Origin of the sequence: Lacrimispora sp. (genome assembly GCF_036758025.1) — a bacterium.
Taxonomy (GTDB): domain Bacteria; phylum Bacillota; class Clostridia; order Lachnospirales; family Lachnospiraceae; genus Lacrimispora.
This window is the reverse complement of record NZ_DAIOXM010000016.1, coordinates 66,212-112,907: the sequence shown is the minus strand read 5'-3', so window position 1 is coordinate 112,907 and position 46,696 is coordinate 66,212. Positions and strand designations below refer to the sequence as shown.

Genomic DNA, 46,696 nt, shown 5'->3' with positions numbered 1-46,696 from the left:
CAAGTATACCGTATACAGTGGAAAATGTCACCACCTCCACATGAATCCCTCCTGCCCAGTGAGAGGTGAACTTCTGGATTCTGTTCACCGCTTCATCCATGACAGGTTCTAAAATTCCATATTTCTTTAACACTCTGACGCCCTCATCCATGGTGTTTGCCGTGAGGATATTATGTTTCAATTCTTCATCCTCTTGTCCGCTGTTTTTCAGCAGAGAAGAAGTAATGTCCCACAATATTTCCATTCTACGGTCCCCATATTTGGAATGGGTGTTGAACACGCCTCCTGCCACCTTAATCAGTTTTCCGATGTGCCCCACAAATAAAATCCGGTCAAAGCCTTCTTTCGCCGCCATTTCCAATGCCTTCCCGATGAAATTGCTGCAGGTCACTCCGCTTTCCATGGAAAGTCCCAAAGATTCTTTTATAAAAGCTTCCCCGTAATTTCCCGGAGTCAGTATCACCTGCTTAATGCCTGCCACGGCTTTCATGTGCAGTTCCAGACGTATGGTGGCAGTCAGAGCCTCTTCGCTCATTGGCTTTACGATTCCGGTGGTTCCGAGAACCGACAGTCCGCCTTCGATTCCCAGCTTTGGATTAAAGGTCTTTTCCGCCAGTTTCCTTCCCTCCGGTATCCAGATACATATTTTTAAAGGGCCTTCATAACCGGCTTCTCTCCTGGCCTCCTCCACTCCCTGAAATATCATGGAACGGGGGACCGGATTAATGGCGGGCATGCCGACAGGGCAGGAAAGCCCTGGCTTTGTCACCAGCCCTATCCCTTCTCCTGACGTTAAAAAAAGCGGGCTGACCCCCGCCTCCTCTCCATACCAGCTATAATATTTCTTTGTTTCCCCGTCCTCTTGTTCCCTTCCATATTCCACGGAAGCAAAGATCAGAGCCTGGTTGGTCACATCCGGATCATCTCCGGCATCTTTTTTAACAGCACATGAGACCATTTTCCTGTTTTTGACAACGTGAAAAAGGGGCAGATGGGCTTCTGTCCCTTTTGGTGTCATGAGCTTCATATGTTCCAGTTCCCCACCCGTAAGCAGCATAACTGCTGCTGCCTTGGCCGCCGCTGCGGCGCAGGTTCCGGTGGTGAATCCGCTTCTCAATTTGTTTTCTTCCATCTCATTCCATCTCTCCTGCCCCGTTTTCCAGGCATAACAGATATTGATAAGGTGCTTCTTCCTTCGTTTTGTATTATAAAAGATTTTTGCTGATGACGCAAGGCATTTCCTGTTTTTGCCTATTGCTCCTCTTGCTTTTGTAAATCGTTCTGCTTCAATTCCCGTTTTCTTTTGGTGATCAGCCCTCCGATCCTCCCGCTTTCCTTGGCAGTCAGACTTCGCCAGCCTTCCTTTACCACCTTATCGCTAAGTCCAAGCTCTGTAGCGATTTCAAACTTAAGTACATCCTCAGGTTTCATGTTATGAGGATCAAAGGGCTCATTTTTCTTTCCTTTTGGCATATATCAATATCTCCTTTCACAAATCTAAAGAGAGTATGCCCGCTGCAAAAGGAAATAAACATTTATCCCAATCTTCTGGGAATAATAACTGCTGCTATAATGTAGGCTATGATTCCCGCACCGCCTGTGCAGGTCAGCACCGCCCACAGCAAACGGATCAGTGTCGGATCCACGTTGAAATATTCTGCAATTCCTCCGCATACTCCGCAAAGCATTTTATCTGTATCGGAGCGGTATAATTTTTTCTGATTGTCTTCCATTTTTATTTCTCCTTCCTTGTTATGATTCCTTTATAAAATCCACCTGGATACTGCCTGTGCTGCATTCCAAATTCATGGTTTTTCCAGCACTGTTATCCGTCCTTTTTCTGTCTCTTAAACCTGCTATGCTTTCTCCTGCAAGATTTACCTCTCCTACATTGCATTCAATATCATAGTTATAATCTTCTTTTTCTCCCACCAGCTCCATCCGGATGCTGCCGGCCTTGCATTCCCCGTAAATATTTCCGTCAACTCTTCCTGCAAATTCCACACTGCCTGCACTGCTTTCCACTTCAAGGGTTCCTGCTTTTGCCTGCCCTATTTTTATAACACCTGCTTTTGTATCAAGCCTGAGCCTGTCGGCAGAAAGGGATTCCACCGTTATAACAGATGCCACATTCTTCCAGCCCGAAAATCCCCTGGAATGAGATGATTCCAAAGTCACTTCAGAAAAATGGTAGTCTTCAGGTACCTGGATGGTGAGCAATTGACCGGAATCTGCCTCTAATTCCAGCTTCCCATCTTCCTCCTCCCAGTCCCAGTCAAGCTTATACCGGTTGCAAAACACCTTAATCTCATCACCGGAAGGAGCCTTTACAAACACGACTTTTCCTGAATTTGCAGTCACTTCCAGTTCCTTTACCCCGGAAAATGAGCCGATTTCTTCTCCTTCCCACTCCATATCCGTAAACTCCAGCTCATCCAAAACAGCATCTGAGATTTCTCTCTTCCACTCAAGAGCATGTTCAGGCACCAGATCTATTAAGTTTCCGCCTAAAGCTGCGGCCGAGATTGATGCAGCTCCTCCTATGATCATGCAGACAACTCCTGCAATTAAACAATTTCGAACAAATCTTCTCATAAACGGCCCCTCCTTCTGTGAAATAACCGGCTGATGGCATCAGTACAGCTTCGAATCAGGAAAGGCAGAAATCTTCCATAAAAGGCGGCACTGAAAGCCAGAGCCAGAAGACCAAGGCCAAGAAACAGTATCCCCAATCCCAAAAGCAGCATTCCGCTTAAAGGCTGGATAAACATGGAAACAATTCCAGCTACTGCCATAGCCACTCCTCCCAGGAGAAAGGCGAAGGTTGCGGCTCCTACTCCCACCACTGCTGCCAGAAGAATTCCAAAAAGACCGCTTACTATTCCAACGATACCGCCTCCTATTCCCAAAAGCGCAGGGGAAGCCACGACAATCAGGACAATCCATAAAATCAGTCTTACAGTCCTATTCCTCTCCGGTGATATACCTCCCTTTGAAGGTCCTCTGCCGGACTCTTTTTCATATTCTCTTTGGTAATCAGAAGCTTCCGGAAGATCGTAGCGCTTTGCCATTTGATAATTAGGATCTTTAAACCGCTCATCCTCATATCCCTTCTCAGTAAACTCTCCTCCATCCTCTAAATTGCCGGAAATGTCAGAGCGGATGATGGAAGCAATCCGTTCAGGGCTTCCGAAGGATTTAATGACTTCCTGCTCTTGCTCTTCTCCCGCTTCCTCCAGATAATCCCTGTAATATTCGATGGCATCCGCCTTCTCTTCCTCAGGAATATCCAAAAGCAGATATTCCAGCTCCCTCATAAACTCATCCCTGTTCATATATGTGCCTCCTCAAAAATGCGGGATATTTTCTGCTTATAGCTTTCCCATTCGCCGCTGTATAAATTTAGCTGGACCCGTCCTTTTTCCGTGATCTTATAGTATCTCCGGTTCCTTCCGTCAAATGCCTGGTCATAGACCTCCAGACACTCCTCCTTTTGCAGCCTGCGGAGGACTGGATACAGGGTTGATTCCGATATTTCAATCACATTCCTCACATCCTGAGTGATCTTATATCCATAAGTACCTTCCTGATCCCTTGACACAATTGCCAGGACAATGGCATCCAATAATGCTGCTCCCGTGTTAAAAACCATATGTCCACTCCCATCCTTGATTTCCGAAAAATTTACATTCTTCCCTCATCCCCTGGTTCCTTGGGAATGATGACCGCTGCAATGATATACAAAATCAGACTGCCTCCCACCAGGGAAAATCCCATGAAGGAGTGAAATAAATTGCGCCATGGCTGAAACAGCATGAGAAGGACCCATATCAGTCTGATGATGACAGGATCAACCTGGAAATACTCTCCAATCCCGCCGCATACACCGCAGATAACCTTGTTTTTAACAGACCGGTATAAACGTTTTGTCTTCACTGTGGCTCCCTTCCTTTCTCTATCTTATAAAAGCATATAATATTAATTCTTATCCTATATTATATCTTGTATAGTATATATTATATGCTATATAATATTAGTTGTCAACACTTATTATAATTTTTTTAATATTAAAATTCACCAATACCCCTGTGATCTTTTTGATTTCAGATATAAAAAAGCAGTAAACCCATAATTGATAGGATTTACTGCTTTTCTCTCTGTTCCAACAACCGCTATTTCTTTATAAATTCCTGAAAGCAACGGTCCGCTTCATATTGTATCTTTTCTTCATCAACAGTTACCAGGTGTCCCTGCTTTACTGCTATTTTTCCGCCGACTACCGTATAATCAACGGGGCTTTTCAGGCCAACCGTAGCCAGTACGGACTTAGGATCTACCATGGCACCCACCAGTTCAAAGCGCTTTGTATCCACCATAAAGAAGTCTGCTGCTTTGCCTGTTTCCAGAGAACCAATATCTGTTCTTCCCAGTATTCCGGCGCTTCCTACTGTAGCAAGTTTCAGTATATCATAACCTGTAGGGGCAGTTCGGCCATAGGTCAGCCTGTGGAGCAGATAAGCCACTCTCATTTCTTCCAGCAGATTAGAACCGTCATTGCTTGCGCTTCCATCTACAGCAAGACCTACCGGAACCCCTTTTTCCATCATTTCAGGAATCCTTGCAACGCCTGAGGACAGCTTCATATTGGAAACCGGGCAATGGGCCACGCCTGTTTTAGTCTCTGCCAGCAGCGCCAGTTCCTCATCATTAAAATGAATTCCATGGGCAAACCAGACATCACTGCCTATCCATCCCAGGCTCTCCATATAAGCAAGAGGTCTCATTCCGTAAGTTTCCAGGGTGAAGTTTTCCTCATCTTTTGTCTCTGCCAGATGGGTATGCAAACGCACGCCCAGGCTTCTTGCCAGCTTTGCGGATTCCTTCATCAAATCAGGAGTCACACTGAAAGGAGAACAAGGTGCCAATGCCACCTGCTTCATGGAAAACGGATTCGGATTGTGGAATTTCTCCACCAGTCTGCTGGAATCTTTTAAAATATCATCAATTGTCTGTACCACTGTATCAGGGGGCAGGCCTCCGTCTTTTTTGCTTAAAGACATACTTCCCCTGGATACGTGCATACGGATTCCAAGTTCCTCTGCTGCCTGAAACTGGGATTCTATCATCTCATGTCTTCCTGCCGGAAACACATAATGATGGTCAAAGCAGGTGGTACAGCCATTTTTCATCAGCTCTCCCATGCCTGTTAAGGATGTGGAACGAATCACATCTTCATCAATATTTTTCCAAAGTTCATAAAGGGTGATCAGCCATGGGAAAAGTTCCATGGACTGTACCTGGGGCAGGTTCCTTGTAAATATCTGATAAAGGTGATGGTGGGTGTTTATAAGTCCCGGATATACGCACATGCCAGTACCGTCGATGACTGTATCCGCCTCCCATTCCTTATTGCTGATATCAATAATTACCCCGTCTTCTGCGTACAGATTTACATATTCCAGCACACTGTCCTGCGGGTCACAGGTTACCAGATAACGTATGTTCCTGACAAATATCGATTTTTTCATGATTACCTCCTAGTGTTTTCATTCGCTTTCCGGTTGTTTTATTAATGATGGTTACCGGTTTGACAACACCATTTTGCTATTTCAGCAATGAGGGAAAGGGGCAGCGGTTTACTGTAGGGAAACTGCACCGCACCTTTGCTTGTCTTATATTCTGTAAGACTTTCTCTGAAATGTTCTACAGCCTTATCACCTGGATACAGTCCTATATGCTTTTTAAATGCCGCAAAATGGATTATATTCCTCTTATTCCAATAAGTCGGCATCCGCCAGGAAATCCGTTCCTGTGCATCCGGAAGTGCAGTCCGCAGTGTATCACGCACCTGATTTAAGTAAACTTTAACCTCTTCAGGCTGTGAAGCAATATATTCATCAATGGTTTTTACAGGCTCACCGCAGAAATGATCCTGATTATCTTTTTGAAATTCCCTTCCGCATTTAGGACATTGCCACATAGTATACTCCTCTCTGGTACGTCAATATTTAAGTTCGCTGTATTCATCAATTTTCAGACACAGTCAGTATAACACACTTAAAAGAGAAAATCACCACACAAATATTCCTGTTTTCATATATTTTAACAAATGAAAAAGGCACTGCCGATGCAGCACCTTTTTTTCTAAAAACCCTTAAACTCATACCCCCAGACTTCTTACGGGTTAAACGCCCTCCAAAGACGTTTGAAGTAATCGATAAACCCTGCTTCCCTGACTTCCTGCGCCGTCAAAATCGGCACCTCACCTATTTTTTCTCCTCCCAGAGTGTAGACCAGAACTCCTGCGTTCTGTCCCTCCTCTACCGGAGCTGAAATAGAAGGAAGCAGTTCCAGTTTCTTTTCAATGGCAGTAAAGTCTTCCCCCTTAAGACTTAAATAAGAAAAGGAACCGCCGTATTTCAAGGGAACCTGATCCTCTACGCCGTTATCCACAACCAATTCAGGGAGGGGAACCATTTCCTTATCTTCATACAGCTTGCAGTTGGCATACCCATAGTTTAACAGCGTCTGGGCATCGGCAAACCGGATCTTATAATCAGGAGCTGCCATAATGGAGGCAATGAGGCGGACCCCTTCTTTTTCCGCGGTGGCGGAGAGACAGTATTTTGCCAGGGCGGTGGAACCGGTCTTTAAACCTGTTACCGTAAAGTTGGTAGCCATTTTTAACAGCTTATTGGTATTGGAAAGTCCAAACTCCTTGCTTCCCTGCTTTGTCACATGAGTGATGTTTTCCATCCATATGGTGGAATAATTATGAACCTGAGGATATTTGTTAATTAATTCCCTTGACATGATTGCAATATCCCTGGCAGTGGTCACATGGGACAGGGAATCTGTCAGTCCGCAGCAATCTTCAAAATGGGTGTTAACCATGCCAAGTCCTGCTGCCCTTTCATTCATCATCCTCACAAATTCATCTTCTGTTCCTGCTATGTATTCTGCCATGGCTACGGAAGCATCATTGCCGGAAGCTATGACAATGCACTTAATGAGGGTCTCCACAGTCTGGATTTCTCCCTCTTCCAGAAATACCTGGGAACCTCCCATGGACTTTGCATAAGCGCTGGTAACAACCTCATCGGTCATTTTGATTTTACCTGATTCCAGGGCGTCAAAAATCAGGATCAGAGTCATGATCTTGGTAATGCTTGCCGGACTCCTTTTTACATCTGCCTCTTTTTCAAAAATGATCTGTCCGGTTGACGCTTCCATCAAAACAGCACTGGGAGACTGCAGGGTCGGGCCGCCCGAAGTGTTTGCCTCCTGTGCTTGAATAACCATGTCCGAGACTACCGCCAGATCCGGCTCATGTGCCGCCGCGGGCAGGCATAAATAGAAAAACAGCAGAAAACAGCTTAGGATAATTGCCGTAACTCTCTTCATGTTTTACACGATCCCCTGATAAATTCGTTTATACCATTGTATGGGATTGTTTCATATACATATGCCATTTTTTCCAAAAAAAATTGACACCTTTTGATTTCATCCTCCCGAAAAGTATGCTATACTGTTACAGGGAAGGGAAACAGCCCGTCTGCCCCTCCCCTAATATTACAAAAATCAAGAGGTTAAGTTATGAGTTTACATGATTTCCGTGACCGGAACCCTGGCGAAAGCCGCAGCCGTGGACTGCATATTGCAGCCATCACTTTAATAGGTATTCTGATCGTTGCTGTTTTAGTTTTCTGCGGCATCACCTTTAACAAAAATTTTAAGGACAAGGCATTGCCTGTTGATTCTTCTGTTTCACAAAATCCCCCTGAAAATGAAACCACTCTCCCCACAACAGAGGAGGAAACCACTGCAGACCCAAAGGAAGCTTTGAATGCTCTTCTGGCACAAGCAGAGGCTCTTGCCGTTCAGTACGATTATGACGGAGCCATGGAATTGCTTAAAGCAGATTCTGCATATGCCGCAGAAGAGGAAGTTCTTTCTGCTATTAGTTCCTATGAAGCTGCCAAAAGCGCCCTGGTCCGGGTCAATCCTCAGGAGGTCACTCACGTATTCTTCCACTCCCTTGTTATGGATACGTCAAAGGCATTTGACGGGGACGCCAAAGAAGCCGGTTATAATCAGGTGATGACTACAAAATCAGAATTTCTTAAAATCATGAAATCCATGTATGACAAGGGATACGTTTTGGTAAAAATTCATGACCTGGCATATGAGACAACGGATGAGAACGGAAATTCAAAATTTGTATACGGAGACATTATGCTTCCGGAAGGAAAAAAAGCCTTTGTTCTTTCCCAGGATGATGTATGCTTTTACGAATACATGAAGGGAGACGGCTTCGCCACCCGCATGATCATCGGAGAAGACGGCTACCCCACCTGTGAAATGGAGATGGAGGATGGAAGCATTTCCGTGGGTGATTATGACCTGGTTCCTATCCTTGAAAATTTCATCAAAGAGCATCCCGACTTTTCCTACAAGGGAGCCCGGGGAATCCTGGCATTTACCGGATATAACGGAATCCTGGGATACCGGACAGACGAATCTTACAAAGACACCAATCCTAACTACGAGGCTGACAGGGAAATGGCTGCAAAAGTAGCCCAGGCCTTAAAGGATCACGGCTGGGAACTGGCCTCCCATAGCTGGGGCCACCGGAATCTTGGACAGATTCCCATGGAACACTTTAAAACAGATTCTGATAAATGGGAGCGGAATGTGGAATCTCTCATCGGCCCGACTGATATTATCCTCTTCCCCTTTGGAAGCGACATCGGAAACTGGACTCCCTATGCCGGGGACAACCCTCGTTTTGCTTACTTAAAATCTTTGGGCTTTCGCTATTACTGTAACGTGGATGCCAGCAAATCAGCATGGGTTCAGTTAGGCTCTGACTATTTCCGCCAGGGACGAAGGAATTTAGACGGATACCGGATGTATTATTATCCTGACAGCTTAAAGGATTTATTCGATGTGTCTGAGGTATTTGATCCGGCACGGCCTACGCCGGTACCTCCGATGTAAAATTAACAACAGAACATAATAAGAGCTGCAGTTCCAGCAGATGATTCAATCTACTGGAGCTGCAGCTCCTTTTTCATGCTTAGAACAGAAAAAACAGACCCCAAAGGGTCTTTTTTTCATGGTGTATTTAAGTAACTGTCTCACCGGAGAAACATTGTCCTATTATTGCGCTGAACCCAGATAACCGCAGCCATCTCTATAGGGTTCCTTTATATTGGTAGCACAAGCGAATTCAAAGAGAGGAAATTGTTAAAGAGGTGAAGAACGATAATGTTTCTTTCTACGGGCTTTGCTGTATTCTTTCAAAACATGAAAACAAAGATTAATTTCATCTTCTGAACAAGTCTCTTTTAAAAGATCGATTGTCTGGGCAAATACAGTGGAATCGTATTTCAAATGTTCTGCATTTAATTCCAGCCCTTTGGACGTAGCATAATACAATTGCTTTTTGTAACTATCAGGAGCAGCTTTTTTACAAATCAAACCTTTTTGTTCCATTTTTGTTGTCATTTGAGAGATTGCGGCTTTCGTTTTATCCCAATCCAAAGAAAGATCTGTGACTGTTTTTCCGGGATGGTCGACGATATATTTCAACATATGAACCTCAACAGCCGTATATTTTTCTCCTGTACCATAATCAACCGGAATATTGGAAGCCATATAGAGGGAAGACGCCTGGTGCAGAATATCTGCCATATCTGCAATGCTGTATTGATAATTTTCCATAACAGTCTCATCAGCCTTTTTTGGTGTTTTATTAAGTATTTTCATAAAATCTAGTATATCAGATAGCCTGGGCAAAATCCATATTAAAAATTTTTATTGTTACATTTTGTCATTTTTCAGATAAATGTTAGTGATAATTAAACAAAAAATAAATCATAAATCAAAAAGGTATTGACATAATCACCTCAACTTGTTAATATGCTTAACAAGAAGTTAACTTACTTAACACCTGATCGATCACATGAACTCAGTGCAACTATCAATGAGATGGTAAAAATTACGGAAAGGAGGCCAGAAATACTACATATTGATAAAAGGCTTATTCTACAATGCAAAATCTAAAAATTACAATTATTTGAGGAGGATCAAATGAGTAATCAAAGAGAAGAAAGTAAATTAATCCGAAATTTAGGGTTTGGAGATTTAATGGCAATTGCTATCGGTCAGATTATCGGTGCAGGAATTATGTCGTCAACTGGTGTTGCCATAGGAATGACAGGTACTGGTGTTGCACTGGCATTTCTGATTTCCCCGTTCTTAACTATTATAAGTATTTTCCCAACAGCTATTTTAAGTTCAGCAGCACCTACGACAGGCGGTCCATACAGATACTGCAGCCGTTTAATGGGCAAAGGACCTGGTTTAGTTTATCTGCTATTACATGTAACTTCCTTTGGAGTGGCGATTTCTCAGTATTCCCTGAGCTTTGGCGTATATTTCGCCAGTTTTATTCCAGGAGCGAACCAGCATATAGTTGCAATGACTATTCTGACACTCTTTTTTGCTATGAACTTGATAGGAACAAAATCAGCAGCACTATTAAATAAGATTATGAATGTTGGGCTGATTGGTGGTTTGCTGCTATTCGTCGTATTCGGACTTCCAAAAGTAGATATGAGCTATGTCTTAAATACGAAACATCTGTTTATGAATGGTTCTATGGCTTTTATAAGTACCCTGGCCTTGCTTAGCTCCGCAACTGCAGGAGCACAGTTTATTGCCGAACTAGGTGGTGAGACCAAAGATGCCGGACGTACGATTCCAAGGGTTATGGTCGCTTCTACCTTCGGTGTCGGTGTTCTCTATGTATTAATCGCCCTTGTGGCAGCAGGGGTACTGCCAATAGAGCAGGTGGCAAACCAGCCGTTAACATTAGTCGCAAGAGAAACCATGCCTGGAGTCACATTTTACCTTTTTGTAATTGGCGCAGCACTGGGGGCTACGGCTACCACTTTAAACGCAACACTTTCCTGGATTACGAAACCGCTTCTGGTTGCCTGTGACGATGGATTGCTTCCCAAGAAAATCGGAACAGTAAGTAAGAAGGGTGTTCCTTATAAATTGCTGACCATGTTTTATGTGATAGGTATGATTCCCTTATTACTGCGGTATGATATTTCCTTTATCACTAAATTTACTACGGCAAATTCCTTATTGACAAAAATAATGGTATGTCTGGCCTTGTTTGCACTGGCCACCAAATTTAAAGATATCTTAAGCCGCTCCACCCTTAAGGTTTCAGTTGCCTTTGCTAAAGTAATTGCCGTCATAGGAACAATTGTACTTTGTATCCTGTCTTACTCTCTGTTCGCCAATCTTTCTATTACTGTAGTAGGATTCCTGGCGGTGCTTGTTGTAGTGGCTATTATCTATTCAACCATATTTACAAAAAGGATTTCCATTGAAAACGATCTGATTGTAGACTACACTAGTGATCAGGAGTAGGGAGGAGCGTGTTTTCATATGATGCTTAAAATTATTGGAAGCCATCTGTGTCCAAATACTATTTATTCAATTATAAAATGCAAAGAGGCAGGAGTTCCCTTCACTTTTCAGGATATATCTGCAAGCCTCAGTGATTTAAAAGGCTTTCTGGCAATTCACGAACATGACAAGGTTTATGAAGATCATCGAAACATGTCCGGAGAAAAGGATTACCTGACAGCCGGAAAAATAGGGCTCCCCTGTTTTGTATTTGAAGACGGTTGTAAAACCCTGGACTTAGATGAGGTTTTAAAACGATATTAAAATTAAATGATGGAGGAATGAAGATGAAGTACAATTTTGATACAGTACATAAAAGATTTAATAAAGGTTGTAAAAAATGGAATGAACTGGCAGACAATGGGGTGAAGGAAGATGAGGATATTATTCCTTTTTCCGTTGCAGATATGGAATTTGTAACAGCCCCGGAAATTGTAGAGGCATTGAAATATGAGCTGGATCATAATATTATGGGATATGCCAATCCGACACGGGAGTATCTTGAAACAGTATGCCAGTGGATGAAAAAACGTCATGACTGGGATACGAAACCAGAGTGGATTCTGCCGGCTCATGGGGTTATAGATGCATTTTTTGAGGCAGTAAAGATTTACACGCAAGAAGGCGAGGGGGTTATGCTGATGACTCCAGTATACTATCCCATGTACCATGCAGTGACTAACAATAATCGTGTCCTGGTAGACTGCTCCCTGATACTTAAGAGCAGCAGCTATGAGATTGACTTTGAAGATTTCGAAAAGAAAGCTGCCGATGAAAATACAAAGCTGCTGATTCTCTGCAGTCCCCACAATCCCTGCGGCCGCGTGTGGACAAGAGAAGAATTGGAAAAGATCGGAGAAATCTGTTTGAAGCATCATGTGCTAGTTGTTTCAGATGAAATTCATTTTGATCTGGTCATGCCGGGATATAAGCATATTGTTTTTGCTTCTCTATCTGATGAAATTGCAAATAACTGTATTATTTGCACAGCACCCAGTAAAACCTTTAACCTGGCAGGACTTCAGACCTCCAATATTTTTATTCCCAACCCTGAGTTAAGGGAAAAGTACCTGAATGCATTGAAACGCTCGAATCCCAATCCCAAATGCAATATTTTAGGTTACAGTGCCTGCGAAGCAGCGTACAAGCATTGTGAACAGTGGCTGGAGGAAGCTATTTCCGTTATTGACACTAACCGAAAACTGGTGGTTGACTTCCTGAGTAAAGAGTTCCCGCAGATTAAGGTAATAGAGCTGGAAGCAACTTATCTTCTATGGATGGACTGGAGGGGAATGAGAATTGACGGCAAAGAACTGGAGCGCATCAATCATGAAGAAGCGAAGCTGTTCTTTGATGAGGGATACGTCTTTGGCGCACAAGGAGATGGCTTTGAACGCTGGAATCTTGCGTGTCCTACCAGATACGTGAAAGAAGCATTGGAAAGAATGAAAGAAACTTACAAAAAGTACGTTGGGTAAACATTTTTTAATAAACAAAAAAGCATACCAGGATACCAGCATTGCAGAATGCTAATTAAAGTTTCAACATTTCTATAATAAAAGGGGTAAATGTACCTTGATAGTTAACTATCATGGAACATTTACCCCTTTCTGATTTAATCTGTTAAAACTGGACGTAACCGCGAATTGGCTGTGCAGGAACCACGGAATCCGCATGAAGCACGGGTCCTTCCCCGTCATAGTCCTTCCAGAATTCATATGCAATCTTGGCTCTGACACGAACCCACTGCTTTGTTTCCAGGGACTTTGCTTCTCTTGCCTTTGTGACGAAACCTAAAAATGTCATATCATCTTCACAGCAGGTCATTGCCATGCGGCCCGGAACAAAGTAATTCTTTGGAAACTCTGGTGTCTTCAAAACCATGGCTGTAAATTCAACGGTTTTTCCTTCATACCGGTCCCGCCGTTCCATACAGTCAATGTACCAGATTCCATAAGCCTCAGGCGATATTTCCACCACATCGGCATTGATATCGTAAGGCAGGTCTTCATCGGCAATCTCAGAAACCTCTCCCTCAGAATCCTCAAATATAATTTCTCCCCCAAGGCACATGGCCTTAAGAGTACGCCGGTAGCCGGACAAATCTTCTATTCCGTCACAGCGGTTGCAGATGACCATTTCTGAATCCCTTACCATGGCATACAAAAGGGGCTTCATATTGGCAGAATACAAATCAAAGGTGGACATATCAATCAGCGTGATCTGCTGGTAAATCTTCCAGTCATCAGGAAGCTTTAGCTGATCCTGGTTCCACATCCCGTTCCATTCAATTAAAACCCTATCCGGGTTGTGAAGCAGTTCCAACTCCAAAAGCCTGTCCGGAGTCATCTCAGCCATTGTTTCTATAAATACGGCTTCTGTTTTATTCCGTTTCAGAAGTTCATCATCGTATTCTGTTTCTCCGTCCTCGCAAACGATCAGCAGTGTCTTTCCGTCAGCCTTAAAATAATCCTGTTCCATGGTAAACTGAAGAAACTGGGTTTTTCCTGACTCCAAAAAGCCATTGATGAGGAATACCGGCATAAAGTCGTCTTCCATTTCGTTAATATTGCTCATGACTTCCTCCATTCCCTTTACTTTACAAAGGCTTTTTTAAGTTCTTCTTCCTTCAGATTTGCGCCAATTACGCAAACCTTACCGGTGTATTCCGGCATTCCGTTACGGATTTCATACTGTTCCGGCACCAGGTCAAAGTAAAGCCATGTGCCTTTTTCTTCTCCGGGAATCATTCCCTTGGCCCGGAGAACTTCTCCGAAATTATCTCCATAGGCCAGCTCATCGAGAATCTCGTCAAGCTGCTGCTTACTCATGGAAGGCACATTTTCAACTCCCCAGCTGCTGAACACTTCATCAGCGTGGTGATGATCATGGTCCTGGCCGCAGCCGCAGCCTTCTCCATGCTCGTGGTGGTGTTCATGATGGTCGTGACCGCAGCCGCAGCTTTCCACTTCGTGATCGTGATGATGGTGGCCGTGACCGCCTTCCTCATGATCATGATGGCCGTGGTGGTGGCCGTGACCGCCTTCCTCATGATCATGGTGGTGATGACCGTGACCCTCTTCATCATGATCGTGATGATGGCCGTGACCGCAGCCGCAACCCTCTCCATTCCCATGGCCGTGGCCCTCTTCATCATGATCGTGGTGATGACCGTGACCGCAGCCGCAGCCCTCTCCATGGCCGTGGCCATGACCCTTCCCATGATGGCGTCCATGACCGCAGCCGCAGCCTTCTCCCTCATGATGGTGACGCTTCGCTCTCACCTCTTCCATAAGGTCCGCAGCCATTGTATCCGGTTTTTCAATAATTTCCAAAAGTTGTTTTCCGCTCAGTTCTTCACAGGGAGTCGTTATAACAGAAGCCTTAGGATTCAATTCACGGATAATTTCAACAGCCTGATTCACCTTATCGGCAGCCGCTATATCTGTACGGCTTAAAACAACAGTTCCTGCATTTTCAATCTGATTGTTAAAAAATTCCCCAAAGTTCTTCCGGTACATTCTGCATTTCTGCGCATCCACAATGGTCACTGCACTGTTTAAGGTTACCTCCAGCTCAGAAGCCACATCAATGACAGCCTTCATGACATCTGATAATTTCCCAACTCCTGACGGTTCGATGATAACCCGGTCCGGATGGTATTTTGTCAGAACCTCTTCCAGAGACTTTCCAAAGTCTCCTACTAAAGAACAGCAGATACAGCCGGAATTCATTTCCCGGATTTCTATACCTGCATCCTTTAAAAATCCTCCGTCAATGCCGATCTCGCCGAATTCATTTTCAATGAGAACCACCTGTTCGCCTACAATGGCCTCTTGAAGCAGCTTCTTAATAAAAGTCGTCTTTCCGGCTCCAAGAAAACCGGAGATAATATCAATTTTTGTCATTTAAAAATACACCTCTATTCTTTCTATAAACACCATCTGTCAGGCAATCTCTAAAACTTCCTTAAAAGGAAATACCTCCGGCAGATGAGTCCAATCCACTTGTTTTATCCAAATCTACAACCCTTTTATTGTGTCATAAACCTTGTACAAAGTCAAGCCGTGTGTCGCGGTTTTTGAAGTACGTATTGTTTAAAATTTATCAATCTCGGCAAAAAAACTTGTATTTTTGCGAAATTGTGGTAAAATACATGACAACTGCTTTGACAAAGGTCAAATGTGTGCAACCAACAATTTAAAGGAGATTTTCACTATGGAAAAAAGCGGCGTAAAAGAATTCCTTAAAAGGAAGAACGTCACCCTTACCGTGCGGACCTATCTCATTGATGCATTGGGTGCTATGGCATTTGGCCTTTTTGCATCTCTTTTGATCGGAACCATCTTCGGTACTCTGGGTCAGCAGCTCAATGTGAGCATGTTCAACGTAATTGCAGATTATGCAAAAAGCGCCACCGGAGCGGCTCTTGGCGTTGCAATTGCCCACTCCCTCCACTCCCCGCCTCTGGTTCTGTTTTCCGCTGCAACCGTGGGTGTTGCAGGAAACGCTCTTGGAGGACCGGTAGGAGCATTTGCCGCAACAGTGGTCGCAGCAGAGCTTGGTAAAATCGTTTCAAAGGAAACCCGGCTGGACATCCTGGTCACTCCAGGCGTCACTATCATCTCCGGTGTCCTCATTGCAAAATTTGTAGGACCGGGAGTTGCCGGATTTATGAACTGGTTTGGCTCTATTGTAAAAACCTCCACAGAACTGCAGCCCTTCTTTATGGGAATTCTGGTATCAGCCCTCATCGGCATTGCCCTGACCCTTCCTATAAGCAGTGCCGCCATCTGCATTGCCTTATCCCTTGACGGACTGGCAGGAGGCGCCGCCACCGCCGGATGCTGTGCACAAATGATCGGGTTTGCCGTTCTCTCCTTCCGGGAAAACGGAGTAGGCGGCCTAATGGCCCAGGGTCTTGGTACCAGCATGCTGCAGATGGGGAATATTGTAAAAAATCCCAAGATCTGGATTCCCCCCACCCTGGCTTCCATGATCACCGGCCCCATTGCCACCATGGTATTTCAAATGAAAAACATTCCTGCCGGTTCCGGAATGGGAACCTGCGGACTGGTAGGCCCTATCGGAGTTTTCACCGCCATGGGAAACAGCCTCAACACGTGGCTGGGAATTTTATTTATCTGCTTTCTCCTACCCGCCGTCCTTTCTCTTTTCTTCGGTGAAATACTGAGAAAAGCCGGATGGATCAAATTCGGGGATTTGAAGCTGGATTTAAAATAACATTCACCATAAAAAAAGGTATCTTGAAAAAGCTTTTATAAGCCAATCAAGATACCTTTTTGCATTCTTTTTTCTAAGTTCTTCTTTTTCTTTCCGCCGAAACCACTTTCCAGGCTATGAGCAGCAGCACAGCCAGATTGCCTTTTCCCCCTTCCAGAAAGACAGCACACCGCCCATGATATGTAAAGATTCTCTGCTGAATTTATAACACTGCGGCCCCGCCCTTATCCGGGGAAATCTTTCTCAAAAGCCAATATCCCCCATATGCCGGAATCTCCACCGCTTTTCCTTCCATCTCTTTTCCTGTTACCAGATCCGTATACACACCGTCATCCTCGTTGATCCAGACCACTTTATCAAGTCCGCTGAAGTTATAAAGGGCAATGAGCTTTTCTCCTGCCCCTTCCCGTATGAGCCCCAGAACAGAATCATCCCAGGTATCCACTGCCCTTACCTCCGCCTCCGTACCAAAGACAGGATAAAGCCTCCTGATTTCTTCCAGCTTCTTAAGGCCGTTGAATATCCGTTCCTGGACACTTCCTCTTTCCTTCCTTTTTTCTGCCAGATCCCATCTGAAATCTCCCCGGTGCAGGTACCGGGAATCATCCTGCTTCCTGGGATCGTCATGGTAAGAGTAATCATTTTCCTGCCCGACCTCATCTCCGCTGTAAATAACCGGAATGCCGGATTGTGACAGCATATAGGCATGAAGCATAAAATTCAGCCTTATGACCCTGTCTGTTTCCTCTTCATTTCCTTCGTATACGGCTTTTTCAATTCCGCACAGGGAAGCCGTGGTTCCGCACAATCTGGCATCTCCTGATTCCGGATCAGAATTATACAGTTCTCCCCTGGAAAAGGAGCCCGGATACTGCCCTGTCAGGTAATCATTTAGGTGTTTTTTATGGCTGGTTTCTTCTATTCCAAACTGTTTCAGCCACTGGTAATCAAGCCCCCAACCAATGTCATCATGACAGCGCAGGTAATTTAAAAATACATACTCTTTAGGGAGTCTGCTCACCGCCTCCATCTGCTGATGCAAAAGACGTACCTCCCTTGTGGCAACGCTGTTCCAGGTGGCGGCCATGGTGGTCACATTGTAAAGCATATGGCACTCCGGCTTTTCCACACTGCCAAAATACGGCACCACTTTATCCGGTTCCATCACCACTTCCCCCAGAAGAAGAACCCCCGGACAGATGATCTCACAGATAATTCTTATGATTCTCACAATATTGTGAACCTGAGGCAGATTCCGGCAGTTGGTGCCCAACTGCTTCCAGATATATGGAACTGCATCAATACGGATCACATCAATTCCCTTATTCACCAGATTGATCATATTTCCGATCATCCCGTTAAGCACCAAAGGATTCCAGTAATTCAAATCCCACTGGTAAGGATAAAATGTAGTCATCACATATTTCCTTGCCTCCGGCACCCAGGTAAAATTGCCCGGAGCCGTAGTCGGGAACACCTCAGGAACGGTCTTCTCAAACTGAGCTGGAAGATCGTAGTTGTCATAGAAAAAATACCTGTCCTGGTACTCCCTTTCCCCTTCCCTTGCCCTTTTCGCCCACTGATGTTCCTCTGAGGTGTGATTCATCACAAAATCCAGGCAGAGGCTGATGCCCCGTTTATGGCATTCCTCAGCCAGCCCTTCCAAATCCTCTATGGTTCCAAGCCCTTCCCTCACCTTTCCAAAGTCAGAGACCGCATATCCTCCGTCACTTTTTCCTTCCGGTGAGTCCAAAAGAGGCATTAAGTGCAGATAATTGATTCCGCATTCTTCAATATAATCCAGATGCCTCTTAACGCCATCCAGATTTCCTGCAAAAGCATCCACGTACATCATCATCCCGGCTATGTTATTTCCTTTATACCACGCCGGATTTTTGCTGCGGATGCGGTCCAGATCCTTTAATCCTTTTTTTCTGGACTGATACCAGCCATACATCTGACCGCATAAGTCCTCAAACTCCGGCATTCGGTTTTCATACAATTCACAGTACAGCCATTTCAGCTCGTCATAGTACTTCTGAAACCGTTTTTCATATTCTCTGCAATATTCCATTTGCTTCATCTTCCCCTGCCTTCTGTCCCTGCAAAGCTTCGGTCATTCCACCGTATAAAGAAGGACTTTTTCCTCCTTGCCGGTGCATATGCCGCTTCCCAGGTCGTATACCGTATTGGTAATCACAAATTCCCCGTCATTTACAAATACTTCAATCAGATTAGGGTCCACATAGACATCCATGTGATACCCCTTTTTTAATTCCGGAGTGGAAAAATGCATCCTGCGTCCCTCTCTTTTGCCGGACACCATGCTCCGATCCGTACAGATTTTCCCTGCCCTGCGGAAAATACGGTATCCCCCTATGTTGATCTCCTCCCCCTCTTCCAGCTCAATGGACAGACGGTATCCCGCCTCTCCGCTTTCAGACGGAGTTTCAATCTGCCTGCAATAGGCTTTTTTTACATTGGGATGGGGGCGGAAGAAGATGTGTCCCTCTTCCGCCTCTACCACTCTGGGCATACAAAACAGCCCATTCCATTTCCCGTCAACAGCCTCCGGCATACGGGCCCATGCCACAGTTATTCTTCTGCCCTCTTCATCCACCGTACTCTGTGCCGCATATAAATCCAGGCCATAATCCATAAATTGATAATGATCCGGTATTTTCATGGTACAGGAGTCTTCATCAAATCCTACCGTCATGCAGATGGCCTGACTTTCTTCCTCATATCCATCCTTTAAAAATCCTATGGGAGAAAAGGCCAGAACCTTTTGCCCATTTACTTCAAAATAATCCGGGCATTCCCACATCCAGCCAAATCCGGCCTTTGATACGGAATTTACATAGGACCAGTGATGGAGGTCATCACTCCTGTAAAAAAGGAGCTTTCCGTCACCTTCCGGTCCGCCGGTTCCAAGAACCAAGTTCCAGCCGTTTTCCCCCTTCCATACCTTAGGATCTCTGGTATGGGCTTTATGAGCCACCTGGGGGTCTTCAAAAGGAGAAATGATCATCCTCTTATTCCTGACATTATCAAAATGAAACCCATCTTCCGATGTAATCATCATCTGAGAAGAAACAAACTCATCCCCAAGGCAAAGATTGATGTCCTCCGGATTTTCTTCCAGATATTTAACACCCGTGTAAAAAAGATACATATTTCCATTGTGTTCTACCCCACTGCCGGAAAAACAGCCGTCCCGGTCCCCCGGTTTCGTGGGAAACAGGGCGATACCCTGATGTTCCCAGCAAATTAAGTCATCGCTTACCGCATGACCCCAATGGATTCTCCCCCATCTGGGTTCGTAGGGAAAGCACTGATAAAATATGTGGTATTTTCCCTTATAATAGATAAATCCGTTGGGATCATTGATCCAGTTCCCCGGAGCTTTTATATGTATCATATTTTTAGTCATAGTAATCAAGCCTTTTTTTATTTATTTTACCGCCCCGGCAACTACGCCGCTGACGATTTGTTTCTGAAGCAGGATATATAAAATCAATACCGGTATGACGCATAAGAGCAGCCCGGCCATGATTGTTCCATAATCTGCGGAATAAGTTCCGTAAAAGCTGTAAGTAGAAAGCGGCAGTGTCAGCAGCTTTTTATCGGACAGCACCAGGGACGGCAGCAGAAAATCATTCCAGAAAGCCAGTGAATTTAAAATCACCATAGTAGAAATAATCGGCTTTAATAACGGAAAAACAATCATGAAAAATGTCTGCCTGTGAGTACAGCCGTCAATGTGGGCGGCTTCCTCCAGGGCCAGAGGCACATTTCCCCTGATAAAGCCGTGAAACATGAATACGGACATTGCCATGGAAAATCCCGTATGCATGAATATCAAAGTGACTCTGTGATTCAGCACGCTCAGCTTCCCTCCGTAAATGCTGACCAGAGGAATCATAATGGCCTGGAAGGGGATGATCATGGAAGCTACCATCAATACAAAGGTGATTCTGGATATGATATTGTTATTCCGCACAATGTAATAAGCCAGCATTGACGCCAGAATCGTCACCAAAAGCGTGGCCGATGCAGTTATGAGAAAGGAGTTTTTAAATGCATTTAAAAAGTCCATCTGCCTGAAAGCTTTCTCAAAATTGTAAAAGGACAGGCCTTTGATCGTAAAAAGCCATGAAAACGGATTCTTGATAATGTCCCGTTTCTGTTTCAGCGAATTGATGAGCACCATGCAAAACGGAAACATATAAAGGATGAATACGAAAACCAGACCCACTGTAGCCGTTCTGTTTACTGCCTTTTTCTTTTCTCCTCCAACACCTGTCTGCTTTTCCATTATGCTTCCACCTCCTTCTTCTTTGTCAAATACACCTGGATTCCGCTGATGCACGCCACGATCAGGAACAAAATCAGTGCTTCCGCCTGGCCCACGCCAAACTGCCTTGAAGTAAAGGCTTTTTCATATACATGCATTGCCGCCATTTCCGTGGTTCCGTAAGGTGCTCCTGCCGTTAAAGAAAGGTTTACATCATACACCATAAATGCCCTAGACAGAGTCAAAAACAGGCAGATCGTAATAGAAGACATCATAAGAGGCATAATAATGTCCTTCATCCTCCTCCACCCCGATGCTCCGTCAATGGTAGAGGCTTCCAGCACATCCTCGCTCATTCCCATAAATCCGGCCACATAAATAAGAATCATGTACCCCGAAAGCTGCCATACTGTGACAATCACCAGGGCTGCAAAAGCCTTGGACGGCTCTGAAAGCCAGGAAGCCTCAAACAAGCCCCAGCCTGTAGATTCTCCAATCCCTACAAATACTCTGGAAAATACAAACTGCCAGATATATCCCAAAACAATTCCTCCGATCAGGTTTGGCGTGAAAAATCCTGCCCGGAAAAAGTTCTGTCCTTTAATCCCCCTTGTCAGCAGGTAGGCAATAAAAAATGCCAGCACATTGACTAAAACCACCACCACGATCACATACCGGAAGGTGAGAAGCAGGGACCTCCAGAACTGGCCGTCTTTCACCACTCCCCCGAAGTTCTGCAGTCCTACAAAGTTTTTCACATCAGAAACCCCGTTCCAGTCCGTCAGCGTCAGATATACGCCATAGGCAAACGGAAGAATCACAACCGCTAAAAAGCAAAACAACCCCGGTAAAGCAAACATGAAAAAATCTTTATTTTTTGAACTCATTTGACTCCCCTCCCCTACTTCTGGCTCTCCCAGTAACCTTCAACTGATTCTGTTAATTCCTCCCGCCCGCTCCTTCCTGCAAGATATTTCTGCATGGCAGACCCCAGGGCAGACCAATGGTCATTGGGCACGATGGCAGACGCATTGAATGCTTTTTCCTCATGTACCTTATTATATATATCCCGGCTTAAGGGATCAGCCGGTTCATATGGATTGTTCTGGAACGGAGGAATTAAGTTGCATGTTTTTACAATCATCTGCTGTCCGATCTCGCTGAATACCATCCATCTTAAAAACTCCTTTGCCGCTTCCCTTTCCTTCTCTGATGCAACCTTCCCGTCTATCATAATCTGCTTGGAAGGAGATGCCTGGATATGGCTGTTTGCAAAATCCTGAGGATCATCACTTAAAAAATAGGGAAGAAATCCGTATTCATCCTCATTTTCAGCCCCTGCCTCCCGAAGATTGGGCCACGCCCAGTTGCCGTTAAACCAAAAAGCAGTCTTTCCATCGGCCAGATCAATCGCCATCTCATCATAATCAGCTCCCAAAGGGTCCTTTTGGGCAACATTATGCTCTTTCAGCACATCAAACATATTTAAAAACTGATCCAGGCGGCTGTAAGTTTTCAAATCCAGGGTTCCTGCCTTAATGGCTTCTATGGCTTCCCGGGCTCCCTCAGAAGTTCCGTCATAAGTCTCATATATGTACTGCAGATGGTGAGCTCCCAGGGACCAGTCTTCCTTTGCCAGAGACACCGGCCGTTTCATGCCTGCAGCCTCCAATCTGTCCAAAAGGTCTACGAATTCCCTTTGTGTTGTCAGGGACGAAGGATCGAACTCCTCTCCCAAAAGCTCCTCAATCACCGCCTTGTTGTAAATCAGACCCCGGCCTTCGATACAAAGAGGAAAACTGTAAACCATTTCATCCACCCTCGTCAGATATTCCTCTGCCTCCCCAGTCCACGGCTCCCCCGTCAGATCTGCCGCTTTTTCCTTTGCCAAAGCAATGACATCTGTAGTATCCAGAATAGCCATAGTAGGCGGTGTTCCGGAATTATACATGCTGACTACCTTTGTGTAAGGAGAATCTCCATCCGTAACCGGCATAACCTCCACATGGATTCCTGACTCCTGTTCAAATATTTCTGCCATCTTCGTAAGGGCCACCTGTATTTCCGCCTTTGAGTTTAAAAGCGTGATCCTGGCTCCGGATAGGGAAGAATCGTATTCAAACCTGTCAATGGAAACATCAATCGGTTCCTCCTTTACCACTTTGTTGGGATCATCCGGATCACTTGCAAAGCCGAACCGGCATCCGGTCAGCACTGCTGCCGCCAAAATCATAAAAAACCCCAGTTTGACGGCTCTGGCAAACATCTTCTTTTTCATTACCCGCTCCTCCTTTTTATTTTTGACACCTTCTAGTAACCGGTAAAGTAACCGGTTACTTTTGTGATTTCATCATAACATCCACACATCCCCATGTCAATACTAAATATGCTTTTCCTATTTGATTTCTCCACTGTTTCTAATCGATGGTACGGTCCTCCCAAAACCGGTTACTTAACCGATTATCCTTGACACGTCTTCAATTTTTGTTATACTGAAATCAAGAATTTTTGACAGAACACGAGAGGATACAAAATGGCATCTAAAAAAAATATTACCTTCGATGATATTGCAAAATATACTAACTTTTCCAAGACAACCATTTCCAGGTATTTCAATAATCCTGATTCCCTTACTGTGGAAAATCAGGAAATCATCTCCGATGCCCTGGTAAAGCTGAACTACAAGGAAAATAAGGTGGCCCGTATCCTTGCAAGCGGGAAAACAGAGTTTATCGGCATCATTATCCCAAACCTGTATCTCCATTATTACTCCGAAATATTGAACCAGATTCTGTCCACCTATGAGACCTTTGGTTATAAATTCCTTGTATTCACAGGCCATGAAAATGCAGAAATGGAACGGAAGTATATTCAGGAGCTGCTGGCCTATAAAATTGAAGGGTTAATCATTTTAAGCCATACCCTTTCCTCCCGGGAACTGGCATCACTGCAGATTCCCATTGTAGCTATTGAAAGAGAAGATAAGCACATATGCAGCATTAACACGGACAATTACATGGGCGCAGTCCAGGCTGCGGGCCTTCTTGCCCGGCACCAATGCGATATTCTGATTCACATTAACACACCAACCTCACCCGACATACCGGCTTACGGACGTATCCAGGGATTTGAGGATTTCTGCAAAGAGAATCACATAAACCACAGAATTTTCTGTCTGGAGATAAAAAACACATATGACTCTATCCATCAGGCCTTAAACGGCGTTCTGGAACAATTGGAAACCGATTATCCTGATTTGAAAAAAGGGATTTTTGTTTCCAATGACACTCATGCCACCATTCTTTTAAACCAAATTTTCCGCAAATACGGAAATTTGCCGGATAATTATCTGATTATGGGCTTTGATGATTCTGCCGTTTCCAGGGAAGCCATCATTCCTATCAGCACCATTGGGCAGCAGATTGATAAAATCGCCTTTGAAGCAGTCAGCCTTCTTGTAACACTGATGGAGGAACGGAAGAAAAGAAGACCGGTCCCCTTAAAGGAACCGATCCATAAAACCATCACTCCTATTTTGATCCGCAGGGAAACCACGGAAAAGAACAAATAAATACTTTCCCTAAGAGAAAGGATAAAATCAAATGCCCCGTTTTTCCATAAGAAAATTGTCCGTCTGCCTTTTGCTTTTAGGTCTTTCCATATCCGGCTGCTCGCCCCGGCCTTCCGCCATTTTACCGGCCGATGACCCGGACCTAACAATCTTTACCAGTCAGGAAAAATCCATATACGAACCTATTATAAAAGAATATCAGGAACGAACCGGATATAAGGTTCATGTGGAGGCGGGAACCTTTCAGGACTTAAAACATTATATTGAAGAAAATACCCTGGCGGACCGCTACGATGCAGTCTTTGGCATCCACTCTGCTGACCTGGAGCATTACAAAGACAGCTGGGAAGTCTATGAAAGCCCCGATACAGCCTCTCTCTTTCCAAATACATCTCCCTCCCACCGGCTCTGGACGGGCTTTTGCTCCCTCCAGACGGTAATTGTATACAATACCAAGGTAGTCACCTACCGGGAAGTTCCTACCAGTTGGGAAAGCCTGCTGGATCCTTCCTGGAAGGGCAGAATTGCCTTTTTAAATCCTGAAGCCTCAGATATCTATTCCGCCGCATTGGTATGCGCTTCCCAGACTTCCAAAAATCCTAAGGAGTATTTAAGTGCTTTTTCCAGAAACTTAAACGCCCCTCTTTACACCTCTCTGGAAGAGGTCAATCAGGCCATTACAGACGGACAGTATTCTCTTGGAGTGACCCTGGATACACTTGCTGAGCAGCTAAAATCAGAAGGCGGCGAAATTAATTACATCTATCCAAAAGAAGGGAACTATTCCCAGCTTTATGGCTCTGCTCTCATATTGGACTGTAAGCATCCCGGCCCGGCAAAGGAGTTCATTGATTTTACCGTCAGCAAGGATGTGCAAAGCCTTTTATCAAATAAATTAAACCGTCTGCCCATAAGAAAGGGAGTTCACTCCGCTCTTGCTGCCACAGGTGCCTACCAGGATTCACAGACATTTGTTTCCCTGCGGAAAGAAGCCATGGATAACTGGCAATCCCTGATGAAACATACGGTTGAAGAAGGGCGGTGATTGGTTTGTTCAAAAATCCAGCTTATAAGCTCCCCTTTAAGATACAGATTTTTCTTGGCTGCCTTCTGGTTGCCATGATTCCCCTTTTGTTTTCAGGTGTTTTTGTAGTTAAAATTTTCGAAGCATCTTTAAGCAGGCAGTCTGTTACTGCCACAAAAAAGCAGTTGGAGGATGCAAGGGATCAGATTGACCAGCTTTTCTCTTCCTGTGAATCCGCCTGCTACGAATTAGCCTGGGACAGCACCATTTACCGGACAATGCTGGATAACAGCAGCATTGACGTTCAAAAAGATTTGTATCTTTCTCTTTATCAGTCCGTCCAGAAAACTTACAGCTCCATCAGTTTCAGCCTTTACGATGCCGGAGGCTTTTTGCGCTTTACCACGGAAAGCAACAACCAGATTTCAGAATACCTGCCCCGTGACTGGGGAGTTTTAAAAAAAGCTTCCCAAACCAGGGAAATGGCATATTACTGGACAGACCCCTACTTAAACACAATTCCCGGTTTGGTGCTCCAAGCAGCCTGTTCCCTGGAAAATCCCCAGGGAGCCAGAACCGGTTACTTAGTTCTTGACTTTACCCACGACAATTTAAGCCGGATTCTATACAGCAATTATTCCGACAGGGACACCTTTATTATCCTGGATCATCTGGGCAATCCCGTTTACTGCACAAAAAAAGAATACGGCCCGGAGGAAATCAGCCGGATCATTACCCAGGCCCGGAGCGGAACAGACACCGGAAGATTTTTATATGACAGCATCAGCAGCCCTAAGTACGGATACACCATACTGCTGCAAAAAGGTTCCCAGATCAGCGCCAGCGGAATAAAAACCATGAAAACCGTAAGCATTGCCATTGCCCTGTTTTGTCTGTGGCTTTGCCTCATGGTCTCCCTGGCTTTAAGCCGAAGCTTTTCCCTTCCGGTGAGCAACCTTGACCGGGCTATGAAAAAGGTCAGGGATGGGGATTTAACCATTCACTTAACCACCAACAGAACCGACGAGCTTGGCAGGCTGATTGAAAGCTTTAACCGGATGACCCGGGATTTAAAGTCAAACCTGGAAACGGCAATCAGACAGCAAAAGGACTTGAACGAAACCAGCCTAAAGCTGTATCAGACCCAGTTGAATCCTCATTTTCTCTATAATACACTGGACACCATCAAATGGAATGCCAAGATCAACCAGAATCCGCAGATTCCGGTTTTAGCGGAAAATCTGGCCCAGATTCTCCGGAGCAGCATTTCCTCCTCCTCCTTTATCACTCTTCGTCAGGAACTGGAAACCATAAAATCCTATATTGAAATCCAAAAAATCCGGTTCACGGAACGCTTTGTATATGAAGAAGAAATTCCTTATCAACTGGAAGACTGCCTGGTTCCGAAAATGATTCTTCAGCCTCTGGTAGAGAATTCCATCCTTCACGGCCTGGAGGACTACTCCCATGGCTATATCTGCATCTATGGAAGATCAACAGAAAAAGATGAAAAACAAGTGATGCTCATTGCTGTGACAGATAACGGAAGGGGAATGAGCCAGGAAATCATTGACTGGATTAACAGCCCTAACCCGAGAAACCGGACCGGACACCTTGGCCTGTATAATGTCATTCAGATTTTAAAGCTTTATTACGGCCAGCAATACGGCTTGCATGCGGAGTTAAATCCTGAGGGAGGAACTACCGTAACCCTGATTCTTCCTATCGAACGGGGATAACTATATAAAATTCAATACAGAAAGGTCGGTGTTCTATGTATCGTGTTATTCTTGTAGAGGATGAGTCTGTGGTGCGCAAAGGCATTGCCCTGACCACTGACTGGGCTGCACTTGGCTGTGAGCTGATCGGAGAAGCCGCCAATGGAGAAGAGGGACTGACCCTCTCCCTCCAGCTAAATCCGGACATCGTCATCACTGACGTAAAGATGCCCCGCATGGATGGGGTGGAAATGATAAAAAAACTGAGGGATACCGGCTCTCTTTCCAAGTTTATTATTCTCACTGCCCATGGTGATTTTAAATATGCCCAAAGTGCTCTCCGTTTGAGGGTAAGCGACTATTTGCTGAAGCCTTTAAAGGATGGAGACCTGGAGCAGGCTATTTCCCAGCTTATCGCCGCCCAACACCCGCCCTCCTCCAAAGAGCCCCCTCCCGGGTTAAATCCGGAAATCTTTTCCATGGATTTTAATTCCGATTCCTTCAGCGGATATGTACAGGAAGCCCTTTTGTTCATCTCCCATCACTATATTGAAGATATTAACATCAGTACAATTTCCAGGCATCTGGAAATCAGCGAAGGCTATTTAAGCCGTATTTTCAGAAAGGAAACCGGCTATACCTTCAGCAATTATCTGATTTTCTACCGGATTAAGCTGGCTATGAAGCTGCTGGAAAACTGCCGGATCAAGGTTTATGAAGTGGCGGACCAGGTTGGTTACTCAGATACCGCATACTTCAGCGTTCAGTTTAAAAAGATTGTGGGAATTTCCCCCTCTGAGTATCAGGACCGTTACCAATAAAAACAGAGCGTTATCAAACAGCAATTGCCCGCCTGTCTGATAGCGCTCTATCATTTTTCCAATCTCAGAATTCTACATCGAGAAACTTTTCCATGACCCTGCAAAGCCTTACAGCGTCCTCTTCCTTTTCCATTTCACAAAAGATTCTGAGAAGGGGTTCTGTTCCCGAAAATCTGGCGCTGATCCAGCCGCCGTTTTCCAGGTAAACCTTGCAGCCATCCATATAGCTCACCTGACTGATATCAAAGGGGATTTCAGGCAGTCTTCTCTCTTCCATAAGAAGATGCTCGATCTCTTCCTTTTTTGCCGGAGTAAACCGGTAATCCCTCTCCAGCATATAAAACTCCCCATATTCTTTTTTAATTTCATGCCAGATTTCCGACAACTGTTTTTTTGTCAGAGCAATCATTTCTACCAGCAGTGCGGCCGCATAAATACCATCCTTGCCGTGAATATGCCCTTTTACCGTCAAACCTCCGGAGGATTCCCCTCCGATGATGGCGCCTGTCTCCTGCATTTTGGCAGAAATATGCTTAAAGCCTACGGGAACCTCATAACAGGTTTCTCCAAAGCGTTGTGCCACATGGTCCAGCATGTGGGTGGTGGAAAGATTTCTGACAACCGGTCCCTTCCAGCCTTTGTACTTTAAAAGATAATAGTAAAGGAGAACCAAAATCTTGTTGGGATGAAGGAAATTTCCTTTATCATCAATGACTCCCAACCTGTCCGCATCTCCGTCTGTTGCAATTCCAATATCACAGAAACGGTCAAGCACATAGTTCTGAAGATTTCTCATGGTGCTTTCCGTGGGCGCAGGCATCTTTCCTCCAAATAAAGTGTCGTGCTGGGCATTGATGGTTTCTATGGTACATCTGGCCGCAGAAAGTATGGTATTTAAAGCCGTTAAGCTCACTCCATACATGGGATCAATGGCAACCCGCAGATCCCGTTTCCGTATGGCCTCCATGTCAATCATTTCAATAATCCGGTCCAGATATTCATTCAAAGGGTGAATTTCCCTTACAGTTCCTTCCTCTATGGACTTTAAATAACCGGAGGGAGGCATTTTCCCTTCCTCGGAAGAGTCCGCAGTATATTCCCGTTCCGCCCGTTCCAGGTAACGTTCAATATCCCTTGTCTGCTCCTCATCCGCATCCCTTCCTCCATAGGTAAACACCTTTATGCCGTTGTAAATGGCCGGATTGTGGCTGGCCGTCACCATCATTCCATAATGGAGCTTGTGCTTCATCACATAGTACATAATCAATGGGGTTGGAGAACTACGGTTTACGAACCGCACCTGGATTTTTTCCTTTGTAAATACCTCACAGGCCCATATCACCGCTTCCTTGGACAGAAAACGCCTGTCATATCCGATGACAACGCCCTCTCCCTCCACTCCTTCTGCCTTCATTTTCATGGCCAGAGCCAGGGATAATTTTTGTATATTTTCTTTAATAAAACCTTCGCCGATAATCGCTCTCCAGCCGCCTGTTCCAAACTGTATCATAGGATCTCCTTTCCTATTTATTGCCCATGTTTTCTGGGCATCATGGTATACCCGCAGGGTGCTTCTTAAACGACAGATACCCTTCCTTTGCTCACCTTTAAAAATATCAGCAGGGAAACCACTGTACTGACGGTCAGAATAGAGGCCAGGGCCGCCGCCGTACCGTAGCTGTTTCGCACTACCTCAGTATAAATAGCCACGGAAATGGTGCTGGTCTTTCCGCTGTAAAGCATAACGCTGGAGGACAGCTCATTGATGCAGGTGATCCAGCTTAAGATCGCACCGGACAGCACACCCGGAGCCATTAATCTGGCAGTTACCTTGAAAAATGTTTTCATCGGGGATACCCCTAAGTTAATGGAGGCCTCCTCCACGCTGGGGTCCATCTGGTGAAGAAATGCACTTCCTGAACGCACCGTATAAGGAAGCTTTCTCACCACATAAGCAATAATCATAATTAGGGAAGTTCCCGTAAGGATGACCGGAGGCTTATTAAAGGCAACGATTAAGCTGATGCCAAGAACTGCTCCCGGTATAACAAAGGGAAACATGATCAGCAGATCCATCACTTGAGCAAACCAGCCCTTTTGCCTGACAACGATATAGGAAATCAACATACCGATGATGACAATGAACACAATGGCAATGGAGGAAAAGGTAAAGGTATTGCGGATATTGGTTCCAAGGCGGTTAAAAATAGTCATGTAGCTTCCAAGACTGAATCCCTTTTGGAATCCTGTAAAATCGCTTTTCACAAAGCTGCTGACAATTACCACGATCTGGGGAAGAATGCCGATAAATGTAATAATGCATACAGGCAGAGTTGCAAGAAAACGTTTCCAGCCCTTTAATTGCACTTCCTGAGGCGGACGCATAGCAGTCATCACATAATTTTTTCTGGACACATAAAACTTCTGCACCAGAAGCACAGTTGTGGAACACAGCACCACAATAACCGACAGAGCGCTTGCAAGATGGGCATTTCCGCCCATTTCACTCATGTACTCGTTGTAAACCAGAACCGGAAGCACCATGTAGCCCTCTCCAATCAGCATGGGAGTTCCAAAATCTGCAAGGCTGGTCATAAACACCATAATGGCACCTGCTAATATAGAAGGGATGATGACCGGAATGGTCACTGTCAGCAAACGGCGCAGTTTATTGCTTCCCAGGTTTTCTGCCGCCTCTTCCAGGCTGGAATCAATGCTTCCCATGGCTCCGGAGGTATACAGGTAAACATAAGGAAACAGCTTAAAGGTAAACACCAGAATAATTCCCAGCCTTCCATAAATACTGGGCAGCATAATTCCAAGATTATCTGCAAAAAATTTGGTAATCAAGCCGGAACGTCCAAATAAGGTGATCCAGCTATAGGCACCGATAAAAGGCGGGCTCATCAAGCTCATGATGATGAAAATATGTATAAATTTCTTTCCCCACACATTGTACCGGGTGAGAATATAAGCCATGGGAATTCCCACCACCATAGTGGTAAAGGTAGTGATCACCGACACTTGAAGGCTTCGCCCCAGGGCGGAGTAATAGTATTTCTTTGTAAAAAACCTGACGTAATTAGTCAGCGTAATCCCCGGCTCCTTGCCGGAAAAAAAGCTTCTGGTAATCAGGGTGATAAAAGGATAGATTAAAAATACTGCCATAAATAAAAGAACGGCAACCTTAATCCAAAACCAGAAATCCAGTCTTTTATTTTTTAACACGAAATCACCTCCATGGTCTCTGCGTCATAAACATTTACCGCATCCGGTTTGAAATTCACATAAACCGTTTCCCCGTCTTTTCTCAGTGTTTCTGAATCCTTGGTATATTCGTTCAACTGCAAAATCTGTCCATTTTCCAGTTCAATTTCGTATTCAATAAAGTCTCCCAAAAAGGTGGAGATAACAACCGTACCCTTCAGCCCTTTCGATTGGTCAAAGAACAACTGCTCCGGTCTGGCGGAAATAATGCCCTTTCCTTTAAAAGACTTCTTCAGACCGACAGAAACTGTGTAATCCTCTCCTATGGTTAAAGCCGCCTGATCACCATTTTCCCCTTCCACCTGACAGTCAATAAAATTGGAGACTCCGATAAAGCCCGCCACAAAGGTATTTTCCGGTTTTTTATAAATCTCTTCGGGAGTTCCCACCTGCATAACATTTCCGTCTTTCATAACCGCAATCCGATCAGAAATTGCCAGGGCCTCCTCCTGGTCATGAGTCACATAAATCGTGGTAATCCCCAGCCTGCGCTGAAGCTTTTTAATTACCGTCCTCATTTGCACACGAAGCTTTGCATCCAGATTAGAAAGAGGCTCATCCATCAAAAGGACGCTGGGTTCAATGACAAAGGCCCTTGCCAAAGCAACCCTCTGCTGCTGGCCTCCTGAAAGCTCATTGGGCTTTCTATTTTTCAGCTTTTTGATCTGCACCAAATCCAGTGCTTCATCCACCCGTCTTTCAATTTCAGCCTTGGGAATCTTCTTTGCTTTCAGTCCATATGCCACGTTTTCTTCTACGGTTAAATGAGGAAAGATGGCATAATTCTGAAACACCATACCAATTCCTCTTTTGTGGGCTTCCACATGATTTAAAAGCTTATCGTCAAAGTAGATTTCTCCCCCATCTACGCTGTTAAAACCGGCAATCATACGAAGAAGGGTTGTTTTTCCGCATCCCGAGGGTCCAAGGAGAGTAAAAAATTCCCCCGGGTTCATTTCTAAATCCACTCCGTTTAATGCAACGAAGTCACCATACTTTTTTACTGCTTTTTTAACTAAAACCTGATGGCTCATATCCTTACTCCCTTCTTTTTTCAAAAGGCAGAAACTGTATTCAGTTCCCGCCTTTTGCATGATGATTAGTTTTCCACCATAATATCATTGAATTTTTCTATAATTACTTCTTTGTCGTTTGCTGCCCAGTCAAAATCGTAATCAACTAAGATCAGGTCGCTTAACTTAGCCATACCTTCTCCTACTTCCATATCATTTCTTACCGGACGGCGTCCCCAGCTCTGGCTCTGCTCAGCCTGGCATTCTTTGGAAAGAACGAAGTCGATAAACAGCTTTGCATTTTCCTCGTTGGGGCAGCCCTTGATCAAAGCAACTCCATCGGGAACGGCTGAAGTTCCATCCTTAGGATAGACAAAGCCAACCTTGTCATCGCCTGCATATTTAACAGCAGATTTTTCAATGGTAATGCCCACATGGAATTCTCCGTCTGCTACCATCTTGTGGCATTTGCTGGAGGAGTCGACGATTTTGCCATCCAGATTTTCATAAAGCTTCTGTATGAAATCCCATCCCTCTTCTTTTCCGCCATGTGCAAGCATCATGGTGCAAAGCTGGGTATAGGCAGAACCGGATTTAGAAGGAAGACAGTAAGCGATTTTTCCTTTCCATTCCGGGCTGATTAAGTCTTCCCATGTCTCAGGAATGGTGAGTCCGTCTTTTTCGATCAGTTCTTTGTTATAAAAGATTACCATTGGAAGAGGGCTTTCTCCAATCCACAGTCCATCGGGATCTTTATAGGCCGCATCGATGAAGCTGTCGTTGGCCTCTGATACATACGGGGTGAAATACTCTTTAAATGCTGCCAGGGAATCCGCTCCTCCTCCCCATAAAACATCTGCAATGGGGTTGGCTGATTCTGCTGCAATCCGGTTGGTCAACTCTCCCGTTCCAGCAGCAACCACTTCAACCTTTACATTTGGGTATTTTTCCATGAACTGGTTCACACCTGCGTTTAAGGGATCTGCATCATGAGGAGAATAAACAACTACACTTCCGCTGTAGTCCTCAGGCTTCTTCTCTCCTGCCGCTTCAGACTGGGCTTGTGTTTCCGCAGCACTTGCTGCAGTACTTGGGGCCGCTGTTTCCGCCGGTTTACTTGTACCACCGCATGCAGCCAAGCTTAAAATCATCAATGCCGCAAGGGAACTGCCGATTACTTTTTTCATAAATATCGCTCCTTTTTATCTGGTATTGTAAACCAATTATATATTTTACAGCCTGCATTTTCCATGTAATTTGCTTACATTTCATTTGTTATTATGACATAACGCATATTTTTTTGATGTTTTGTCCCAACTAATTATGCATATTAACAAATTTTCTTACCCTCTTACAAATATGATTGGAATATTTGAGAACTTTTGCAGAAATTCCTCAAGAAAAACTGGTCAATATAGTATAAACAACCACAAAAACTGCCGGCTTAATTTGTAAGCCGGCAGTCCGATCATTTTGGTGTGAAGCATTGAGTCATTAATCCAGCAAGGTTTTCCACTCCTGGTCATAATATGCCTGAAAGCACATGTTGATTTGTTCTGTATTGTTTTTTTCTTCGGCAAGCAGGGGCAATTCATCCTGGGAAAAATACCGGCTTTCTATTGTCTCCAAATTTTCTCTGAAAGAGCCTCCAAGGACGGAACACTGCAGGAAGATTTTGCAGACTTTATGGGCATAGACCGGCAGATTGTGTTTTTCCCTGTCCTGAACGGCAATGACCTTATCAATCTGAACATCAAGACCGGCTTCCTCTTTCACTTCTTTTATAATGTTTTCCTTTACCGATAAATCCACATCAACCCAGCCTCCGGGCAGAGACCATGTACCATTGTTTTCTTTAACCAGCAGAATCTTGTCATCTTTAAAAACAGCGGCTCTGGAATCGAGCTTCGGCGTCTGGTATCCTGTTTCATTGCAGAATAAATCCTTCACTTTTTCAACACGTATCTCTGAGTGAATGCTGATCATTTCCGCAGAAATCTCCCGGATTCTTTCATATCTTTCCTTATCATAACAGTCTCTTACATAGCACAACCCATTCTGTGCGATTGCCTGCAGTTCCACTGCCCACTCAAGCCACTTATTATCAGACATTGCAATCCCCTTGCCCTTTCATCCCATGGTTTAAAGGAGCAGGACTTCAACCTCACTGCCCTTCTCAAGCTCCCCGCTGCCTGCGGGTATGTCAATCAGGCAGTTGCAGCCCGACATGGAGGCGAGCATACCTGAGGAATGTTTGCCTGAGGGAGGTATGGTTACTTTTCCCTCTTTCACCCTTCCCCTGATAAATCTCCTGCCTTTGCTTCCCTTTGTAAAATCTTCATCCAGTATAGCCCTTATCCTGTTTATATGCAACCCCTCATCCCGGCCAGCCTTCGCCAAAAATGGCCTTACCAGCAGTTCAAAAGTAGTGGCTGCTGCAAAAGGATTGCCGGATAAGTGAAACATAGGCGTTCCTTCATAAATAGAAAACATGGCCGGAGTGCCGGGCTTCAAATTCACCTTCCAGAAAATCCGTTTCGCCCCAAGTGCAGGCAGCACCTCATGGAATATGTCCTTATCCCCTGCCGAAACTCCCCCGGTGGTAATCACCAGATCAGCCGCTTCACAGCTTTCCCTTATGGCTTTTACAACATCCTCCGTCCGGTCAGGCAGAGGCTTTGCTATTACCGGTTTAATACCAAATTCACAAAGCCTTGCGTACAAAAGAAATAAGTTGGAATCATATATTTTCCCCGGACTTAATTCTGTTCCGGGCAGGATCAGTTCATCTCCTGTGGAAAAAAGAGCCACCTTTAAGGTATGATACACCTTCACTTCTTCCATTCCCAAAGAAGATAATATACCCTGTTCCACATAGGTCAGCTTTATCCCCTTATAAAGAACAGGCGTCCCCTTTGCCACATCCTCTCCCTGAAAGCAAAAATTCTGGTTATGGGCCATCTCCCTGTCTACCTGTATGGCATCCTTCTCCCTGCAAGACCCTTCCTCCACATCCTCCAGCCGGATTATACAATCAGCGCCTTCGGGTATGGCAGCTCCAGTCATAATGCGGACTCCTTCCCCCTGCCCTACCTTCTGCCTGCACCAGTCCCCCGCATAAACGGTATCAATGATTCTGATAGACTTGGGATTTTCTACGGAGGCCCCCAGCAAATCCTCTGACCGAAGCGCAAACCCATCCAAAGGAGACCGGTGAAAGGGAGGAATGTCAAAAGGAGCATACACATCCTCTGCAAGTATTCTCCCGTTTGCCTCCATGGCGGGAACCAGTTCTGTCCGTTCCGGCTCTGTCAGACTGTCTAATATCAGAGTGACCGCCTCTTCCAGTTCAATCCCTGTCCGTTCTGTGGTCATATTTTCATTCCTCCCATTTCAAAAAAACTGCCTTCTCTTTTCACAGAAAAGGCAGAATAAAACAAAAATTCTATTAATCAGCAAAATCATCCTCATGTGCCAGCGCCTTTGCGTACTTGGGCGACAAAAACTCAGTGGAAAACAGAAAGTCAGAATTCCGGTTATTGGTAAAACGCTGAATATCCCCGTTTTCCTCCCTGCCCGACAAAACCTGATAAGCCCGTTCAATCTGAGGTTTGGTGGCATAGTAAGGGTGCCGTTCAAAATAAGACAGGGGGGTGGGTGCCGGATAGGTCTTGCTGTTAAACCGCACCATATGGACCATGGTGGCCGCTAAATCCTTATCCTCCACCAGGGCAGCAATCATAGCATAATTATCGCTCATATTCTGCTGGGAATAATAATACCGGTCCTTTTTCCCTTCCTTATATGCAATATCCTTACAATCCTCATCTTCTCTGATTTCCTCAAGAAGCTGGTCCGCCTCTTCAATTTCTTCTTTTAAAGAAGCGTATCCGGTTAAGCTTCCGGCTCCGGAACGAATGCGGATATAATCCGCCAGTTTCCTGGCCTCCGTCATCTCTTCTTCACCTTCCTCAGGCTCCTGATCTCCTGATTCTGCAAATTCAGCAAACTCATCCTCTGCCTCAGGCAGGGAGGTCAGATATTCCAGTAAATCCTGCTTTTCTGCCCTCTCCTGAGAGACTTCTTCTGATGCTTCACCCGCAGCCCCGGCAATTTCTTCAATCTTTACAAAACCCGGTTTCTTTCTTCCAAACAGCATACGAAAACCTCTTTCATTCAATCAATTCCTGAAGCAAAAACCACGTTTTTATGCCGGAAGAATTCCTCTGGCAGCCAGATCATCGGCCATATCTCCCAAACCGAATTTTTCAAGAGTTGCTCTCGTCGGTATGCCGGTCTTAATATCCCAGCCCATTTCCTCATAGAAATAGTCCTTTGCAAGCTCCATATCGGCACGGTCCATCTTATAGGTTCCCTCTTCAAAAGGTGCAAAATCCGGATCCTGTTCAAACACCCACTCAGGAATTGCATCATGGGTATCTCTTAAGTTGGTATCTCCGAAGTGAATGTTAAAGGAGATTGCCGTCATAACGCGAAGCATCTGGGAAATGCGCTCTGATGCGAATTCAAGGCTTTCTCTGGTGTAATCCACACCTGTAACAGCTGCCATGAAATCAGCCTCCAGATTCAAGTCACCTGCATAATTTCTCTCCTTAGAGGGAGACTGGGTCATAGGCCACATCCAGTTGCACAAGGTGGCACTGTCATGGAACTGTTTGCCGTTAAATGCCCATTTAGCCAGCTTTGCCTTATTGCGGTTCATCGGCTTATAAGCTTTTTTATTGTCGTAGCAGCCCTCACCGAAAAAGCTTTCCATAGTGGCCTTGGTCACTTCATAAGGAGCGCCGGAGTTCTCCACATTGGTCAGATGGTGGATCATACAGTCTCTGTTATACATCAAGTTAAATAATAAACCAATTTGTCCGGAATCCTCATTGGCATGGTGCTTTGGATATCCGTTATAGGTGATGTTGGTGTTATTGGAATTGATGGCATCAAAAAATTCTTTTCCTAAATTCCACTTTTCCACCATGGCAAGGGTTCCCTCTCCTATGGTAGCAAGCTCCCCTTCCTTATTGGCAATACGGCGTATGATCTCCACTGCCCAGCGGGGATCTCCGTTCTTCTCCCACTCCCATGGAAGGCTGTCGTATTCCGCTTGAGGAAGCACTTCCTTGATCTTTCCGGATACGCATAACCAGTTAAAGTCTCTTTGAAGGTTGGCATAATTACACCACAGACCCATATCATCCTGGGCGCGGGAAGAAGCTCCGCTGAGTATCAGGTTGGCATCGCCTTCATATTCAAAATCCTTTACCCCGCTTGGATAGAACATCTTTCCATAAAGAACGGGAACACAGGTATTGGACACATAAACAGGTAAGTCATAATCTGCCAGAGGGTCCATCTCATACTGGGTGTAACAGCGGATTGGACATGCGCTGCATCCACCCTGCTTTATTATGTAATTTGATGCCACTTCGCCGTGATCAAATACACCCTTTAAGGTACGGTATGCGATCCGGTTTACATCGCCGCATGGCTGTTCTCCCATGTCAATGGGGCCGCCCTCTGCTTTTTCCCATCTGCGTCCGGGAGCGCCTGACCAGCGGTTCTTTCCGCCTACGGCAGAATACTCCGCCCAGCTTTGGGGAACTGCCGGAACGTTGTGATTATTATTGGCACCGATTAAATCCTTTAACATGTACTCATTCAGCTCTTTTACCCGGTTAATATCAGCAACCTTTACAGAGCCCGTACCCCGGACTGCAATGCCTTTCAGCTTCTTGCTTCCCATAACGGAACCGACTCCGCCGCCGCCTGAGTTTCCAAAAGAGGTGTTTAAGGTGGCATAATTGACCAGGTTCTCACCAGCCGGTCCGATAACAGCGGTCTCAAATTCACTGCCGTTTTCCTCTGTCAAAATCCGGTTGGCATCAAAGGTACCTTTCCCCCAGATATGGGAGGCATCCTCTATGGATACTTTATCATCATCAATTTTAATATATACCGGAGTGGAGGACTTTCCTTCCACTATAATGGCATCATATCCCGCATATTTGATTCTGGGTCCAATATGTCCTCCCATATGGGCATCAATAATGGATTTTCCCTTTGACCATGAGGATAAAAGAGAAATATTCATTCTTCCTGAACATGGTACGCTGGAACCGGTCAGGGGGCCAACTCCCATAACAATTTTAGATGCCTCATCATGTGGATGAGTTGTTAAGGGCACCTCCTCATATATAATACGGTATCCCATACCCATACCGCCGATGTATTCCTGATATTTTGTTGAGTCTTCAATTGAAATATTTCCTGTGGTCAAGTTGACACGAAGAATATTTCCAGCCCATCCGTATGTTGCCATAATATATAGTCCCTCCTTATGCAATCGCCTGAGCCGCTGCAGTCACTTCATCCCAGGGGATAATGGCCAGAGCAGTGCTGGGACATCCAGCCGCACAGGCTCCGCATGCAATGCATTTGCTCGATTTATTTGTCTCCGGGTTCACAGTGGGCATATGCCATGGACAGGCTTCCACACAGGCTCCGCAGCCGATACACTTTGCCTCATCCACTATCCTTGTGCCCCAGTCATTGGTGCCGATTGCTTTTACAGGACATGCATTTCCGCAGGCAGGATCCTTACACTGGCGGCAGGTGTCCGGATAATATGTAAAATTGCCGTTATACATTCCGTCTTCTCCGTGAATGTGCAGATTGCGGCTCACCTTTACTCTTGATATGTAGGTGGATACCTCTTCATCATTTGTCAAGGTACAGTTAATCTCGCACCGCTCGCATCCGGTGCACTTTGCAGTATTTACCACCAGCAGTCCCTGGGGAAGAGCCCAGGTAGATACCTGATCACTTTCCACCTCCTGCTGGGAGCAGCCAAACAGGGAAAGCATTGTTGCAGAAACCGTCAATCCTGCCAGACTTTTTCCAGAAATTTTCAAGAATTGCCGTCTTGTCATTTCTTTGTCAAAAAAACCCTTCTTTACGTCATCAGACATAAAACCCTCCAATCCGGTAATTAAATATATTTTACCCTTATATTGCAGTAAAACAGAATACTTTGCAATATTTTTTGATGATTTTATTGTATAATTTTATTGCCGGTTAGTCAATATTTACCGGTTATTATTTTAACATTCTATCGGTAAATAACGAAAAATTCATTGATTTTAAGATTTATCTAGGGTATAATGAAGCCAAGAAACTAATTCTATTTTTAAGAAATGAGGTAATTATTATGTTTGGAAGATTAGGTCCCTTTGAATTAATTCTGATTCTCTGCATCGCTTTGATCGTATTTGGGCCAAGCAAACTCCCTCAGGTGGGCCGTTCCTTAGGCCAGGCCATCCAGGAATTCAAAAAGGGAACTGCTGATGTGAAGAAGGAAATAAACAGCCTGACAGAGGATACTCCGGAAAACGAAAAGAACGCTTAAGGTGGAAGATATGGATTCAGCAAAAAAGACCGACACCCTGGTAACACATCTGGCTGCACTGAGAAAAAGACTGATCATCATACTGGTCGTTAATTTTGGTGCAGCCATGATCTGTTATCAATTTATGGGAACTCTGATCCAATACATACTAAATTTGAATCCAGGAATGAAACTCGTATATTTAACGCCTTCCGAACCCTTTATGGCATATTTGGAACTGGCACTGACCTGTGCCATTGTTCTATGCTTTCCCATAACGGTTCTGCAAATCTGGCTGTTTATATCTCCGGGACTTTATAAAAAAGAGCAGCTTTACGTTCTTCTGTCTCTTTTTTTCGGATTCTTTTTCTTTATTGCCGGTGTCATATTCAGTTATTTTGTAGCCCTTCCTATTACCCTGGACTTTTTTATGAGGATTACCGTAGAATCAGTGACCTCTGCCGTATCGATCAAAAACTTCGTTTCCTTCTGCAATGCCACATTGCTGAGTTTCGGCGCTGTTTTTGAGCTTCCTGTTCTCGTTTTCCTCCTGTCCCTGCTTGGTATTTTAAAGCCTGCCTTTATGAAAAAAAGCCACGGTGTGCTGATTCTGATTATATTTATCGTTGCAGCAATCATCACTCCTCCCGATGTGGTATCCCAGGTATTGCTGGCCATTCCTATGATAGTTCTGCTGGAAATCAGTATGGGAATCTGCATCCTGGTTCATAAGTACAGAGAGAAAAGAGAATTACTGGAACAAAGCAATGCTTAATCAATGAATTCTTTACAAAGATAAGAAAGACCTTGTGTCCCGGCTGAATCAGCCGCAGGCACAAGGTCTTTTTGTAATCCTGATTTTACAGGTTATTTTAATACCTCTTCCTTCAAGAAGAAATATCCGTTGTTGATTGTTGCTGCAACTGCCTTAGAGGAAATTGTGGCACCGGATACGGCATCTACATCAGTTGCATTGACAGGCTCTCCTGCCGGTTCTTCCTTTTTCCCTTCTGCCAGGCCAGCCTCTTCCAGCTTCAGCGCCGCCTGCTCTTCAGGAGACAAATCAGAAAATGGTTTCGCCAGCTTTTCCCCTTCTATGGAGCTTGTCAGCAGTCCTGCCTTATATAAGGCATTCATGGATTTTCCTTCAGGAGGCAGATCGGCAACAGGAGTCTCCATCTTTTCTCCTTCAAAGGAGCTTTTCAAAAGACCGGCTTCATATAAGGTGCGCATGGTCTTTGCCTCCGGTGAAGTATCCTCAGGCTTCCACTGTGCGGGATCATAGTTTTCATCAGCCAGATTCACGGCTTCCCCTTCTGAGGCAGTGCCTGCTGCACCTGCAACCGGGGAAAAGACTTCCAGATCAGCCACCTTTACAGGCGCCGCAATATTCTGAAACTGGCTTAAAAATCCGTCTTCCGTCACCTTTGTTCCAATGCCTGCTGTTTCTCCCTGTGATGTAACAGTCAGATTTAAAATATGTTCTCCTGTCTGGTCAAAAACCACGGCAGTTTCAATATCACCTGCAAACCCCTTTGCAGTTCCGTATACCACATAGCTTCCGTCAGCCAGTGTATGTAATTCCTTTACCTGATACTTGTCTCCGTTCAATCCTGAAATATCTGCCACTGTGCCGCTAAACGCCGCCGCTGCCTGCTTTTTCACTGTCTCCGCAGTAAAAATCGTTCCCAGGGATAAAACACACATCACCCCTGCCGCAATGACCTGATCATATCTTTTTTTCCGCATACTCTCATCTCCTACACATGTTAGACATAAAACCCTTTATATTGAAATGATATCAAACAGTCCGCCATATGTAAAGATTTTTCGTTAAAATTATGACACATTTTTCCTCTGTTGAATTTACAGATTAAAAATGCTATAATAAACCAATAAAGAATCACTTATCCCAAATACGCTGAAAATCAGATTGGAGCACCCATGAACACAGAAAACCAGAATCTTCTGCAAGCAAAGCGCATGATACTAATCGGAGCAACAGGCCGCAACAGCGGAAAGACCACCCTTGCCCTCCAGATTATCAACGCATTTCAAAATAAAGTACCCATTATCGCATTTAAACTGATTACCGTAAGAGATCATGAAGACATCTGTCCCAGAGGAGGACATGGCTGCGGGATATGCAAGGGGCTGAAGGGCTGCTTTGATATAACGGAAGAAAATGGAACCGGAAACAAAGACACTATGGTGATGAAAAAGGCCGGGGCCAAGCAGGTTTATCTGATCAGGGCATTGAAGGAACATGTGAGGGAAGCTCTGGAAGAAGCCCTGAAAGCAGTTCCCCAAGAAGCTCTTATCCTGTGTGAATCCAACAGTGCGCGCCTTTCCGTGGAGCCTGCCTGCTTTATTATGATTCAAAGCAGCACTGCCTCCTCCGTCAAGCCTACGGCACAGGCGGTAATGGCCTATGCCGATGTGGTTCTCCCCCAGGATGAAGCTTCCTTTGCTGAATTTGTTCAGGAACAGCTTCCCAAAACAATTGGAATCGATTTATAGGTCAGCCCAGCAGAGGGCTGGCCTCTCCCATACAGAACAGATTAAGTCTGTGAAGGGCTCTTGTACAAGCAATGTATAAGAGCTTTTTGTCATCCTGGCTGTAATAATTTTTCCTGTCAGCATCACATATTAAGACAGCATCAAATTCCAGCCCCTTTGACATGTATACAGGAATGATGAATACGCCATGTAAATCTGTACTGCTTTCATTTTTTACCAATTGAATATCAATCTTATCCTTTAACCGATCAAAGAGGAACTTGGCATTTTTCTCAGTCTTGCAGATTAATCCGATTGACTGGTAGCCTTTTTCCATACAAAGCTGGATTTCTGAAATAATTTTGCTGTCCAGCGATGTTTGGTCAGCCATTTTATAAACCTGGGGCTCCTCTCCCTTCCGGTTAAAGCTCTTTACCTGTGAGCTGCCTCCCAGAAGTCTCATTCCGTAATTTAAAATTTCATTGGTGCAGCGGAAGCTCTTATCCATGGTTACAAGCGAAATCTTTTTCTTATTTAAGATTCTTCCGATCTGGTCATATAAGGACAAATCCTCGCTTTTTTCCAAGGTCTGGTTAATATCTCCCAGAACCGTAAATTTGGATTTTGAAAACAGCAGACGGAAAATCTCAAAATGAAGAGGGTAATAGTCCTGGGCCTCATCGATGACCACCTGCCTGATGGTTTTATATTTACTGGTTCCATTGATCTTTAAACTCAGGCAGGCAAGGGCTGCAGCGTCATCATAGTACAGGAACTGACTGCATAAATTCTCCTGGGTAAAGGTTAAAATGTCTTCTATGCAATCTGGAAGTTTTATTCCCTTTGCCAGACTGTAAAAATACTCTTTGTCATAAAACAGTTTTCTGTAAAGCTCTCTGACACGAAGTTCCGTAAAACCTCCTATCCTTTCCTTTATGAGCAGCTCTTCCTGCCTGTTGACAGAACGTTTCTTCACCTCTCCTGCCAAATCCAGAATGTAGGTTTCCAGCAGCTTTAATTTCGTTCCCAGAAGAGTTTCTTTCCCGCCTGAGCATACCTTTACTTTTAGAGCCTCTTTGCTTACAACACACCCTCCATTATAGAAAACATCCTCAAATTCAATCCATCGGTAAGGAAGATCATCAATAAACCGGTCCAATATCTCTAAAAACTCCTGAGAGGTTTTAAATTCTATGGATTTTTTAATGATATCCCTGTAACGGGAGTTTGAAATCAGGTTTTCCAAAAACTGATTTCTGGACTGTATCTGTTCACTTTTCAGGATTCCGGAAAGAATTTCTTCAAATACAACAGAAAGCACATTTTCCTCCCCCAGCTCCGGCAGCACATGGGAAATATACTGTTCAAACAAGCTATTTGGAGAAATGATGATGATATTATTGGCAGACAGCTTAGAGGACAGCCCCTGATACATCAGATACGCCGCCCGGTGGAGGGCAACAGAGGTTTTTCCGCTTCCAGCCACCCCTTGCACCATCATCAAATCGTTTTCCATATCCCTGATGACCATATCCTGATCCTTCTGTATGGTTTCCACAATGGCCTTCATCTGGGTGGAAGTATTTTGAGAAAGCAGCTTTCTCAAAAATTCATCGATGATCTGCACTTCCGCATCAAAGAAATATTCCAGTACGCCTTTCTTAATTTCATATTGGCGTTTCAAACTTACTTCCCCTGTAATCCGTCCCCCAGGCGCATCATAAAAGGCCGGTCCTGTCACAAAGCGGTAAAAGACACTGGCAATGGGAGATCTCCAGTCATAGACAAAAATCTCATTTCCATTCTCCCCCTTTAAAGAAGACCGCCCGATATAAATTTTTTCAAACTCCTCCTCGTCATCAAATTTAAAATCGATCCGGGCAAAATAAGGTGATTGAATCATGTTCTCCAGCAATATGATTTTATTTTCCACTGCTTCATAATCTGCAAGCTTATCCGTAATGGGATTTACATACTGATTTAGATCCGCAAGAGCTTCAAATGCTTCACTGCCCCAAAGATTGCCTATGGAATGGGTCGTGTTTTCCCGTAGTTCCTTTTTAGCCGAGATAATGGCCGACTTATTCTCCTCATTGCGCTCTCTCGCCTGGTTCAGTTGTTTTTTCGCTAAAGCTATGGTTTGTTCTAACCTCTTTTGTTCAAACTCCAATTCAGAATTGTTGTTTTCCATAACCAATATCACCTCTCTTTTAGAATGGGTAGGAAACCGGAGCCCCGAACCGCTATGGTAAAAAGTCTAACACAACCGGGATCTTAAAAACAGTCTTGTTGTTGGTGATGATGTGTGTTACAATATAGGTAGAGAGAAAAGGAACTGTGCATACGCAGCAGTTCCTTTTCTCTCTCTATTTATTATATGTATATTTTCATAATCCTAATTCAGCTTCATAAAGCTTTGAATTGCTGCCCCAGAGTTTTTAACTCCAAATAATCCAGAGAAGAATATATCCGGATACTACCGCAATGATAGAAAATGGAACACCGATCTTCATAAAATCCATATTCGTAACTGTGTATCCTTCTTTTCTCAAAATGCCGATACCCGTAATATTAGCACTGGCACCGATGGGAGTTAAGTTTCCGCCCAGAGTTGCACCTGTCAGAAGGCCAAAATAAAGAAGATACGGATCGACACCCATTAACGCTGCAATGCTGCTGACAACAGGAAGCATAGTTGCAACATAAGGGATGTTATCAATAAATGCAGAAAACAGCACGGAAGCCCATACAATTAAGGAATAAATCAGGAACAGGTTATCTCCTGCAATTCTTACAAACAATTGGCTGATGGCATCAATAACGCCTGCTTCCGTAATACCTGCAATGATGACAAACAAACTGGCTAGGAGCAGCAAGGTTTGGCCATCCATTTCACGAAAGAACTGAAGCAGATGAGAAGAGGACTTTCCGACAACTGCCTTTCTGATAAAGCCGATCAGCGCCAATACAACACAGACGATACCGTTTGTGACTGCCGGTTTGTGGGCAATAAAAGAAGCCAGAATCAACAGCAGAACCGTTCCGCCTAAAAGCACAGAAGGCACGTAGTCGGTCACCTCAGTGCGGACTGCCGAAGCCACCGGCTCCTTCAGCTTGCGGAAGTAAAGCAGAAGTACTGCGCCGGAAACAACAGCGCCAACCTGTACCACCCAGAACATTCCCGGTTTTCCGTTTAAAATAAAGAAGTCTAAAAAGCTTAACTTTGCATAACCGCCCAGCAAAATGGCCGTTGTATCACCTACTAAAGTGGCGGCTCCCTGTAAATTGGAAGAAACTGCAATGGAAATGATAACAGGCACCGGACTGATTTTCAGCTTCTTGGAAAGTGCAAGAGCAACCGGAGCAATCATCAAAACCGTGGCTACGTTATCTACAAACGCCGAGATAATTCCGGCAAACAGGGCCAGTGCAACCACTGCCCATTGAACATTAGGCACTTTTTCCATGATGATATCTGCCATTAAGGCCGGCATCTTGGATTCAATAAAAAGGGCCACAGTGCCCATGGTTCCGGCAATCATTAAAAGTACATTCCAGTCAATAGCTCCCCAAACCTTTCCAACCGGCAAAATCCCCAGCAGCACGAACAACACCGCAGAACATGCCGCAATATAGGCACGGTATTTGCCGAAACCAAGGAGCAGTACATAAGTTACCGCAAACATTCCCAACGCAAAGTACATAATTATTTTCCCCTTTTTGCAATATTTTTGGCTTGCTGATACCTAATCTGACAGGATACTTTTTCAGCATTACCGCTTTTTTGATGGCATTTTTACAAATCTTATCTGCCAATTCATACCACTTGAATATATCTTAAAGCCAGGTATGATGTCAACATTTGCAAGGGGAAAAGGGGATTTGTAACGTTTTTATAACATCAGATATTTTATGCTTTTTTGCAGCGTTTGCGGTATTCATCCATAATGTCTTTGAATATTTCACCGTTTGTCGGTGGTGTATATGTCACCGCATTGGCTCCTGCTTCAATAACGGCATCAATGGATTCTTTAGTTGGCCCTCCGGTCGCAATGATGGGAAATGTTTTATCAATCTTGCGCAGTGCTTTGATAATCTCGACAGTGTTCTTTCCGCCGGATACATTGACAATCTGTGCTCCGGAACCCAGCATCCGCTCTTCCAGGTTCTCATGGATTGAAATAATTGATAATATGATGGGAATATCAATTATTTCAGCCAGATCTTTTACAAATTCTGTTCTTGTGGGAGCGTTCAGTACAACAGCCGTGGCTCCGTGCAGCTCAGCATCAAGGGCTATATCACGAACCCTGGGACCGGCAGTTGTACCGCCGCCGACACCTGCTAATACCG

42 protein-coding genes and 1 pseudogene are annotated in these 46,696 nt (G+C 44.7%); 12 read left to right on the top strand and 31 right to left on the bottom strand.

All coding sequences use genetic code 11. The annotated features are described in order from the left end of the window. The 10 genes from cbiD to V7M78_RS14285 form a co-directional block, all read right to left on the bottom strand. Positions 1-1,132 (bottom strand): cobalt-precorrin-5B (C(1))-methyltransferase CbiD (gene cbiD / locus V7M78_RS14330; RefSeq protein ID WP_333650693.1); only part of this gene is annotated, 1,132 nt, incomplete at its 3' end. Positions 1,133-1,251: 119 nt separating this feature from the next. Next, the gene (locus V7M78_RS14325; protein ID WP_333650691.1) at positions 1,252-1,473 is read right to left on the bottom strand and encodes a small, acid-soluble spore protein, alpha/beta type; all 222 of its coding nucleotides are present in this window, start codon (positions 1,471-1,473) and stop codon (positions 1,252-1,254) included. A 62-nt stretch (positions 1,474-1,535) separates the two neighbouring features. Further along, positions 1,536-1,733 carry a PspC domain-containing protein gene (locus V7M78_RS14320; protein WP_333650689.1) on the bottom strand — a complete coding sequence of 66 codons (198 nt, stop codon included), beginning with the start codon at positions 1,731-1,733 and terminating at the stop codon, positions 1,536-1,538. 19 nt (positions 1,734-1,752) lie between these two features. After that, positions 1,753-2,595, bottom strand: coding sequence for a DUF4097 family beta strand repeat-containing protein (locus V7M78_RS14315; protein WP_333650687.1), 843 nt, complete (start codon positions 2,593-2,595; stop codon positions 1,753-1,755). After that, positions 2,592-3,335: a DUF1700 domain-containing protein gene (locus V7M78_RS14310; protein ID WP_333650685.1), complete on the bottom strand. Its 744-nt coding sequence runs from the start codon at positions 3,333-3,335 to the stop codon at positions 2,592-2,594. Before V7M78_RS14310 ends, V7M78_RS14315 begins: the two co-directional genes overlap by 4 nt. Beyond that, on the bottom strand, positions 3,332-3,652 hold the full coding sequence (locus tag V7M78_RS14305; protein ID WP_158376710.1) for a PadR family transcriptional regulator: 321 nt from the start codon (positions 3,650-3,652) through the stop codon (positions 3,332-3,334). The genes V7M78_RS14310 and V7M78_RS14305 overlap by 4 nt, the downstream gene beginning before the upstream one ends. A 32-nt stretch (positions 3,653-3,684) precedes the next feature. Continuing rightward, positions 3,685-3,936: a PspC domain-containing protein gene (locus tag V7M78_RS14300; RefSeq protein WP_333650681.1), complete on the bottom strand. Its 252-nt coding sequence runs from the start codon at positions 3,934-3,936 to the stop codon at positions 3,685-3,687. A 236-nt stretch (positions 3,937-4,172) separates the two neighbouring features. Then, positions 4,173-5,528: an 8-oxoguanine deaminase gene (locus V7M78_RS14295; protein ID WP_333650679.1), complete on the bottom strand. Its 1,356-nt coding sequence runs from the start codon at positions 5,526-5,528 to the stop codon at positions 4,173-4,175. Between the two features lie 41 nt (positions 5,529-5,569). Continuing rightward, positions 5,570-5,980 carry an iron chaperone gene (locus V7M78_RS14290; protein ID WP_333650677.1) on the bottom strand — a complete coding sequence of 137 codons (411 nt, stop codon included), beginning with the start codon at positions 5,978-5,980 and terminating at the stop codon, positions 5,570-5,572. 197 nt (positions 5,981-6,177) lie between these two features. Beyond that, positions 6,178-7,404, bottom strand: a complete 1,227-nt coding sequence (locus tag V7M78_RS14285) for a D-alanyl-D-alanine carboxypeptidase family protein (protein WP_333650675.1) — start codon at positions 7,402-7,404, stop codon at positions 6,178-6,180. A gap of 192 nt (positions 7,405-7,596) precedes the next feature. Between V7M78_RS14285 and V7M78_RS14280 the strand changes: the two genes are divergently transcribed. Continuing rightward, a complete protein-coding gene (locus tag V7M78_RS14280; protein WP_333650673.1) occupies positions 7,597-9,000 on the top strand; it encodes a polysaccharide deacetylase family protein in 1,404 nt (467 codons plus the stop codon). A 249-nt stretch (positions 9,001-9,249) separates the two neighbouring features. On the opposite strand, the gene V7M78_RS14275 is transcribed toward V7M78_RS14280, so the two are convergent. Further along, positions 9,250-9,726 carry a MarR family winged helix-turn-helix transcriptional regulator gene (locus tag V7M78_RS14275; RefSeq protein WP_333650671.1) on the bottom strand — a complete coding sequence of 159 codons (477 nt, stop codon included), beginning with the start codon at positions 9,724-9,726 and terminating at the stop codon, positions 9,250-9,252. Positions 9,727-10,095: 369 nt separating this feature from the next. Here V7M78_RS14275 and V7M78_RS14270 point away from each other — a divergent pair, with 369 nt between their 5' ends. The 3 genes from V7M78_RS14270 to V7M78_RS14260 are packed head-to-tail and all read left to right on the top strand — an operon-like array spanning position 10,096 to position 12,968. Next, on the top strand, positions 10,096-11,451 hold the full coding sequence (locus V7M78_RS14270; protein ID WP_333650669.1) for an APC family permease: 1,356 nt from the start codon (positions 10,096-10,098) through the stop codon (positions 11,449-11,451). Positions 11,452-11,469: 18 nt separating this feature from the next. After that, positions 11,470-11,754: a glutaredoxin gene (locus tag V7M78_RS14265; protein WP_333650667.1), complete on the top strand. Its 285-nt coding sequence runs from the start codon at positions 11,470-11,472 to the stop codon at positions 11,752-11,754. 23 nt (positions 11,755-11,777) lie between these two features. Beyond that, positions 11,778-12,968 (top strand): MalY/PatB family protein, encoded by a 1,191-nt coding sequence (locus V7M78_RS14260; protein ID WP_333650665.1) that lies wholly within the window; start codon positions 11,778-11,780, stop codon positions 12,966-12,968. Between the two features lie 145 nt (positions 12,969-13,113). On the opposite strand, the gene V7M78_RS14255 is transcribed toward V7M78_RS14260, so the two are convergent. After that, the gene (locus V7M78_RS14255; protein ID WP_333650663.1) at positions 13,114-14,067 is read right to left on the bottom strand and encodes a TIGR03943 family putative permease subunit; all 954 of its coding nucleotides are present in this window, start codon (positions 14,065-14,067) and stop codon (positions 13,114-13,116) included. Between the two features lie 17 nt (positions 14,068-14,084). Continuing rightward, positions 14,085-15,398: a CobW family GTP-binding protein gene (locus tag V7M78_RS14250; protein ID WP_333650661.1), complete on the bottom strand. Its 1,314-nt coding sequence runs from the start codon at positions 15,396-15,398 to the stop codon at positions 14,085-14,087. A 310-nt stretch (positions 15,399-15,708) separates the two neighbouring features. Between V7M78_RS14250 and V7M78_RS14245 the strand changes: the two genes are divergently transcribed. Next, the gene (locus V7M78_RS14245; protein ID WP_333650659.1) at positions 15,709-16,734 is read left to right on the top strand and encodes a PTS transporter subunit IIC; all 1,026 of its coding nucleotides are present in this window, start codon (positions 15,709-15,711) and stop codon (positions 16,732-16,734) included. Between the two features lie 202 nt (positions 16,735-16,936). Here the strand turns inward: V7M78_RS14245 and V7M78_RS14240 are convergent, their stop codons facing one another. From V7M78_RS14240 to V7M78_RS14220, 5 genes are read right to left on the bottom strand one after another with little or no spacing between them, the layout of a single operon-like run. Further along, complete coding sequence (locus V7M78_RS14240) at positions 16,937-18,808, bottom strand: alpha-amylase family protein (RefSeq protein WP_333650701.1); 1,872 nt, start codon at positions 18,806-18,808, stop codon at positions 16,937-16,939. A gap of 42 nt (positions 18,809-18,850) precedes the next feature. Continuing rightward, complete coding sequence (locus tag V7M78_RS14235) at positions 18,851-20,167, bottom strand: glycoside hydrolase family 32 protein (protein WP_333650657.1); 1,317 nt, start codon at positions 20,165-20,167, stop codon at positions 18,851-18,853. A gap of 21 nt (positions 20,168-20,188) precedes the next feature. Next, positions 20,189-21,052 carry a carbohydrate ABC transporter permease gene (locus V7M78_RS14230; RefSeq protein WP_333650655.1) on the bottom strand — a complete coding sequence of 288 codons (864 nt, stop codon included), beginning with the start codon at positions 21,050-21,052 and terminating at the stop codon, positions 20,189-20,191. After that, a complete protein-coding gene (locus tag V7M78_RS14225) occupies positions 21,052-21,918 on the bottom strand; it encodes a carbohydrate ABC transporter permease (protein WP_333650653.1) in 867 nt (288 codons plus the stop codon). The genes V7M78_RS14230 and V7M78_RS14225 overlap by 1 nt, the downstream gene beginning before the upstream one ends. A gap of 14 nt (positions 21,919-21,932) precedes the next feature. Further along, the gene (locus V7M78_RS14220; protein WP_333650651.1) at positions 21,933-23,309 is read right to left on the bottom strand and encodes an ABC transporter substrate-binding protein; all 1,377 of its coding nucleotides are present in this window, start codon (positions 23,307-23,309) and stop codon (positions 21,933-21,935) included. Positions 23,310-23,564: 255 nt separating this feature from the next. On the opposite strand from V7M78_RS14220, the gene V7M78_RS14215 reads away from it, so the two are divergent. The 4 genes from V7M78_RS14215 to V7M78_RS14200 are packed head-to-tail and all read left to right on the top strand — an operon-like array spanning position 23,565 to position 28,165. Then, positions 23,565-24,602 (top strand): LacI family DNA-binding transcriptional regulator, encoded by a 1,038-nt coding sequence (locus tag V7M78_RS14215; RefSeq protein ID WP_333650649.1) that lies wholly within the window; start codon positions 23,565-23,567, stop codon positions 24,600-24,602. Between the two features lie 31 nt (positions 24,603-24,633). Beyond that, positions 24,634-25,647 (top strand): extracellular solute-binding protein, encoded by a 1,014-nt coding sequence (locus V7M78_RS14210; protein ID WP_333650647.1) that lies wholly within the window; start codon positions 24,634-24,636, stop codon positions 25,645-25,647. 5 nt (positions 25,648-25,652) lie between these two features. Continuing rightward, the gene (locus V7M78_RS14205; RefSeq protein ID WP_333650645.1) at positions 25,653-27,365 is read left to right on the top strand and encodes a sensor histidine kinase; all 1,713 of its coding nucleotides are present in this window, start codon (positions 25,653-25,655) and stop codon (positions 27,363-27,365) included. A gap of 35 nt (positions 27,366-27,400) precedes the next feature. Then, complete coding sequence (locus V7M78_RS14200) at positions 27,401-28,165, top strand: response regulator transcription factor (RefSeq protein ID WP_333650643.1); 765 nt, start codon at positions 27,401-27,403, stop codon at positions 28,163-28,165. A 64-nt stretch (positions 28,166-28,229) separates the two neighbouring features. On the opposite strand, the gene V7M78_RS14195 is transcribed toward V7M78_RS14200, so the two are convergent. From V7M78_RS14195 to V7M78_RS14155, 9 genes are all read right to left on the bottom strand, one after another. Continuing rightward, positions 28,230-29,675 carry a phosphoglucomutase/phosphomannomutase family protein gene (locus tag V7M78_RS14195; protein WP_333650641.1) on the bottom strand — a complete coding sequence of 482 codons (1,446 nt, stop codon included), beginning with the start codon at positions 29,673-29,675 and terminating at the stop codon, positions 28,230-28,232. Positions 29,676-29,740: 65 nt separating this feature from the next. Then, complete coding sequence (locus V7M78_RS14190) at positions 29,741-31,393, bottom strand: ABC transporter permease (RefSeq protein ID WP_442914661.1); 1,653 nt, start codon at positions 31,391-31,393, stop codon at positions 29,741-29,743. Further along, positions 31,387-32,466: an ABC transporter ATP-binding protein gene (locus V7M78_RS14185; protein WP_333650639.1), complete on the bottom strand. Its 1,080-nt coding sequence runs from the start codon at positions 32,464-32,466 to the stop codon at positions 31,387-31,389. The genes V7M78_RS14190 and V7M78_RS14185 overlap by 7 nt, the downstream gene beginning before the upstream one ends. A 65-nt stretch (positions 32,467-32,531) precedes the next feature. Beyond that, on the bottom strand, positions 32,532-33,632 hold the full coding sequence (locus V7M78_RS14180) for an ABC transporter substrate-binding protein (RefSeq protein ID WP_333650637.1): 1,101 nt from the start codon (positions 33,630-33,632) through the stop codon (positions 32,532-32,534). Between the two features lie 307 nt (positions 33,633-33,939). After that, entirely contained in the window at positions 33,940-34,557 is a 618-nt protein-coding gene (locus V7M78_RS14175) for an NUDIX hydrolase (RefSeq protein ID WP_333650635.1), read from the bottom strand. Between the two features lie 30 nt (positions 34,558-34,587). Further along, positions 34,588-35,820: a molybdopterin molybdotransferase MoeA gene (locus V7M78_RS14170; RefSeq protein WP_333650633.1), complete on the bottom strand. Its 1,233-nt coding sequence runs from the start codon at positions 35,818-35,820 to the stop codon at positions 34,588-34,590. Between the two features lie 73 nt (positions 35,821-35,893). After that, entirely contained in the window at positions 35,894-36,604 is a 711-nt protein-coding gene (locus V7M78_RS14165) for a hypothetical protein (RefSeq protein ID WP_333650631.1), read from the bottom strand. A gap of 48 nt (positions 36,605-36,652) precedes the next feature. Next, the gene (locus V7M78_RS14160) at positions 36,653-38,779 is read right to left on the bottom strand and encodes an aldehyde ferredoxin oxidoreductase (protein ID WP_333650629.1); all 2,127 of its coding nucleotides are present in this window, start codon (positions 38,777-38,779) and stop codon (positions 36,653-36,655) included. Positions 38,780-38,795: 16 nt separating this feature from the next. Beyond that, entirely contained in the window at positions 38,796-39,428 is a 633-nt protein-coding gene (locus tag V7M78_RS14155) for a ferredoxin-like protein (protein ID WP_333650626.1), read from the bottom strand. Between the two features lie 239 nt (positions 39,429-39,667). On the opposite strand from V7M78_RS14155, the gene V7M78_RS14150 reads away from it, so the two are divergent. Together V7M78_RS14150 and tatC are read left to right on the top strand one after the other, a co-directional pair. Continuing rightward, complete coding sequence (locus V7M78_RS14150) at positions 39,668-39,865, top strand: Sec-independent protein translocase subunit TatA/TatB (RefSeq protein ID WP_333650624.1); 198 nt, start codon at positions 39,668-39,670, stop codon at positions 39,863-39,865. Positions 39,866-39,875: 10 nt separating this feature from the next. After that, positions 39,876-40,619, top strand: coding sequence for a twin-arginine translocase subunit TatC (gene tatC, locus V7M78_RS14145; protein WP_333650622.1), 744 nt, complete (start codon positions 39,876-39,878; stop codon positions 40,617-40,619). Positions 40,620-40,711: 92 nt separating this feature from the next. On the opposite strand, the gene V7M78_RS14140 is transcribed toward tatC, so the two are convergent. Beyond that, positions 40,712-41,593, bottom strand: coding sequence for an FMN-binding protein (locus V7M78_RS14140; protein ID WP_333650620.1), 882 nt, complete (start codon positions 41,591-41,593; stop codon positions 40,712-40,714). A 195-nt stretch (positions 41,594-41,788) separates the two neighbouring features. Between V7M78_RS14140 and V7M78_RS14135 the strand changes: the two genes are divergently transcribed. Continuing rightward, positions 41,789-42,364, top strand: coding sequence for a hypothetical protein (locus V7M78_RS14135; protein WP_333650618.1), 576 nt, complete (start codon positions 41,789-41,791; stop codon positions 42,362-42,364). A gap of 1 nt (position 42,365) precedes the next feature. Here V7M78_RS14135 and V7M78_RS14130 read toward each other — a convergent pair whose 3' ends face one another. The 3 genes and pseudogenes from V7M78_RS14130 to V7M78_RS14120 form a co-directional block, all read right to left on the bottom strand. Continuing rightward, positions 42,366-44,534 carry a HelD family protein gene (locus tag V7M78_RS14130; protein WP_333650616.1) on the bottom strand — a complete coding sequence of 723 codons (2,169 nt, stop codon included), beginning with the start codon at positions 44,532-44,534 and terminating at the stop codon, positions 42,366-42,368. A gap of 247 nt (positions 44,535-44,781) precedes the next feature. Further along, positions 44,782-46,047, bottom strand: coding sequence for an SLC13 family permease (locus tag V7M78_RS14125; protein ID WP_333650614.1), 1,266 nt, complete (start codon positions 46,045-46,047; stop codon positions 44,782-44,784). A 206-nt stretch (positions 46,048-46,253) separates the two neighbouring features. After that, positions 46,254-46,696, bottom strand: a pseudogene (locus V7M78_RS14120) (hydrolase); the annotation flags it as partial.

Excerpts from the sequence above, each read along its gene's own strand:
- V7M78_RS14325 (WP_333650691.1), bottom strand. The coding sequence starts at position 1,473 with ATGCCAAAAGGAAAGAAAAATGAGCCCTTTGATCCTCATAACATGAAA.
- V7M78_RS14320 (WP_333650689.1), bottom strand. The coding sequence starts at position 1,733 with ATGGAAGACAATCAGAAAAAATTATACCGCTCCGATACAGATAAAATG.
- V7M78_RS14315 (WP_333650687.1), bottom strand. The coding sequence starts at position 2,595 with ATGAGAAGATTTGTTCGAAATTGTTTAATTGCAGGAGTTGTCTGCATG.
- V7M78_RS14310 (WP_333650685.1), bottom strand. The coding sequence starts at position 3,335 with ATGAACAGGGATGAGTTTATGAGGGAGCTGGAATATCTGCTTTTGGAT.
- V7M78_RS14305 (WP_158376710.1), bottom strand. The coding sequence starts at position 3,652 with ATGGTTTTTAACACGGGAGCAGCATTATTGGATGCCATTGTCCTGGCA.
- V7M78_RS14295 (WP_333650679.1), bottom strand. The coding sequence starts at position 5,528 with ATGAAAAAATCGATATTTGTCAGGAACATACGTTATCTGGTAACCTGT.
- V7M78_RS14290 (WP_333650677.1), bottom strand. The coding sequence starts at position 5,980 with ATGTGGCAATGTCCTAAATGCGGAAGGGAATTTCAAAAAGATAATCAG.
- V7M78_RS14285 (WP_333650675.1), bottom strand. The coding sequence starts at position 7,404 with ATGAAGAGAGTTACGGCAATTATCCTAAGCTGTTTTCTGCTGTTTTTC.
- V7M78_RS14280 (WP_333650673.1), top strand. The coding sequence starts at position 7,597 with ATGAGTTTACATGATTTCCGTGACCGGAACCCTGGCGAAAGCCGCAGC.
- V7M78_RS14275 (WP_333650671.1), bottom strand. The coding sequence starts at position 9,726 with ATGGAAAATTATCAATACAGCATTGCAGATATGGCAGATATTCTGCAC.
- V7M78_RS14270 (WP_333650669.1), top strand. The coding sequence starts at position 10,096 with ATGAGTAATCAAAGAGAAGAAAGTAAATTAATCCGAAATTTAGGGTTT.
- V7M78_RS14265 (WP_333650667.1), top strand. The coding sequence starts at position 11,470 with ATGATGCTTAAAATTATTGGAAGCCATCTGTGTCCAAATACTATTTAT.
- V7M78_RS14260 (WP_333650665.1), top strand. The coding sequence starts at position 11,778 with ATGAAGTACAATTTTGATACAGTACATAAAAGATTTAATAAAGGTTGT.
- V7M78_RS14255 (WP_333650663.1), bottom strand. The coding sequence starts at position 14,067 with ATGAGCAATATTAACGAAATGGAAGACGACTTTATGCCGGTATTCCTC.
- V7M78_RS14250 (WP_333650661.1), bottom strand. The coding sequence starts at position 15,398 with ATGACAAAAATTGATATTATCTCCGGTTTTCTTGGAGCCGGAAAGACG.
- V7M78_RS14245 (WP_333650659.1), top strand. The coding sequence starts at position 15,709 with ATGGAAAAAAGCGGCGTAAAAGAATTCCTTAAAAGGAAGAACGTCACC.
- V7M78_RS14240 (WP_333650701.1), bottom strand. The coding sequence starts at position 18,808 with ATGGAATATTGCAGAGAATATGAAAAACGGTTTCAGAAGTACTATGAC.
- V7M78_RS14235 (WP_333650657.1), bottom strand. The coding sequence starts at position 20,167 with ATGACTAAAAATATGATACATATAAAAGCTCCGGGGAACTGGATCAAT.
- V7M78_RS14230 (WP_333650655.1), bottom strand. The coding sequence starts at position 21,052 with ATGGAAAAGCAGACAGGTGTTGGAGGAGAAAAGAAAAAGGCAGTAAAC.
- V7M78_RS14225 (WP_333650653.1), bottom strand. The coding sequence starts at position 21,918 with ATGAGTTCAAAAAATAAAGATTTTTTCATGTTTGCTTTACCGGGGTTG.
- V7M78_RS14220 (WP_333650651.1), bottom strand. The coding sequence starts at position 23,309 with ATGAAAAAGAAGATGTTTGCCAGAGCCGTCAAACTGGGGTTTTTTATG.
- V7M78_RS14215 (WP_333650649.1), top strand. The coding sequence starts at position 23,565 with ATGGCATCTAAAAAAAATATTACCTTCGATGATATTGCAAAATATACT.
- V7M78_RS14210 (WP_333650647.1), top strand. The coding sequence starts at position 24,634 with ATGCCCCGTTTTTCCATAAGAAAATTGTCCGTCTGCCTTTTGCTTTTA.
- V7M78_RS14200 (WP_333650643.1), top strand. The coding sequence starts at position 27,401 with ATGTATCGTGTTATTCTTGTAGAGGATGAGTCTGTGGTGCGCAAAGGC.
- V7M78_RS14195 (WP_333650641.1), bottom strand. The coding sequence starts at position 29,675 with ATGATACAGTTTGGAACAGGCGGCTGGAGAGCGATTATCGGCGAAGGT.
- V7M78_RS14185 (WP_333650639.1), bottom strand. The coding sequence starts at position 32,466 with ATGAGCCATCAGGTTTTAGTTAAAAAAGCAGTAAAAAAGTATGGTGAC.
- V7M78_RS14180 (WP_333650637.1), bottom strand. The coding sequence starts at position 33,632 with ATGAAAAAAGTAATCGGCAGTTCCCTTGCGGCATTGATGATTTTAAGC.
- V7M78_RS14175 (WP_333650635.1), bottom strand. The coding sequence starts at position 34,557 with ATGTCTGATAATAAGTGGCTTGAGTGGGCAGTGGAACTGCAGGCAATC.
- V7M78_RS14170 (WP_333650633.1), bottom strand. The coding sequence starts at position 35,820 with ATGACCACAGAACGGACAGGGATTGAACTGGAAGAGGCGGTCACTCTG.
- V7M78_RS14165 (WP_333650631.1), bottom strand. The coding sequence starts at position 36,604 with ATGCTGTTTGGAAGAAAGAAACCGGGTTTTGTAAAGATTGAAGAAATT.
- V7M78_RS14160 (WP_333650629.1), bottom strand. The coding sequence starts at position 38,779 with ATGGCAACATACGGATGGGCTGGAAATATTCTTCGTGTCAACTTGACC.
- V7M78_RS14155 (WP_333650626.1), bottom strand. The coding sequence starts at position 39,428 with ATGTCTGATGACGTAAAGAAGGGTTTTTTTGACAAAGAAATGACAAGA.
- V7M78_RS14150 (WP_333650624.1), top strand. The coding sequence starts at position 39,668 with ATGTTTGGAAGATTAGGTCCCTTTGAATTAATTCTGATTCTCTGCATC.
- tatC (WP_333650622.1), top strand. The coding sequence starts at position 39,876 with ATGGATTCAGCAAAAAAGACCGACACCCTGGTAACACATCTGGCTGCA.
- V7M78_RS14140 (WP_333650620.1), bottom strand. The coding sequence starts at position 41,593 with ATGCGGAAAAAAAGATATGATCAGGTCATTGCGGCAGGGGTGATGTGT.
- V7M78_RS14135 (WP_333650618.1), top strand. The coding sequence starts at position 41,789 with ATGAACACAGAAAACCAGAATCTTCTGCAAGCAAAGCGCATGATACTA.
- V7M78_RS14130 (WP_333650616.1), bottom strand. The coding sequence starts at position 44,534 with ATGGAAAACAACAATTCTGAATTGGAGTTTGAACAAAAGAGGTTAGAA.
- V7M78_RS14125 (WP_333650614.1), bottom strand. The coding sequence starts at position 46,047 with ATGTACTTTGCGTTGGGAATGTTTGCGGTAACTTATGTACTGCTCCTT.